This is a genomic window from Streptomyces sp. NPDC002643, from assembly GCF_053592555.1.
Genome location: NZ_JBSFVY010000053.1, coordinates 1 through 48331, shown reverse-complemented (window position 1 = coordinate 48331; position 48331 = coordinate 1). Strand labels below are relative to the sequence as shown.

Sequence of the window (48331 nt, the reverse complement as noted above, 5' to 3'; positions counted from 1 at the left end):
CAGCCCACCACCCTGCGCATACCTCATGAAGACGGCGTACCGCGAGGATCAAGCCCTGTCAGCCGCTACGACAACCCGAGTTCAAGCTCAGTAACGTCGTTGGACGGGCGGCCCAAACGGGGCCAGAGCAAGGGGGTTTGGCATGTCCGAACATTCGGCACTCACCCGGCTCACGGGCAACGGCAACGGCGAGTGCGGAGAGAAGGACTGCCCGAACGTATACCGCACGGCCACGGGATCGTTCGTCGTGCAGGGCGACGTGTCCGACGCCTTCACTCCGCCTGCCGGGGAAGGGCTCGTGGAAATCCCGGAAGCGGTTCTCAGGGAGGCAATCCGTGCACTTGGATGGTGACGCGTGGAATGACTGCTTCGATTCCATGGAGCGGGAGGCGTGGCGGCTGGAGACGCTGCCCGTTTACACCATGCCCCAGGAAGCGGAGAAGCTGAAACGCTTTCTCTCGGGGGAGAAGTCGCCGGACGATTACACGTCGGCATGGATGGACGAGGTCCGGCAATGGGCCTCGGAAGGAAAGCGTATCGGCAGGGTCCATGTCGTGACGCGTCCGCTCTCGGATTATCTGCGGTTCGAGTTCGAGTACTACTACCGGCACCACGTCAAGGCGGGTGAGGATATCCGTATTCTCGACCTCACCGACCGAGAGAACCCGGGCCTTCCGGATCAGGACTTCTGGATGTTCGATGATTCCAAGGTAGTCCTGATGAACTACCGGGAAGACGGGGCGCAGATCAGCCGGGAATTGCACGAGGGCGACACCGAGCCGTACCGGATGTGGAAGCGGATTGCCGTTACCGAGTCGGTTCCATTCCTGGAGTACGTGAGCGGGTGACGTTCAACCCTGAACAGTTGAGGCAGCCAAAGCAGGAATTGGCAGCCCTGCTGAAAGAACTACGCAAGCGAGCCGGCCTCACTGGGGACCGGCTCGCTCGGCGTTGCAACATGTCCCAATCAAAGATCAGTCGGATCGAGAACGGGAAAGTCCTGCCAAGCCTCCTCGACCTGGAGAGAATCCTTCGCGCTGTCGTGGCTCCGCCCGAGGTCATCGAAGAGGTCATCGCCCTCGCGAGGCTGGCCAACACCGAATGGCAAGATCTGCGCTCGCTCCGGCGCAGGGGCCTGGAGAAGAAGCAGACTGAACTCGCCGCCCTTGAATCCTCGTGCACAGAGTTCCGCTTCTTCCTGCTCTCGATGATTACAGGTCTGCTGTCCACCCCTGAGTACATCCGGGCCAGCCTTGCCCATTCTCCGGCCGATGTCACTAAGGCGATCGCGAGAAAACTGGAGCGGCAGGAAGTTCTCTACGAGACGAAGAAGCGGTTCACTTTCATTCTCACTGAGCAGGCCGTGCGGTGGCCACTCCTACCTCCGGCTGCGATGGCTATGCAGATTGACCGGCTGGCTTCACTGACCCACCTCACGAACGTGAAGCTCGGCGTCATCCCAATCGCGGGATACAAGCCCATGGCTCCGATGGACACCTTCACCATCTACGACAACACCCTGGCCACCGTGGAAAACACCACCGGTGTCGTGATCCTGAGAGATCCACGAGACATCGAAATGCACCTGGAACTTTTCTCCACGCTGGAGAGCTATGCACTGTTCGGTGGCGAAGCACGAGCCTTGTTGGCTGAGTGGTCTGCCGCCTGCCGTTCATGATCTTTAGTCCATGACGGGAAAGAACTACACAGCCGTCGCTTTCTAGGCCAATGATTTCCTCCATGGCAGCGACCGAGCGAAACAAAAGGCGGGTCCGCTACGGCGTGGGGTGGCGGCCGGGGTACCGGCGGAGGTTCGCCCCTGACGCTGGTGTGCGCTCATGACGGACGGGCGCATGGCTCTTCGGGTGTCATATGACGGGGCCCGGACGTACGGCCCAGTGCGCACGGTGCTGTTCCTTTGCTTCCTGCCGGAATCCCGGTGGGAGTCCCCGAGAAGAGAGAGGTAAGTCCGATGGTGGAAGAGAACACCGGTTCGGTGACCCCCGAGGGGGGTGGCCTGCTCCTCGCGAAGCGGAAGATCGTGGCCGCGCGCACCCGTGCCGAGCAGGAGTCTGACGTCAGCAGTGGCCGTTCCGACGGCAACGACTGACGGGAGCGCCCACGGTGCTTGATGCAGCCTCGTGGGCGGGGCGTATGGGCGGGGACGCGTTCCTCGCCCATACGTACCACCGCTCCTACGCACACATCCCTGGCGCCGCCGACACGGCGGACCTGTTCTCCTGGGACGACCTGAACCGGATCATCGCCACGCAACGGCTGGAGCCGCCCCGGCTGCGCCTGTCGGTCGACGGCGAGATGGTCCCGCTCCACCGCTATGCGATCCCGACCACGAACCGCCGCGCGGTCACCTGGTCCCGTATCCAGCCGTCCGACTTCCACGCCCAGCTCAGGGAGGGGGCGTCGCTGGTCCTGGACGCGGTGGAGAAGATCCACCCCGCCGTGGGGACGGCTGCGGAGGGACTGGAACGCTTCCTCGGAACTTCCGTGCAGGCCAACGTGTACGCCTCGTGGACCGAGCGGGAGGGCTTCGGCCGGCACTGGGATGACCACGATGTGGTCGTGGTCCAACTGCACGGCTCGAAGCGGTGGCGCCTGTGGGGGATGACCCGTGAGGCGCCTACCTTCCGGGATGTGGGGTCGCCGGAGGAGCCGGAGGGCGGCCCGGTGGCGGACCTCGTTCTGTCCCCGGGTGATGTGCTCTACCTGCCGCGCGGCTGGTGGCACTCGGTCACCGCTGACCAGGGGACAGAATCCCTTCACCTCACGTTCGGGATGGTCCCGCACACGGGCGCTGATCTGATGCTCTGGGTCGTCGACCAGCTCCGGGCGTCCCTCGCGCTCCGCAGGGACATCCCGCGCTTCGGCTCGCTGGCGGAACAGTCGGACTTCACCGACGCCGTACGCCGTGAAGTGGCCGACATGATGGCGGACCCCCGCCTCGTGGAGCGGTGGGTAGAGTCGATCGACACGACGGACCTGGGTCACGCGATTCCGTCCCTGCCCTACGTGGACGGCCTCCCCGCACGGGGCGAGATCACGGTCAAGCTCACCACTCCGAGGGGCCGCCTGACGGCGAACCGCGAACAGGGCACGGTCACCTTCTCGGCGGCTGGTACCGCTTGGGACTTCGCCGAGTCCGCCGCGCCCGCGCTGGGCACGCTGCTGACCAACCAGCAGACCACGCTCGGCGAACTCGCCGACTCTGCTGGACTGGAGGTCAAGGAGGTGGCCGAACTGGTCTCCGCCCTCATCGACGGCCATGCCGTCGCAGTGGTGGGGTCGGCGCTGTGACCGCCGTGCTCTCCCTGGGGACATATCGCGTGCGTGCCGTCAGTCAGGCGGCACGCACCGCCCTGGCCGCCGGTAGCCCATGGGTGGACACGGCACCCAACTACGCCCATGGTGGGGCGCATGAGGAACTGCGCCCGGTTCTCGGGGAGTACCCCACCGTGCGGGTAGCCACGAAGGCGGGGTTCTTCACGGCAGAGCAAGGCCGCACCGCCCTGACTGAGGGCGTGCTCACCCGGGAAGAGGCGGCCGGTAGGCACAGCCTTGAACGGGGCTTCGTCCACTGGCAGACGGAGCGATCCTTGGCCACGCTCGGTCGCGTGGACCTGGTGTTCGTGCACAACCCCGAGCACCACGGGCACGGCCTTGACCGTACCGCCCTGCAATGGCGTGTGCGGGAAGCGTTCACGGCGCTGGAGGAGTTCGCCCATGCGGGCCGGATCGGCGGGTACGGCGTCGCCACCTGGTCCGGCCTGACCTCCGGAGCGCTCAGCGTGCCCGAGTTGCTCACGCTCGCCCGGCAGGCGGCCGGTTCCGCCGAGCACCACTTCACGGCCTTGCAGATCCCCGTCAGCCTGATCATGGATGCCCCGATCACACAGGCCCTGAACGGCGGCGGACCACTGGTGCAGGCGAAGGACGCGGGGCTGATCACGTTCGGCTCTGCTCCCCTGCACGGCGGCGAACTCCTCGATGCCATGACACCCGAACTGGTGAACCTCATCCGCCCCGGCCTGTCGGCCGCAGCCGCTGCCCTGCTGGCCGCTGGCTCGTGCCCTGGCCTTGATTTCGTCCTCACCTCCGCGAGCACCCGCGAACACTGGGACGATGCCGCCAAGGCTCTGGCTGCGCCGCTGACGGCCATGGAACTCAGGAAGGTGACGGATGAACTCGCCTCTGAATAAGGAGGTGCAGTCCCTGATGGAGGCCGCCCACGACCGGGCGGCCAAGGCTCTGGGGCTGACGTGCTCGGGTCCGCTGGCGTGGGGCTTCCTCGGAGTCACCCTCGGACGCCAGGCAGGGGACCGGTGGCTACGGGTCAGCCGGACAGCGAAGCGCAACGCGGGCAGGAAGCAGGGGGAGGGCATCGTCGGTGCCTCCCTGCTCGTACCTGACGCTGTCCCGCGCCCGCGCCTGTACGAGGTGCACGATTGGACCGACGGCGAGTGGGCCTTCGAGGCGGAAGTCCTCGACTACGTCACGCAACCCACCGTGTCCCCAGACCGAGCCGACATCGACCACGACCCCGGGTTGTCTGACGAGTGGTGGGCGGACCTTCGTCAAGCCCTTGATCTACTCGCTGAAGCGGAGGGTGTGAAGACGACTGTCCGGGACGGGTGGATTGAACGAGCCTTCCCCCAGTTCCTTGGCATCCCGGCCCCCGCCAAGGTGGAGCGGGTGACCGGTCACGGTGACCTGCACTGGGGCAACCTCACCGCCATGCCCCTGGCCCTATTGGACTGGGAGCGGTGGGGCCTCGTGCCCTTCGGCTATGACGCGGGTCTCCTCCACGCGAACAGCCTGCTCGTTCCCGACGTTGCTGCCCGCATCCGAAGAGAGTTCGCAGCGGTCCTCGACACCCCGGCCGGCCGAATCGGGGAACTCGCGGCCCTGGCCGAGATGCTGCAAGCCGTAGCCCGTGGCTGGTACCCCGGCCTTGCGCCCCACTTGGTCGCCCGAGCGGAAGTGCTCACGGGAGTGCGCCCGCCCGTTCCGGTGCACTCCGAAGTGGGCGCCTGACTGCGACTTTGACGAACGAGGCCCCGTCGATGTCGAACGCGTACAGGCAGGGCTTCAGCACGGTCCGTCACATCCGCCAGTCGCCGCAGTACTGGATGTGCAGGCTCGCCGGTATGTTGCGGCGGGTGTGGGGGCGGGACCAGGGGCCGGCGGTGAGTTCGACGCAGAAGTGGGTGGCGTTCGGGTGGTGGTGGAAGTAGGACGGGGCCTCGTCGGTGAGGGAGCGCAGGAGGGTGCCGTGTTCGCGGAACGCGGGGGTGCTGGCGGTGATGAAGAGGGTGTGGGCCGCGATGTCGAAGGAGAAGTGGTCGCGGTACGTGGCGTGGTGTCGGCGGTCGTAGTCGATGGTGGACTCGTCCGGGAAGTCGTCGTCCGGGGTGGCCGTCTTGTGGAGCTGCCCGGCGCCCAGTCGTGCGCGGACGTCCTTCCAGGCGGCGGGCGGGAACCGCAGGCTGTGGTGGGCTAGTACGAGGTCCAGTGAGACTTGTTCGCCATCGTTGGGTACGCCGTCGGGGGCCGGGTTGGCCCGGATGGGCAGATAGATCAGCGAACGGGCGGACCGTGCGGCCAACGCCCACAGCGCGAGCAGTTGCTCCGCGCCGCGCCTGTCGGCGTACATCGACAGCCAGTGCCGGTCGTCGCGCAGCGCGAGCCGTTCCGCCACGGCCGCCGGGTCCGGCCGGACGACCCGGACCTCACCGCCGCCCAGCCGCACGTTGTGCACCCGCACCCGCTGCCGCTCCACGTGTCTCCTTCAGAACCGGTACGCCTCGCCGCCCTTCAGCCGCCGGATCAGTGCGGCGACCCCTGCGGGGGCAAGGGCGAGTACATCAGCGGGGGTCTCGCTTTCGCGAAGGGATATTCGGCCCCGGTGGCGGGCCAGTTCGACGCAGTTCCCGCCCTCCACGCCGGAGAAGGACGACTTCTGCCACTGCTCGGACACTGTGTTGCCTCTCAGATGTCGCGCACGATCTGCTGGATGAGCTTTCGGGACTCCGCCTCGCTCAGGGACGCGCCCTCCGCGACATCGAGCAACTGCCCGTATCGGTGCAACTGGGCCTCGGCGCCCACGAAGAAGCTGCCTGCGGGGCTGTCCAACTGGACCGTGTCGAGCTGCGGCACGATTCCCCCGGCGTACATCGGGGCGTTGGTCGCCTCGATGAAGTCCTCGCAGCTGAACGGGATGACCCGAACCGTGACAGACGGCCGCTCCGACATTGCCAGCAGGTGCTCGAGCTGTGCTTTGGCGACCTTGCGCCCGCCGAAGCGCATCCGTAGGGCCGCTTCGTGAACGATGGCGCAGAACGGGGGCGGCTCGGCCCGGTCAAGAATGCGCTGGCGCCCCAGCCTGAACTCCACACGGGTATCCACAACCTCATCGGGGAGGACGGGCCGGTAGCTGCCATGGATCGCCCGAATGTAGTCCTCCGACTGCAGGAGGCCCGGCACGTTCACCACCTGGACGCTGCGGAGGTAGGCGGCATGGTGCTCCAACTCCGCGATGTCCAGGAAGCCTGGGCTGAGTACACCCCGGTACTCGTCCCACCATCCCTGCCCCCGCGACTCACGGGCAATGGCGCACAACGCGTCAACCAGGTGCCCGTCGTCACACGCGTAGAAGACAGCCAGCCGACGGATGCGCTCCTCACTGACCCCGATGCGGCCCGACTCGATGTGGCTCATCTTCGCCTGATCGGTGGAGAGCAGGCGGGCGGCCTCGCGGGCCGTCCTGCCTGCGCGGTCTCTCATCTTGCGCAACTCGGCACCCAGTCGCATCTGGCGAGCGGTCGGATTCTCTCTCGGCGGCATGGTCCCTTTCCTTTCGAAACCGAGTTTCCCCGGCCGCATTGAGCCGGTCCACTCACACGGGTGAAAGCTCCCGGAAATCTTGCCCCGTGGCAACTTTTTACCCTAACTTCCAAGATGTCAGCGCACACCAGTAAGACCCCAGTGCAGCCAGGCCAGTTGGCGTGGCCGGGCCAGGGCGGTGTGCCCACTCACCCGACCCAACGAGAAAGGCCGCCCCATGGAGCCGGACCCGGACATCCGTAACGCCGTCACTCACCCCCCGCAGATCTACCGCCTCCGCACCCCCAACTCCCCCACCAGCCCCAAGATCTGCCGCGATGTCGTCGCACTCCTCCTCCAGAGCACCGGGCACGGTGAACTCGTCGACACGGCCAAGCTGTTGGTGTCCGAGGTGGTCACCAACGTCGGGCTGCACACCGACTCCTTCGACGTCCGGCTCGAAGCCGTCATCCGGCACGACCGCGTCCACGTCTCCGTGTACGACGACGAGGGTCCGATCAGGGCGCTGCCACCCGACCGTCCGAACCCCACGGTCCCCGACTCCGACGCCGAGAGCGGTCGGGGGCTGATGTTGCTCTCATGGCTCGCTCAGGAGTGGGGCGTAGGGCAGAGCCGTCAGGGACGCGGGCCATGTCCGCACGGCAAGCGGGTGTGGTTCGAGTTGCGTGATCGATAGCCTGCCGGGAATGTTGATGCTCGACAGCCTCCGGGCGGCCCAGGCCCAGGACGGTTCCCTACCCGGTGCCCTCCTCGCCGAACTCACCGCCCTGCACGCCTCCAACCACGCCTTCTACGCCCTGAGCGGTGACTTCCCGGACGCGTACGACATCCGGCCCGAAGAGGTGAACGCGGCCCTGGCGGTGGAACTGGCCAACCCGGACGTGGAGATCGTCCTCGCCCGCGCCCAGGACACCGGCACCGGCGCCCGCACCGGTGACGACAGCCGGGGGCGGCGCCTCGTCGGGCTCGTCATCACCCTCTCCCGGCATCCCGACCCCGCCGACCCCGACCCCTGGATCGGCCTGCTCCTCGTACACGCCGACGCACAACGGCGGGGGTACGGGCGGCAGTTGGCGGCGCTCGTCGAGGACCGCTTCCGGAGGGCCGGGCGGGACGCCGTACGGCTGGCCGTACTCGACAACAACCCCGGCGGCTTCGGCTTCTGGACCTCCCTCGGCTACGAGGTGATCGCCCGGCGCCGCGATCGGCAACTGGGCCGCCCCTGCGCGGTGTTGCGCAAGCGCCTGGCTCCGGCCCGCCTCACCTGAACCCGGCCAGCCTCTCGACCGCCTCCCGCAGCCGGTCCTCCGGCGCCAGCAGGCTCACCCGTACGTAGCCCTCGCCGTGCTCGCCGAACCAACGGCCCGGCGAGACCGCCACCTTGGCCCGCTCCAGCAACGTATCGGCGAAGGTCATGGACCGATCCCCGCCCGGAGTCGGGAGCCAGACGAAGATCGAACGCGGGGTGTCCAGCTCCCAACCCGCCTCCCGCAGGCCCGACACGAAGAGGTCGCGGCGGTGTTCGTAGGTCTTGGTGAGGTCGTGGACGCAGTCCTGGGGGCCGGACAGGGCCGTGATCGCGGCGCGTTGGACGAAGGGCGGGAGCGAGACGTAGTAGTGCTCCTGGAGGAGGTCGATCGCGGCGACGATCTCACGGTTCCCCACGACCGCTCCGACGCGCCAGCCCGCCATGTTGTACATCTTCGACAACGAGATGAACTCGACGCCCACCTCCTTCGCGCCCTCCGCCCGCAGGAACGACACGGGGGCCTCGCCGTCGAAACCCAGCGCGCCGTAGGCGAAGTCGGAGGCCACGATCACCTCGTGCTCCTCCGCCCAGCGGACCGTGTCCTCGTAGAAGTCGAGCGGTGCCGTCACCGACGCCGGGTTGTTCGGGTAGTTCAGGAACAACAGCCTGGCCCGCCGGCGGGTCGCCGCGTCGAGGTCGGCGTAGTCGGGGAGGAAGCCGTTCTCCCGGCGGAGCGGCATCGGATGCCGATGGGCTCCGGCGAGGTCCACGCCCGCCCAGTAGTCCGGGAAGGCGGGGTCCGGCATCAGGCAGACGTCACCGGGGTTCAGGAAGCACTGGCTGATCTCGACGAGTCCGGCCTTCGCGCCGAAGAGGAGCGCGACCTCGGCCCCGGGGTCCAGTTCGACCCGCTGGTGGACGCGGTACCAGTGGGCCACCGCGGCCTTGAGTTCGGGCAGGCCCGAGAAGGAGCCGTAGCGGTGGGTCGCCGGGTCGAGTACCGCCGTACGCAGCGACTCGACGATGTGCGGCGGGGTGGGGAGGTCGGGGTTGCCCTGGCAGAGGTTGACGACGTCCTCGCCCGACCGCACCAAGCGGTCGATCTTCGCCACGGTCGTCGCGAACTCGTTCCTGGGCAGGTCCAGCAGCCGCTCGGCGGGCTCGATCCTCACGGCCGGCGGCCTCCGGCTTCACGGTCGGCGGCCTCCACCACTTCCACTCGACGGCCGTGCTCGTCGTACGAGTCCATGGACATGCTCATGTCCGATCCGGCCGGGGGCCTCTCCGGCCTCTCCGGCCTCTCCTCGGGCCGGCCCCCGCGGTACGTCCACGCCGTCAGGACGCAGGCGACGAGGGTGATGGCCGCGCAGACGAAGCCCACGGCGGTGAAGCCACGCGCGGTGAACAGCGGGCCGAGGAGGGCGGCGCCCAGGGCCACGGCGAGGTTGGTGGCGAGGCTGTAGAACGCGAGGATCGTGCCCCGGTGGCTCTGCGAGCACTCGCTGAGCAGCGTGCTGAGCAGGGTGACGACCAGGCTCTGCATCGCGCCCCACAGGAAGAGGCAGACCACGAGCAGCGGTGTCAGACCGTCCACGAGCGGAATGACCGCGAGCGCCGGGGCCAGGCCCGCCAGCAGTCCGACGAGCACCTTCTCCTTGCCCAGGTCGTCGGCCCACTTACCGGTGACGAAGCTCGTCGCGAAGCCGAGGCCGTAGAGCAGGATCATCACCGCCGTCCACGAACTGTCGTCGCCGAAGCGGTACTGCAGCGCACTGCCGAGGTAGGTGTACATGCCGTAGAAACCCAGCATGTTGAGGAAGGTCGCCACGACGTACACGAGCACCTTCGGCGCGGTGAACGCCTCCACGACGGACCGGGCCCAACTGATCTGGGGGGCCTTGTCGGTGGCCTTGTCGCCGGCCTTCTCGCCGGGCCTTTCGGCGTCGGCCTTCTCGCCGGGCCTCTCGGCGTCGGGCCCGTCGGTGGTCTCCTCGGGCAGTGGGCGGGCGCTGTCGCCGGCCCGGAACAGTACGCCGATGACGAAGACACCGAGGACGGTGAGCAGGCCGAAGGTCCACCGCCAGCCGACCCGTTCACCGACGAACGACCCCATCGGCACCCCCAGCACCAGCGACAGCGACCAGCTCGACACCACGATTCCCATGGCCTTGGCCCGGTAGCGGTACGGGATCTGGTCGCCGACGAAGGCGTACGCGCTCGGAACGAAGGCCCCCGTCGCCAGACCGGCGAGCGCCCGCCCGGCGAAGAACACGCCGAGACCGCCGGCGAACGCGCACAACAGGGTGCCCGCCACGAACACCGCCATCCCCGTCACCAGCGCCAGCCGCCGCGACACCCGGTCGCCGAGCGGGGCGAAGAGCAGGGCGCCGAGCGCCGTGCAGACCCCGTAGACGGTGACCGACAGCGCCATCACGGCGACCGAGGTGTCGAACGCCCTCGACATGTCCAGCAGCAGCGGGGAGACCACCAACTCCTCCGAGCCGACCGCGAAGATCCCCGCCATCAGTGCGAGGACCGTCAGCAGGGGGAAACCTGCCGCGCGCTGCTCGCCGCCCACGCGTTCCGACACTCCAGCCAACCTTTCTTGCCCACGTGCTTTTCTGCGTACGTGTTTTGCGTACAGGCCTTGCGTACGTGCCTGTTGCCGACGTGCTCCGCCCGCCGGGCGCGGCGGGACCTGTCTCTAGACGGCCGTGTAGCCGCCGTCGACCGTCAGGGCCGCGCCCGTGATGAACGACGATCCGTCCGACGCGAGGAAGAGGATCGCGTTCGCGACGTCCTCGGGGGTGCCCAGCCGGCCGACCGGGTTCAGCTTCGCCTTCGCCTCCCTGAGCGCGGTGTCGTCGCCGACGGCCGCGTCCGTCATGGGGGTGTCGATGATGCTGGGGCAGACGCAGTTGGCCCTGATGCCGTACTGGGCGTACTCCACGGCGAGTGACTTCGTCAGCATCATCACGCCGCCCTTGGTGGTGTTGTACGCGGCGATGCCGGGCCAGGCCACGAGCCCGCTCACGGAGCAGACGTTCACGATCGCTCCGCTCGTCGCCGCCATCATCGTGCGCAGCGCGTGCTTGGAGCACAGGAACATGCTCTTCAGATTGGTGTCGAACAGACGGTCCCACTCGGGCACCGACATCTCGTGGATGGGGGTGGATATCTCGATGCCCACGTTGTTGACCAGCACGTCCACCCTGCCGGTCGGCTCGGCGGCGACGGCGATGACGTTCGCGCAGTCCGCCTCGGCCGTGAGGTCGGCCCGGACGAAGACCGCCCGATGCCCGTCGCTGTTGAGCTTGGCGACGACCTCGGAGCCGTTCTTCTCGTCGACATCCGCGACGACGACGCTCGCGCCCTGCTGGGCGAACTCGATCGCCGTCCGCCTCCCGATCCCCGACGCGGCACCGGTGACCACGACCACTTTGTCCTCGAACAAGAGTCAGCCTCTCCCCTCACACACAACACACAATTCGGTTCAAACGCTTCTCAGTTGGCCGCCGTCCGCCGAGATCTGCTGCCCGGTGATGTACGAGGCCTCGTCGGACGCCAGGAAGCCGATGAGAGCGGCGACCTCGTCGGCCTGGCCCGGCCGGTCCATGGGGATCGCCCGCAGCAGGCGGTCCTCCACCTCCTGGCGGGAGGCCCCGTCGTCCCGGCTCATGGACCCCACGGCCTGGTCGTAGCGCGGGGTGCGAATGGTCCCGGGATGGACGCAGTTCACCGTCACGTTCCGCGCGGCGTACTGCTGGGCCAGGTATTTCGTGGCGTTGGAGACCGCCGCGTTGACCAGCCCGGACAGAAACATGCCCGGCATGGGCTCCTTGCCCGCGTTCCCGACGACATTGACGATCCGCCCGAATTCGTTCCGCGTCATCAAGGGGACGAGGGACTTGATCAGGTCCAGATAGGGAATCAGTTTCTGATTCATCGCCGTCATCACGTCGTCGTTGACGCACACCCCGTCGAACGGGCCCGGCGCCGGACCGGGCCCGTTGTTGACCAGGACGTCGACCCTGCCGAATCGGCGTTCCACGTCGGCGACGAATTCGGCACGAAAGGCGGGCGAGGTGATGTCACCCGGCAGAACGCAGGTGTTCCGCTCGTCGCCGGATTCCCGTGCGACCTTTTCCAACGCCTCACGGCCACGGGCGCACAGGACCGTCGCATACCCCTTGGAGACGAGGTGCAGCGCGGTCGCCCGCCCGATACCGCTGCCGGCGCCCAGCACCACCGCTACGCGTACCACCGATCTCCTCTGCTTTTCTTTTTCTCTTCTGATTGGCTACTTGGGAACCCGGTGATACCGGGGCGGGATGAAGATGTTGAGGGAGCGCGCCACGCCTTCGTGCGGGTTCGCGGCGCCGTGCCCCTCCTGGCTCTCACAGAAGTAGGTGGCGCCGAAGACGAGTTCGTGTGTCGTCTCCTCGACCGTCATGTCGTAGCGCCCTTCCAGACAGATCCCTATCTGTTCGTGCGAGTGCTTGTGATACGGCATCTCCCCACCGCCGGGGATATCGGCGATCATGAGTTCGATCCAGTTCTCCAGGAAGAACGTGACGTCCATTCCGACGAACTTGCGCGATTCGATCGGCCCCATGAAGTAGGCATCCGGCGCGGTGTAGTTCTCGCCCGGCTTGTAGCGCTTGATGTCGAGGGCGATGGTCTCCTCGGAGGTCGGGTTCACCGCCGAGTGCTCGACATGGGGAGGGGCGACATAGACGTCCCGTTCGGCCCGCATCAGCTTCGTCACTCCGCCGACGGTCATGGAGAGCTGCCCCCGGACGACCATCCCGACCTGGGCTTCCTGGTGAGAGTGGGGTGCCACGACGGCGCCCGGCGGGATGTGCGACACCAGTACCTCGGTATCGCCGCGCCGATAGGACTCCATCCGGATTCCGTTGTCGTGCAGCACCGGTGCGGCGGACGGGAAGTAGGGGATCTCATGCACCTGCGTGGTCATCACGGTCCTTCCTCTTCGAGAAGACGGTCCAGGTCATGGGGATCGGCGAGAACCGGTAGACGAATTTCAGGTTGTGCTGTCTTGCGGCCTGTTCATTGGTGATGGCGATGTTGTAGCGGCCGTCGGCCACATCACCGGCCGCCTGACTCGTCGAGGTCGTGGTGACGAGTTTCACCGGCCGGTCGAAGTAGTACTCCAGCAGCGGAATGGGTGCCGGATGGGTGACCACGGTGTCGGTGTAGAGCAGTTCCTCGCGGAAGGCGAAGTCGGATCGCGCGGCCAGGCCGTATTCCGGTGTGCTGCCCCGGAACACGATCGACGGTTCCAGCAGCGGATTCATATAGAAGGCGTTGATCCTGGCATAGGCATGCGGGACCAGCGCGAGATCCAGGCGCTCCTCGATGAGCGCGTCCAGGCATTGCTCGAAGGTCTCCTCCAGAACAATGCGGAATTCGCCGTCGGCGCCGACAAAGCGCGCCATTAACTGGGCGATGTATTCACTACTGGTCCCTTTGGGCCCCAACGTACCCAGTGCCGTGGAGCGTCTGGAATGGTCGGACACGAGCGCCATGAGCGCCCGTCTTTCGTCGTCGGAGATCTGAAGCGTCGCCATGCTCCCCCTCGTACCCCTTCCCCCTCGGACATCACTGGCGAGCAGATGAAAGTCTCACGAACGTTTGTTTCCGGATTATTTCATCCGTGGGTCGGTATGTTTCTCGCCCGTTGCGCCGAAATCACGGGAATCCGGGCGACCCAATGAATAGTTTCACGCCACATATAAGCGGAATTGACATTCCGCGTTTCCCCGATGGTCATGGACCGTCATGACTGACCTCGAAAAAGACGGAGTACGACGGAAAACCCGGCGACCGAATCAGGCCAACCCCGCGGGGCGTGGCCCCGGCCCGCCCTGGCCGGGCGGCCCTGGCCACGGGGGTCAGTCGTCCTTCGGCGGCTTCCCCTCCCCGTACAGCCACTCGTCCCAGATCGACGCCAGCTCCGCGTCCGGGGCCGTCCTCTCCGCGTACTCCTCGGCGTACGAGGTGAAGTCGGCCGTACTCGCGTTGCCGTACCGGTGCTCGGCGGCCCACCCCTGGAGGAGACCCGAGAACGCCTGGTCGCCGACGGCCTCCCTGATCTTGTGCAGCACCATCGCTCCCCGCTCGTAGACGGGGCTGCCGGAGATCCGCGCGGCACTCGGCGGCTCGGCGGGCGGAAAGTCCCACACGGCGGCGTTCGAGGCGGAGTCCGCGTAGTAGGTCCCCTCGTACAGCGCGTCGAAGATCTCCTGAGCGGTGTCGCCCCCGTGGTCCTCCTGCCACAGCCACTCCGCGTACGTGGCGAACCCCTCGTTCAGCCACATGTCCCGCCAGCTCTTCGGCGTGACCGAGTTCCCGTACCACTGGTGCGCCAGCTCATGGACGAGCAGTTCGATGGACGGGGCCCCCGGGAAGACGGGCCGGTTCTGGGTCTCCAGCGCGTACGACACGTCCTCGGGGCGGTCGACGACGGCCCCGGTGGAGGAGAAGGGGTACGCCCCGAACCTCCCCTCCGCCCACCGCATGACCTCGGGCAACCGCCCCAGCACCTGACGACTGCCGCTGACCTGCGAGGGGTCGACGGCGATGTACACGGGGAGTCGGTCCGCGCCTGCCGCCGGGTCCGTGCCCGCCGAGCCCGGTACCTCCGGGTCCGCGTCCACCGAGCCCGGTCCTTCCGGGTCCGCGCCCGTCGAGCCGGCTCCCCCGCGCCGTATGCCGTACGCGTCGACCTCGTACCGGCCGACGGCGAGCGTGGCCACATAGCCGGCCATCGGCTGACGGACCCGCCAGGCGAACGTCGTACGACGGCCCGCGCCCCCCTTCTCCTTCCTCACCTCCCCCTCCTCCCTCAACTCGCCGTTGGACACGGCGTGCAGGCCCTCGGGGACGGTGATCGTGATGTCGTAGGTGGCCTTGTCGGAGGGGTGGTGGTTGCCGGGGTACCAGGCCATCGAGCCGGTCGGTTCGCCGAGGGCGAGGACGCCGTCGGCGGTGGGCAGCCAGCCCTCCCGGGAGCCGTCGGGGTCGGTGATCGTCTCCGGTTGACCGGCGTAGCGAACGGTCGTCCGGAACGTCTGCCCTTTCCTCACCCCGCCGTTCGGGCGCACGGTCAGCTCCTGTCCGGCGCGCTTCCACTCCGCCTTCGTGCCTTCGACGGTGACCGACTCGACGTCCATCCCCTTGAAGTCGAGGTGGAACGAGCTGAGGTGCTGCGTCGCCCGTGCCGTGATCACGGCAGTGCCCCGGAGGCGGTCCCTCTGCGAGTCGGAGTCGGGCGGAGGGGTGTAGTCGAGGGTGAGGTCGTAGTGGGTGACGTCGTAGCCGCCGTTGCCGAGCTTGGGGAAGTACGGGTCGCGGAGGCCGGCGGAGCCGGGGGTGCCGGCGGCGTCTGCCGATCTGCCGCCGTCGCCCGTGTCGCCGTCCCCCGTACAGGAGGTCAGCGTGAAGGCCAGGGTGAGGGCGAGCAGGGCGGCCGCGGCCGGAACAACCGGTACAGATCGGTGCACGGCGGAGATCCTATGAGGCCATGACACCATCGCCTACGTGCTCGACATCGGCTACGCCCTCTCCAACCGCTTCCCGGACCCACCGCAGACGGACTACCGCCGCGCGGACGTCTACGCGCTCCGGCACGATCTGTTCTGCGGGGATGTGTATCTCGCCGACGTCAAGGCGGACCGGGAGTTGTCCACAGCCTGGGGATGGGTGCCGGTGCTGGACTTCGCGTGGGCGCTGTGCGACATCGTCGAGCAGCTGGACAAGGACCCCGCGGGCTCCCGGGCCTCCCGCCCGCAGTACGCGGAGCTGGACTTCACCGAGTCCACCGACCGCATGCTCTTCGAGCGCCGCTTCGGCTGGGTCGACATCGAGGCCGACTGGATGCCGACCGAGGAACCCCCGCTGACCTTCTCCCACTCCGAACTCCGCAGAGAGTCCCGCGACTTCCTCCACGACCTCCTGGCCGACCTCACCGACATGCACGACCCCCTGGCAGAAAACCCCGCCATCTGGACACTCCAGGCCCGCTTTCCTCGCATCGGCTGAGCCGATCACACGGAGGGGGCTGGCCGAGGCACAGGGGCACAACCCTGACGAGGCCGGTGACCCAGCCCCCCTAACGGGGCGGAGGCACAGCCCTTTAGCAAGGGCGGGGCGGCAAGCGCGCAGCCCCGGCGAGGTCGGAGGCGCAGCCTCATCGCGGGTCAAGGGGGCACAGCCCGGCGGGGCGGCAAGCGCGCAGCGCCAGCGGGGTCGGAGGCGCAGCCTCATCGCGGGTCAAGAGGCGCAGCCCCCTGAGCAGGGTCGGGGCCGAAGCCCCGGAGCGGGATGACAGGCGCAGCCCCATCACGGTTCAAAAGCCAAAGCTTCAGCAGGCCCGCAGGAGCGCAACCCCAGCGGGGCGGCAGGCGCGCGGCCCCGACGAGGTCGGAAACGCAGCCGCTTGGCCGAGTCGTACGGGCTAAGCCCCAGCAGGGGCCAAGGCGCAGCTTCATCACGGGTCAAGGAACGCCGCCCGGCAGGGTGGCGAGCGCGCAGCCCCAGCGGAGCCAACGAGCCGAAGCTTCAGCAGGGCGGCAGGCGACGCGCAACCCCGGCGGGGCGGCAGGCGCGCGGCCCGGCGAGGTCGGAAACGCAGCCCCATCGCGGGTCAAGGGGGCACAGCCCGGCGGGGCGGCAAGCGCGCAGCCCCAGCGGGGCCGAAGCGCTGGCAGGGCCGCAGGCGCGCAGCCCCAGCGGGGTCGGAGGCGCAGCCCATCGCTCGTCAAGAGGCGCAGCCCCATCGCGGGTCAAGGAACGCCGCCCGGCAGGGTGGCGAGCGCACAGCCCCAGCGGAGCCAACGAGCCGAAGCTTCAGCAGGCCCGCAGGAGCGCAGCCCCGGCCGGGCGGCAGGCGCGCAGCGCCCAGCAAGGTCGGAAACGCCGGCGCTTGGCCGAGTCGTACGGGCGCAGCCCTAGCAGGGGCCCATAGCGGGGCCAGCGAGGTCGATGGCCCCGTAGCGGGTCAAGGGGCGCAGCCCCTTGGTGGGGTCGAAGGGGCGCAGCCCCTGGGGATGGGAAGGGTAAGGGCGGCGGGGGCGACAACACATCCGGCACCCCGCACCCGGCACCCCCTCGCCCCTCCCCTCCCCACCTCACCCCTCCACCCGAATCCCCATCTCCCCCGCCAACACCGGCGCCAAGTCCATCAGTTGCCCCGCACTGATCACCGCCCCCGACAGCCGGTCCACTCCCCGCGCGATATCCACAGCCGCGGCCCCCCGCAGATCGACATCGCTCAACGCCGCCCCACTGAGATCCGCCCCCTTCAGCACACACCCCCCGAACTCGACCCGCTCCAGCCGCGCACCCCCGAAGTCCGGTTCGACCAGCACACAGTCCTCGAAGACGACGTCCTTGAGCCGAGCCTCGCGCAGATTCAGGTAGTCGATCTTCCCGCCCCGGATCACCACCCGCTCCAGCACGGCCCCGTACAACTGCACGCCCCCGAACCGCGCATCCACCACCTCGACATCACGCAGGCTCGCCTCGGCGAGATCGGTGCCGACCCCTCGCACACCGGTGAGCACACAGTCCAGCACCCGCGCCCGCCGCAACCGCGTCTCGTCCAGCGCGCACCCCCGTCAACGCGCAGTCCATGAACCGGGCACCCCCGCCGTCCTGCCCGACGAAGTCCTCCTCCCGGAACTCAAGGGAGTCGTAGTCCCCGTCCGGCTCCAACCCCCCGCCCCCGTACACCTCCAACGCGGGCAACCGCACCTCCGGCCGCCGCGCCCCCTTCACCCCGGCGGCACCGCCCCCACGGCCACCACCACTCCCACCACCCGCTCGCCTCGCCATGCCCCCATCCTGCACCCCACCACTGACAATCCCCCCTGACCTGCGAAAACACCCCTCAGACCACTCCCGCCACCGCCCCGCATGTCACATTCCGGCCCCCTCGACCAGTCGTACTCACGAACCGACAGCCCAACACCGACGACCCGCACCGATCCGCACCGATCCGCACCGCACCGCACCAACCCAAGGGAGCCCCGACCATGCCCCACACCCCAGCCGGCAGCCGCCGTACCCCCACTCACCTCACAGTCATCGGCGGCGGCTTCGCCGGCCTGACCGCCGCCATCACCGCCGCCGAGGCGGGCGCCAAAGTCACGCTGTACGAGGCGCACCACACACTGGGCGGCCGGGCCCGAACCTCACAGGGCCCGTACCGTACGAACGAGGGCCCTCACGCGCTCTACAACGGCGGCCCGCACTGGACCTGGCTCAAACAACGCGACCTGATCCCCCCACTGGCACCGATCCCCCCACTGGAGGCGTCCCGGCTGCGGCTGCACCACAAGGGCGCCCTCCGCCGCACCCCGCCCTTCGCGATGCTCAAGCTCCTGAGCCGCCGCACGGCCCGACTCGCCCCCGTGGACGTCGACTTCCTCACCTGGGCCACCGACCTGGCGGGCGAGGAGGCGGCCCGCGCCGCCGCCAACTACGCGGCCGTGGCGATCTTCCACCACGACCCGGGCTCCCTCTCCGCCGCGTTCGTGCAGGAACGCCTGCTCAGGGCCACCAAGATCCCCCCGGAGGCGCACTACCCGCGCGGCGGCTGGGCGAGCCTCACCGACCGCATGGCGGCCCGCGCCTGGAACCTCGGCGTCCGCATGGAGACCCTCTCCCGAATCGACGACCTGACCGCCGTACGAACGGACGCCCCCGCCACAGGCACCACCACCGGCACCACCACCGGCACCATCACAGGCACCGGCACCAGCCCCGCCACTGGCATCCGCCCCAGCCCCACCACCCCGATCATCGTCGCCACCTCCCTCGACGCCGCCCGCCGCCTCCTCCGCGACGACACCCTGACCTGGCCCAGCGCCCGCACGGTCCTGCTCGATCTCGCCCTGCGCCCCCGGCGCGGCGACGCCTTCGCCGTCTCCGACCTGGACGCCCCCGGCTGGGTCGAACGCTTCACCGCACAGGACCGCACCCTCGCCCCGGCCGGCGAACAGCTCCTCCAGGGCCAGTTCCCGATCGCCCCGCACGAGTCCCGCGCCGACGGTGTCGCCCGTGCCGAGCACCTTCTCGACCTGGGCTTTCCCGGCTGGCGCGACCGGGTCACCTGGCGCCGCGAGGCCACCTCGAACGGCCGTACGGGCGCGGTCGACCTCCCCGGCACCAGCTGGCGCGACCGCCCCGCCGTCGACCGGGGCGACGGCGTCTACCTCGCCGGCGACCAGGTGGCCGCCCCGGGCGTCCTCTCGGAGGTCTCCTTCAACAGCGCCCTCACGGCCGTCTCCCTGGCCCTCGGCAGGCGGAGCACGGACAACCCCCTCAGCCAGAGCACGGGCACCCCCCTGAACAACCCCCTTGACCTCAAGCGCGCTTGAGGTCGAAAGCTGATCTCACCACGCCAGCCGTACCACCCCGTACGGCGCCCAGGTACGGCGCCCAGGTACGCCACGCAGGTACGACACACAAGTACGCCGCCCAAGGGGGACCCTCCATGCACGCGATCCGCCTCCACACCTTCGGCCCGGCCGAGAACCTCGTGTACGAGAAGGCCGAGGACCCCGTACCCGGCCCCGGCCAGGTCCGTATCGAGGTCGCCGCGGCCGGCGTACACCTACTCGACACGGCCCTGCGCCAGGGCCACCAGGGCGGCCCCGGCCCGGTACCCGAACTCCCCACCATCCCCGGCCGCGAGGTCGCCGGAGTCGTCGACGCCCTCGGCGAGGGCACCCCGGACCACTGGCTGGGCAAGCGGGTCGTCGCCCACCTCGGCTTCGTCCCCGGCGGCTACGCCGAACTCGCCGTCACCGACGCCACCCGCCTCCACGAGATCCCGGAGAACCTCGACCCCGCCGAGGCCGTCGCCATGATCGGCACGGGCCGCACCACGATGGGCATCCTCCTCTTCGCCGAACCGGGCCCCGACGACGTGGTCCTGATCCCCGCCGCGGCCGGCGGCATCGGCACCCTCCTCGTCCAGTACGCCAAGAACGCGGGCGCCACGGTGATCGGCCTGGCCGGCGGCCCGGAGAAGACCGCCCGCGTCACGGCGAACGGCGCCGACCTCGCCATCGACTACACGACCCCGGACTGGTCACAACACCTCGCCCCCTACGACCGAAAACTGACGATCATCTACGACGGCGTGGGCGGCGCGGCGGCCGAGCAGTCCGTCCCCCTCCTGGCCCCCGGCGGCCGTCACCTCGTCTTCGGCTGGTCGGCGGACGGCATCAAGGACAACAGCGAGCCCCACCTGGTCGAGGGCGTCTCGGTGTCGGTCCTGGGCGGGGAGATGTACCGCCGGGCAGGCGGCGAGAACCCCCTGCGCACCCTCGAACTCCGGGCCCTGGCCCAAGCCGCCGAGGGCCGGCTGACCCCCGCCGTCCACCGCTTCCCCCTCCGCGAGGCCGCGACCGCCCACCGAGCCCTGGAAACCCGGGCGACAACCGGCAAGGTGATCCTGGAGCCCTGACCACACCACTCCCCTTCGCCGACACCACTGCCCCTTGCCGACACCACTGCCCCCCTTCCCCACACCAGTCCCTCCCTGGCTACCCCCTACCTCCCCGCCACCCGGTCCGCCCCTTCGCCAGCCGCGACGACCCGGCGCTGTACATCACTCTCTCCCGCCGGTCGGCGGCCCGATACGCCGCGTACAGCCCCCGCACCCCCACCCACCGCAACGGCTCCGGCTCCCACCTGCGCACCCGGTGGTCCACCCACGGCAACCCGGTCAGCTCGGTCGCCCCACCCTGCCCCGAGTCCCGCTGGACCAGGGCCTGTCGTTTGGATCACGCCTGGGCCGCGGGGCGTGGCACGCACTCCCCCACTGCCTTAAGGGCGTGGGGGGACCCCCAGCGGCGTTGTCGTCGGTTGCCAACGCTCCGCGTCGACGCCCTCCTCCGCCTTGCAGCTGCACGCTCCCCCACGCTCGGCTTCGCTCGCGCGGGAGGTACCCCCATCGCCCCGCTCACCGGCAGCCGCCAAGGCGCCGTAGCCCGAAGCCGGCGTGATCCAAACGACAGGCCCTTCCCGCAGCGTACGGGCGGCGAGATTGGTGGTGGCGACCCCCGAGCCGACATAACCGCCCGCCCACCCCAGCCCGGTCGCCCGGTCCAGCGTCACCGTCGCGCACCAGTCGCGCGGCACCCCGAGCACCCCCGACCAGGCGTGCGCGACCCGCACCCCCGCCAGCGAGGGAAAGAACCGCAGCAGAATCTCCCGCAGCGGCTCGGTGACGATCATCGAGGAGTTCATCGGCAGCCAGGTCCGCCGCTGCCCCTTGAGGTTCGCCGTGAACCCCTCGGTGCAGCGCAGCACATAGGGCGCCCGTACCGTCCCGTACGGCGTGACCGCGTGCTTCGGCCGGATCTCGGTGACCGGCGTCAACTCATGGATGACGACGCCGAGTTCCTCGACGACCCGCGCCGGCCCCGTCACCAGCTTCACCGGATTCACCCGGGCCCCGTGCGGGGTCCAGGTCGACCCCACCGCCCCCGCCACCCGAATCCGCTCGGCGGTCTCCCGAGCCCCGTACAGCTCACGATCACGCTCCCCGTACGCCGCCTCATGCGCGTGAAACGCCTTGAGCCGCGCCAACTGCGCGGGCGTACACGCCACTTCGAGCACCCCACCCCGATGGATGTCGGCGTCGATGCCCTCCTCCCCCGCCACCCGCACGACTTCCGCCACGGTCTCGTGCATGGCCCCCTGAAGCCGTACGGCGGCCTCCCGGCCGTGCAGCCGCGCATACCGGTCCCGCCCGGCGATCCCGTTGTAGAGCCATCCGCCGTTGCGCCCGGACGCCCCGTATCCACAGAACTTCCGCTCCAGTACGACGATCCGCAGAAAGGGCGCGGCCTTCTTCAGGTAGTACGCCGTCCACAACCCGGTGTAGCCGCCCCCGACGATCACGACGTCGGCCGAGAGACCCCCCACCAACGGCTCCCTGGGCACAGGCACCCCGGCCTGCGCGTACCAGAAGGAGACCCCACCATTGACGACCCCGGCGACCGCGTCCGCGCTGCTCATGGCCGGAAACTAACCCGCCGCCGGGCCCGGTGTCCCCTACGGATTCCGTCGTCCCGGCGCCTTCCGCACCGGATTCGGCAGCGGACCACGGCGGAAAATCCAGAAGCCCCAGCCGCCCCCCACCCGTAACGTCACCCCCATGACCCAGGCCATCCACGTCCCGGAACAACTGGCCGAGACCCAGGCGGAGATCAACGGAGAAGCGGGCCGCGCCTTCGTCGCCAACCTCCCGGCCCTGGCCGCCGCCTTCCTCGACCGCTGGTCCCTACGCCTCGACGGCCCGTCCATGCACGGCATGTGCGCCCTGGTCCTCCCGGTCGTCCGCACCCCCGACGGCACCCCGGCGGTCCTCAAACTCCAGATCCTCGACGACGAGAGCGAGGGCGAACCGACCGCCCTGCGCGTCTGGAACGGCGACGGCGCCGTACGACTCCTGGAGTACGACGACGAAACGGGCACCATGCTGCTCGAACGCCTCGACCCGGCCCGGATGCTCACGTACGAGCCCGACTCCCGCAAGGCCACCCTGGTCATCGCCCGGCTCCTGGCCCACTTGACCGCGACCCCGGCCCCGGAGGGCATGCGCCGCCTCGCCGACATCGCGACGGACCTGCTGCGCCGCACCCCACCCGTACTCGAACGCATCCCCGACACCACCGACCGCCGCCTGATCGCGGACTGCGCGGCGGCCGTACGCGAGGTGCTCCCCGACCCCGGCGACCGCCTCCTGCACTGGGACCTCCACTTCGACAACGTCCTGGCCGCCGACCGCGCCCCCTGGCTCGCCATCGACCCCAAACCCCTCGCCGGCGACCCGGGCTTCGACCTCTGGCCCGCCCTGGACAACCGCTTCGACCCCGACGAGGTCAAGTGGCGCTTCGACGCGATGACGGACGTCCTCGCCCTGGACCGCGACCGCGCCCGCTCCTGGACCCTCGCCCGCCTCCTCCAGAACGCCATCTGGGACATCGAGGAAGGCCGCCCCCTCCAGCCCACCGACCTGGAAATCGCCCGCCGCCTACGACACTGACACGCGGCGGCCCGTGTGTCGGACGCGCGGCGATAAGGCCCAGGGACAGACCGCGCTTCGTACCCTCGGTGATCAGCCCGGGCCTAGCAAGACAACCGGCAGCCGCCCCCCCCAAACACAAGAAACCGCAGACCAGGCGGATACCTGACCCACGGTTTCTCAGCGGAGCCCCCTGTCGGATTCGAACCGACGACCTACGCATTACAAGTGCGTTGCTCTGGCCAGCTGAGCTAAGGAGGCGGGGCCCTCGGGAGGGCGCCCGTGCAGTGTACCCACGTCGGAGGGTGCGCTCGTCGAAAATTTCCGCGAAGTTCACAGGGGTCCAGGTGCTGACAGAACACGTGAACGGGAGGTACCGTCCAGAGCCAGTCCCGCGTCATGTGTGGACTACACCACTGCGGATCAGTCCGTGGTGGATCACCACCTTCCTACAACGGATCGTCCGGCACGTTCCTGCCGGTAGAAGGGGGCCTCTGAGCCATGGCCACTGTCTCGTTCGACAAGGCGACCCGGATCTACCCGGGTTCCACCAAGCCCGCCGTCGACGCACTCGACATCGAGATCGCGGACGGCGAATTCCTCGTCCTGGTCGGCCCGTCCGGCTGCGGCAAGTCCACCTCCCTGCGCATGCTCGCGGGCCTGGAGGACGTCAACGGCGGCGCCATCCGCATCGGTGACCGCGACGTCACGCACCTGCCGCCCAAGGACCGGGACATCGCCATGGTGTTCCAGAACTACGCGCTGTACCCGCACATGTCCGTCGCCGACAACATGGGCTTCGCCCTCAAGATCGCCGGCGTCAACAAGGCGGAGATCCGCAAGAAGGTCGAGGAGGCCGCCAAGATCCTCGACCTCACCGACTACCTGGACCGCAAGCCGAAGGCCCTCTCCGGTGGTCAGCGCCAGCGTGTCGCCATGGGTCGCGCCATCGTGCGTGAGCCCCAGGTCTTCCTCATGGACGAGCCGCTGTCGAACCTCGACGCCAAGCTCCGTGTCTCGACCCGTACGCAGATCGCGTCCCTCCAGCGCCGCCTCGGCATCACCACGGTCTACGTCACCCACGACCAGACCGAGGCCCTGACGATGGGCGACCGCGTGGCTGTCCTCAAGGACGGTCTGCTCCAGCAGGTCGACACCCCCCGCAACATGTACGACAAGCCCGCCAACCTCTTCGTGGCCGGCTTCATCGGCTCCCCCGCGATGAACCTCGTCGAGGTGCCGATCGCCGACGGCGGTGTGAAGTTCGGCAACTCGGTCGTGTCCGTCCAGCGTGACGCGATCTCCGCCGCCACCGACAAGACGGTCACCGTGGGTGTCCGCCCCGAGCACTTCGACGTGGCCGGCGCCGACTCCGACCAGGGCGTCGCCGTCACCGTCAACGTCGTCGAGGAGCTGGGCTCCGACGCCTTCGTCTACGGCACCGCCCAGATCGGCGGCGAGGCCAAGGACCTGGTGGTCCGCGTCGGCGGCCGCGAGGTCCCGGAGAAGGGCTCCACGCTGCACGTCGTCCCGCGCGCCGGCGAGACCCACGTGTTCTCGACCTCCACGGGCGAGCGCCTCTCCGACTGATCCGCAACCCGTCCGGTACGAGCCCCTCGTACCGGATAAATCACCCAGGTTGACGAAGAGGGCCCCGCAGACCACTGCGGGGCCCTCTTCCATGCCGCCAACTACCCCGGCAAACCCACCCATTTCGACCACCGAGCGTCAACGCAGTACCCAAAAACCGGCACTTCAACATCCCCCATATCGGTGACCTAATGTCGCCATATCACTACCCCGCGCTACGCTCACTCGCGTGAAGCACACCCACACCTACACCCAACGGACGCGGCGCGGCCGTGGCCCCGCCCGTCGGATCGGCCGCTCCCTCGCCCTGGTCCTCCCCGTCGTCCTGGTCCTCTCCGGCACCCTCGCGGTCACCCGGGTCCAATGGACCACGACCGACCCCGACCAATCGGTCCTCGCCGCCTCGGACGTGGCCGAGCTGGAGTCCTCCAAGCGCGCCAAGGCCCGCGCCCCGCACGAGGTGCTGCAGGACAAACTCCTGCTGGAGCTGCAGGACGAGGACCCCGGCGTCGCCCTCACCCACCTCCAGGAGGCGGTGAACGAACGGCCGTCGCTGGCGAAGCACTGCACCGCCATCGCCCGCGCCCTCGGCCGCGCCGCCGTCCGCGCCTACGGCCCCACCCGGGCCCAGTCCTTCGCCCGCCCCGTCTGCGACACGTCGTACGCGACCGGAGTGGCCGCCCAGTTCGCCTGACCTCCCCGGCGATCCCCCGGGTACCCCACCCCGGTACACCCCGGTAACCCCCCGCTGTGCCGATCCCCAGGGCCGTGCTCCCGCGAACGGGGCGCCACGTACAGTTCCGGTCATGACCGATCCGAACGCCGCGTCGCGCCCCGTTCAAGCCGTGGTCCTCGCCGGTGGCCAGGGCTCCCGGCTGCGTCCGTACACCGATGACCGGCCGAAGCCCATGGTGGAGATCCCCGGTACGGGCACCCCGATCATCGGCCATCAGCTCGCCTGGCTCGCCGAGGAGGGCGTGACCAACGTCGTCGTCTCCTGCGGCCATCTCGCCGACGTCCTTCAGAAGTGGCTGGACTCGGCCGACCTCCCCGTCCACGTCACCACGGTCGTCGAGACGGAGCCCCTGGGCCGCGGCGGAGGCCTCAAGTACGCCGCCGCGCGCCTCCCCCACCCCGACCGCCCCTGGTACGCCACCAACGGCGACATCTGGACGCGTTTCTCGCTCCGCGACATGGCGGACTTCCACACCGAGCGCGACGCCATGGCGACGCTCGCCCTGGCCCGTCCTCGCATCCCCTGGGGCGCGGTCAAGACGGACGGCTTCGGCCGCGTCACGGACTTCATCGAGGCCCCGCCGTCGCCGTACGAGATCAACGCCGGCGTCTACGTCTTCTCCCCCGAGTTCGCCGGCCTCCTCCCCGCCCGGGGCGACCACGAACGCACCACTTTCCCCCGCCTCGCCAGAGAACGCCGCCTGGCGGGCTTCCCCATCCCCCAGGGCGCGTACTGGCGAGCCATCGACACCGCGAAGGACCTCACGGAGGCCGCGAAGGAATTGGCGGCCCTGGGCCGCTGAGCGCTCCGCGCGGGCTGCCGGCGGTGAATGCGGCTCCGCCGCGCGGGCTGGCTGGCTGTGGGTGCGGCTCCGCCGCACGAGTCGGCCGCCGGGGCCGTGATACGCCGTAGATCACCTGCGGCACCGCTGTGGCTGCTCACACCCACGCGGCGGAGCCGCACATCGATACAGCCCCGCGCCCCTTGAAGGCGCGGGGCGCGCCCCGACAGCCTGCAGACAACCATCCAGGCTGCGGGGCATGGAGGGGAGCTGAGCGGCACCTACTGGACCTGGGCGGTGGTGCTGCACGCTCCGGCACTGAGCAGCAAGGGTCCCACCATGCATTCGAAGGGGCCGCGCGTCACCGTCGAGGCTTGCCGCGACTGACTGAAAGTCGTACACCGCGAAGTCGATGACCGGGCGGCACCCGATCCGCCGGTAGAGACCGTTGCTCGTGGGGTTGGCCAGGTCCGCGAACAGTAGGACCTCCGCCGCGCCCGAGGCCGGCGCGGCCCGGCTCACCCCGACCGCCGCGGCGCCCGCGAAACCGTGGCCGCGCAGGTGGGCCGGGGTGTAGACGGGGGCCACCGGGATCTGGCCGGCGACGCGGCGAACTCGCGGTATCAGAGCATGAGTTGCTCGCGGTCCTGCTCGCCCGCGATCGCCCCCGACGCTCCGGGAGGGGTGCCGGTGGCGTGAGCGTGCCGAGGCGGTACAGGCGCTGCCGCTCGTGGAGCGTCGGGGGTGCGTCTGTGTGCCGCTGCCAGGCCGCGGCGAAGGCGGTGGCGGTGTCGTGGTCCGCGCCGACGCCGGGGAGGGCGTGGCCGAGGCCGGCCAGGTGGGCGGCGAGGGTGTCGGCCTCCTCGGGGGTGAGAGGGGTGAGGTTCAGGCGGCGCGGTGGTCGCGGAAGAAGGTCGCGCGCGGACCTCGCCCGCCCGCTCCAGCCAGCCGAAGACGGGGGCTTCCGCGCCGTACGCGTTCGCCCCGCGCGTACGCGGTGCCTCGGTCACCGTCAGGAGGGTGTGCAGGGCGGGGCGCGAGTGCGGGAAGTCTCCGGCTCGGGCGAGAAAGCCGTCGAGGTCTTCAGTGAGGTGCCAGTCATCCGGGCGATGCCCCGTGATCCCGCGTGCTGTCGGCATGCGCCCGCGGTTTCGCTGGTGTGAGGCGACCGGGCCCGTTTGACGGTGTTCAGACGTTCGGCCTTGGCGCCGTCCCGTCGTCGTCCAGTACGGATTGCGCCGCGGCGATGAAGACCCGCTCGGCCTTGGTCAGCGCCGTGAGGGTCTCCGTCGCCCGACGGAGGAACTCTTCACGGGCAGAGGTGTCCGCGTTGATCAAGGAAGGCTCCACATATCCCCAGATCTGCACGAAGACCTGGGTGAAGCTTCTGGCCGTGTCGGCCACGCTGGCCGGTCCTTCCAGCATGACCGTCATACTGGCAGGACGCAGGCTCTGGACAGCTTGCGGGAAGGCGTCTATCGCCGCCCGCAGCAGGGCTTCGTCGAAGCGTTCAGCCTGCAAAGCGCCCCTGAGTGCGACGAAAGCGCGGCGGGCTTCGTTGGCCGCGACGAGGTAAGTCACATAAGCATCCCGCCGGCGCTCCAACCGCCGCTGATGATGTTCACTGCCCAGGGCCCGGATCTGCGTGCGCTCCTGGGACTCCTGCTGGTGCCGGGCCTGGCGGAGGCTGACCAAGGCGGTGAGCCCACCGCCCGCCAGAGTTCCGAACACGCCGAATGCCGCAGTGATCCATGCGTCAGACATGAGTCCATCTTGGCCGCAAGATCTCAACAGACGGAGCCTGTCCGTGATCCGGCTGACTGCTGATGAGTGGCTCCACGAACGGCATCCGAAGCTGACCGCAGCGGGATAAAGGGATAACGGGTCCGGGGAACTGCGCGACCAGCCTCCACTCACCCGCACCCGCCAATACCCAGTCGCCCCCCACCCATTGGGCGCCCCTCCCACCCACAGCAAATGGGCCCCGCGCAGCGATCACGCACGGGACCCATCCACATCTCACCGCAATCGAGAGGGCTACCCGAGCAATCCCCCCACCAGCCCAGGCTGCTGTCCACCCGAGGAGCTCCCCTCGGAGCCCCCGGTACTCGCGCCCCCGGCCCCCGCGCTCGCCCCGCCGGAGGCGCCCGCGCCCCCACTGGACGTGGGCCCAGCCGTCGTACTCGGCGCCTGCTCGACCGGCGAGGTCTGCTGCGGCGGCACCTCCCCCACGGTCCCCTGAGTCTCGCTCGGCTGCCCCCCGGTGACGGCCCCGGTGTCCCGCGTGGCGCTCGGCGTCGTGGCGGCCTCCTCCGAGGACGGGCTCGCCGACGTGGCCCCGGCACTGGGCGACCCGGCGGACGCGGACGGCGTGCCCTTCCCCCGCGTCGGCTCCCCCGGCAGCGGCGACCCCGGCAGCTCATTGCGCGGCGCCTCCCCGGGCCCGGGAACGACAATGCGGTCGGCGTCCCGCACCGCTCCACCGAGCACGGACCCGACCAGCAACGTCACACCGACCACGATGGCGGTGACCAGAGCCCCCCGCCGCAGCACATAGCGCCGCAACTCCCAGATGTCCGCCCGGGGCCCGAGCCTCCGCCAGGCGCTCCCCGCGAGCCGCCCGTCGACCGAGTAGACCGGCGCCCCCGCGATGACCAGCGGCGACCAGGCGGCGAGATAGATGATGTCCGGCGTCTCATACACCGGAACCGTCTTCCAGCTCACCGTCACCAGCAGCGCCGCCGACAGCAACACCCCGAAGCCCGCCGCGATCCGCTGCCACAGCCCGAGCACGGTCAGCACTCCGACCACCACCTGCGCGAAGGCGATGACGAGCCCCGACCCCACGGGATGCTCCAGCGCGAACTGCCGCAGCGGCTCGGCGACTTCCCACGGATGCAGCGTGTTCAGCCACTTCACCATCGACCCGCGTTTACCGCCGTCGAAGTAGTGCGGATCGCAGAGCTTGCCCATCCCGGCGTAGATGGAGATGAACCCGAGGAACACGCGCAGCGGCAGCAGCACCACGCCCAGATTCATCCGCCGCCCGGGGTAATAGGCGTGCCGGACGGCGTCGTTGGCGCCCCGCCGGTCGCCGGAGCGCTCGCCGTCGATGTCGTCCTCGACGTCGTCCTCGTCGGCGTACGCCCCCGCGTACTCCCCGTCCGCGCCCGCGTACGCGTCGCCGTACGCGCCCCCGCCGTACCCGGGTTCGTCGTACGCGCTGCCGACCCCCCGCATGGCGGGCAGCAGCCGCGTACCCTCACCGGCGGCGTGGTCGTCATGCGTACGCTGGCTGCCGACGATGGGGGTCTCGACGGTCTCCACGGTCAAGTCGGCGTCGTAACGCCCCCGTTCACCACCGTAGGCACCACCCCCGCCGACGGACGCGCCGAGGGCGCCCCCCGTACCGGCCGACCCGCCGAAGGCACCCGTCTCGGTGACGTCGACGCGGGGGATGACCTGGGTGGCGCCCGCGTCCCGTACGGCCTGGAGGAGGCGGTGTGCCCCGGTGTCGTCCGGCGCGGACTTCCCGCTCCAGACCACCGGCGCGCGCCGGCGCCCGGCGGCGGGCGGACGGGGGCGCCCCGCCGTACCCACGACGGGGATGCGCGCGGTGTTCTCGGTGGCGCTCAAGTGCCGTGCGACACGCGGGGTCTGCGCCCGCGTGGTGGCGCCCAACTGCACGCGGAAACTCGCGTGGTTGACGATGATCTGCGCCGGATCGCTCGGCACCTTCACCATGCTCAGCGCGGGAGCGTCGTCGAATCCCGACGAGCGGTCCCCCGTGGGTGTGCGGGGTGTTCTGGTGTCCACACTCATCTAACCGAGTGACGTGTCGTTAGGACACTGCTTTGACCGCCCCGATCTGTCCGGACCCCGTCAAGATGATCAACAACTCCCCGAACACCCCGGTATGTGGTGTTCAGCCGCGTCGCCGCGCCGCCTCGTACAGCACGACACCCGCCGCGACACCGGCGTTCAGCGACTCGGCCCCACCCGGCATCGGAATCCGCACCCGGAAGTCACAGGTCTCCCCGACGAGCCGCGAGAGCCCCTTGCCCTCACTCCCGACGACGATGACGACCGGCCCCTCCAGAGCCTCCAGCTCCCCCACCTCGGCCTCACCGTCGGCGGCGAGCCCGACCACCACGACGCCCGCCTTCTTGTACGCCTCCAGCGCGCGCGTCAGATTGGTGGCGCGCGCGACCGGCGTACGCGCGGCGGTACCGGCGGACGTCTTCCACGCCCCGGCGGTCATCCCGGCCGCACGCCGCTCGGGCACGACCACACCATGGCCGCCGAAGGCCGACACCGACCGGACGACGGCACCGAGGTTGCGCGGGTCGGTCACCCCGTCGAGCGCGACGATCAGCGGGTCCTCGCCCTCGTCGAACGCGGCGGCCACCAGGTCCTCGGGGTGCGCGTACTCGTACGGCGGGACCTGGAGCACGAGCCCCTGGTGGTTGAGGCCGCCCGTCATCCGGTCCAGCTCGGGCCGGGGCGCCTCCATGAGGTGGATGCCACCCCGGTCGGCGGCGAGCTGCAGCGCCTCACGCACCCGCTCGTCGTTCTCGATGAACTGCTGGACGTAGAGCGTCGTCGCGGGCACGCCCTCGCGCAGCGCCTCGACGACGGGGTTGCGCCCGACGACCATCTCGGACGTCCCCTTGCCGCCCCGGCCCCTGGGGGTCGCCGGACGGCCCTGGGCGCGACGGGCCTTGGCCTGCGCGGCACGCTGCTTGGCGTGCCCCTTGCGCATCTCGGCGGGCGGCGTCGGCCCCTTGCCCTCCAGCCCCCGGCGCCGCTGGCCGCCACTGCCGACCTGCGCGCCCTTCTTGCCGGACATGCGGCGGTTGTTAGCGGCCATGACCTACCCGTCTGTGTGATGCGTGCGTGTGTTCGTTCGCGGTGTGCTCAGTGAGCGAGGCGCTCATCGAGCCCGTGCTCAATGAATTGTGCCGCCCGGAACCCCGAGCGGCACAATCGATCAGTTGTCCGTACGGATCTCAACTCGGATCTCAGCGCGATCCGAGCGTCCAGCGCGGTCCGTCCGGGCTGTCCTCGATGACGAGCCCCGACTGGTTGAGCTGGTCCCGGATGGCGTCGGCCGTCGCCCAGTCCTTACGTGCCCGAGCCGACTCCCGCTGATCGAGCACCAGCCGAACGAGGCTGTCGACGACCCCGTGGAGGTCCTCGCCGCGGTCGCTCTCACCAGCCCAGTGCGGGTCGAGCGGGTCGAGGCCGAGCACCCCGAGCATGGCCCGGACCTCGGCGAGCCGGGCGACGGCGGCTTCCTTGTCGTCGGCGGCCAGCGCGCTGTTGCCCTGCCGGACGGCGGTGTGCACGACGGCTAGGGCCTGCGGTACGCCCATGTCGTCGTCCATGGCCTCGGCGAAGGCGAGCGGCACCTCGGCGGCGGGATCGACGACCCCGCCGGCCTTCCCTGTCATGTCGGTGACCCGCTGCACGAACCCCTCGATCCGCGCGAACGCCGACTCGGCCTCGCGCAGGGCGTCCTCGCTGTACTCGATCATCGACCGGTAGTGCGGGGTACCGAGGTAGTACCGCAGCACGATGGGCCGCCACTGCTTGACCATCTCGGAGACCAGGACGCTGTTCCCCAGCGACTTGGACATCTTCTCGCCGCTCATGGTGACCCAGGCGTTGTGCACCCAGTACCGGGCGAACTCGTCGCCGAAGGCCTTGGCCTGGGCGATCTCGTTCTCGTGGTGCGGGAAGATCAGGTCGAGACCGCCGCCGTGGATGTCGAAGGCGCTGCCGAGGTACTTGTGCGCCATGGCCGAGCACTCCAGGTGCCACCCCGGCCGGCCGCGCCCCCAGGGCGTCTCCCAGGTGGGCTCCCCCGGCTTCGCCGACTTCCACATGGCGAAGTCACGGGGATCGCGCTTGCCGGTCTCGCCCTCTCCCGAGGGCTGCAGCAGATTGTCGAGTTCCTGGTTCGACAGCCGCAGATACCCGGGGAACGAGCGCACGTCGAAGTACACGTTCCCGTCGGCCTCGTAGGCGTGCCCGCGCTCGATGAGCCCGCGCATCATCTCGACCATCTCGGTCACATGTCCGGTGGCCCGGGGCTCGTACGTCGGCGGCAGGCATCCCAGTACGCCGTACCCGTCGTTGAACGCGCGCTCGTTCTCGTATCCGATGGCCCACCAGGGGCGGCCCTGGTCGGCGGCCTTGGCGATGATCTTGTCGTCGATGTCCGTGACGTTCCTGACGAACGTCACGTCGTAGCCGCGGTACTCGAACCACCGCCGCATGATGTCGAAGTTCAACCCCGACCGGATGTGCCCGATGTGCGGCGCGGCCTGCACGGTGGCGCCACAGAGGTAGATCGAGACACAGCCCGGCGTCAGCGGGTCGAAGTCACGGATCTGCCGGGCACCGGTGTCGTACAGCCGAATAGTCACGCCTCAAGAGTAGTGGCCTCCCACACCGCTTTGACCGCTGGGCGCCCAATAGCTCGGGTGGAAGGGTAGCCCTTGAAGCGCGGGGCGCGGCCCCAAGCTTTCAGGGGCGCGGGGAACTGCGCGCGAGCAACCACGACGAACCCGCACCCGCCCACCGCCACAACCCCCCACCCCCTGAGGCGGGGGTCGAAGGGGCGCAGCCCCTGGGGAAGGGACGGGTAGGGGCGGCGGGGGCGAGAAAACCCCCAGGTCACCCCACCCGTACGACCAACGCCGTAGCCACCGCCATCAACCCCTCCCCCCGCCCCGGAAACCCCAGCCCATCCGTCGTCGCCCCCGACACGGACACCGGCGCCCCGGCGGCAGCCGACAAAACCCCCTGCGCCTCATCCCGCCGCTTGCCGATCTTCGGCCGGGGCCCGACCACCTGCACAGCCACATTGCCGATGGTGAAACCGGCCGCACGGACGATCCGCGCCGCCTCCCTCAGGAGCGTCACCCCGGACGCCCCGGACCACTCGGGCCGCCCGGTACCGAAGTGCTGCCCCAGATCCCCCAACCCGGCGGCGGAGAACAGCGCGTTGCAGGCGGCATGCGCGACGACGTCCGCGTCGGAGTGCCCGGCCAGCCCCGGCCCCTCGCCCTCCCACTTCAGACCGGCACACCACAACTCCCGGCCCTCCTCGAACGCATGGATGTCCGTCCCGATCCCGACCTGCGGCAACACCACGGACCCCGACGCCACCGGCGTACCGGCGCCCTCGGCCCCCACAGCCCCCTCCTCAGAACCCATCGTTCAGCCTCCTCCGCGCCAGCACGGCCTCCGCGAGGACGAGGTCCAGCGGCCGCGTCACCTTGAACGCCTCCTCGTGCCCGGGCACGACCACGACGCCCAGCCCGAGCCGTTCGACCATGCTCGCGTCATCGGTGACCTCCCCGGTGACGGTCTCGTGCGCCCGCAGCAACGTCTCCCGGTCGAACCCCTGCGGCGTCTGCACCGCCCGCAGCCGCGCCCGCTCCGGCGTGGCGACGACCGGCTCCGGCGCACCCGGCGCACCCGCCGGCTCGACCTCCTTGACGGTGTCGGCGAGCGGCAGCGCGGGCACCACGGCCGGCGCCCCGTCCCGTACGGCCTCGATGACGGCGTCGACCGTGTCGACGGGCACGAGGGGGCGGGCGGCGTCATGAACGAGGACGATGTCGTAGCCGGGCGGCAGGGCGTCGAGGCCGCGTTTGACGGACTCCTGGCGGGAGTCGCCGCCGGGTACGACGACAAAGTCGGTCCTCCCCCAGCTACCGCTGGGGGCACCCCCAGGCAGCGCGTGCGCGTCGAGCAGGGACTTGACCTCGGCGGTCCCGTCGGGCGGCGCCACGACGATCACCAGGGAGACGGCACGGGAGGCGGCCATCGCCCGCACGGCGTGAATCAGCATCGGAGTGCCGTTCAGCGCGCGCAGCGCCTTGGGGGCGCCCGGCCCCAGGCGTACGCCCCGGCCGGCGGCCGGGATCACGGCGGCGGTGGCGGCGGTACCGGCCGGGCGGGCGGGACCAGAGCCCTGGGGGAGGCCGCTGGTACCGGCCACGGGCGGCGAAGGGCGCGAATCGTCAGACATCGGTTCCTGTCAGGTTTGTGTGCTCGGCGAAGGTGGGTATGGCCACACCGTGCCGGGCGCGACGCCTTGACCGGACCCTTCCGTGACATCTGGTCGAGCCAGCTGCCCGGGCCCGGCACGCCAAGTATCGGGGACCGCACCCCGACGTACGGCATCCGGTTCGCCGTTCAAACGTCCGGGGCATTCCCTTTGAGGACATCTCGGATACGGACGCGCCCCGGGCATGAACATGCCGCAGCGCCCGGCGACAGTACGACTGTCATCGGGCACCGCGGCACTTTTCTTGAACCACTGTGCTGAACGGCTGCTGAGCGGGCCGGTCGGGGCCTGTCTCAGTGGCGGTCGTCCGGATTCAGGACGCGAGGACCTCGTCGAGCAGAGCCTCGGCCTTGTCCTCGTTGGTGTTCTCCGCGAGGGCGAGCTCGCTCACCAGGATCTGGCGGGCCTTGGCGAGCATGCGCTTCTCACCGGCGGAGAGTCCACGCTCGCGCTCACGACGCCACAGGTCACGCACGACTTCCGCGACCTTGATGACATCGCCGGAGGCGAGCTTCTCCAGATTTGCCTTGTAGCGACGAGACCAGTTCGTGGGCTCTTCGGCGTACGGCGCGCGCAGCACCTCGAAGACCCGGTCCAGGCCGTCCTGACCGACCACATCACGCACACCCACGAACTCCGCATTGTCCGCCGGTACACGCACCGTCAGGTCGCCCTGGGCGACCTTGAGCACCAAGTAGGTCTTGTCCACGCCTTTGATCTGGCGAGTTTCGATGGCCTCGATCAGCGCGGCCCCGTGATGGGGATAGACCACGGTGTCGCCAACCTTGAACGTCATGTGACAGGTACCCCTTCCGTGGCTATCCAGGGTAACACGGAAACCGGCGGTTCTGAATGGCGTTTTCGCAGGTCAGGGCATATCTCGGGGCTTGACAACAGCAACAGGAACGTGCTGCGAGGGGCGAACGCGAGCGGGTATCCGCAGGTCGGAGCGGCTCTCCGGGCGGACCGAAACGCGTACGTTACACGCATCCGGAGGCCCCCTCAGCCGTCCGAACGCCCCACTTTGTCCGACTCCAAGTGTGCGACTTACGCTACTCCGTTCGGTGGCCGGAGTCGGGTACCGGACGGAATCCGGAATTGATCAAGGAGTTCGATCTCCCGGAGATGTTCCGCCGTTACCGGATCGTGTTCCGGTGGCGTTCTGCCAGGTGATCCCGATGGTGTTCTGCCGGTGATCCATTTTCCGCACCACCGCGCATTCCTTACCGGAAATCCAGGAGGCGGTACGGAACGGATCGACGTTGATCGACGCGGATATGCGAATTGCGCGCGCCCCTCGGCGAGCCACCCCCGGGTACCCACCCACGCCCCGCCCTCCGCCTCGGCGACGACCCGTCCCCGGCCCACCCCGGCTCGCCGACGCCCCGTCCCCGCTCCGACGGTGACTCGCCGTGCGGTTGGGGAGGGTCGGGTGCGGTGGCCGGGGAACGGCTCGGTAACCTAAGCCCGCTGACAGACGCTTAGGGCGGCTTTACGTGAGTGGGGCCGCCGACCCCGTACCGCCCACGTTCAAGGAGTAGCCGCCGCCGTGAGCAGCAGCCTTCGACGCGGCGCCCTCGCCGCCGCCTCCATCGCGTTCTCGATCGCCTCGCTCGCCGCGTGCGGCGCCGGCTCCAACGCCCAGACGCTTGAGGTCAAGCCGGACAACGCGGCCACGGCCGTCGGCGACATCCAGATCCAGAACGCGATCGTGGTCACCCAGCCCGCCGACGCCGCCGAGGGCCCGGCCGTGGTCTCCGCGACGCTGTTCAACGCCGGCGCCGAGGACCAGACGCTGGACTCCATCGCGGTCGAGGGCGCCGGCACGGTCGAGCTCACCCCGGTCAAGGGCGAGGGCCAGGGCGGCAAGGTGGTCGTCCCGGCCGGCGGCTCGGTGATCCTCGGTGGCGAGGGCAACGCCTCCGCCGTACTGGCCGAGCCCGGCGAGGCGGTCAAGGACGGCAACGCCCAGCAGGTCACCTTCACCTTCAGCGAGACCGGCGAGGTGGGCCTGCGCGCCTTCGTCGTCCCGGCCGAGCACTACTTCGAGGAGTGGGGCCCGAGCGACATCCCCGCCGTCCCCACCCCGAGCCCCACCCCGACCGACGAGGCCTCCCCGAACGCCACCGGCACGCCGACCGGCGAGGAGGGCACGACCGAGGAGCAGGGCACCGCCGAGGAGGAGGGCACCGCCGCCGGTTCGACCGCCTCCCCGAACGCGAGCGCCTCGACCTCGACCGGCACGAGCACGGGCACCGGCACGGGCACCGGCACCGGCACCGAGGGCCAGGAGAGCACCGAGCAGCACTGAGCGAGGCCCCGGCCCGCCGGCACGACGAAGGGCGGCACCCCCACGGGAGGGGGTGCCGCCCTTCGTCGTACAAGGAGCAAGGCTCGTCGTACGAGGAGCGAGGCGCCGTAGGAGCGAGGGGTGCTGGACCCGCACGCCCGCCGCCCCACGGCCCCGCGGTTTACGGCTCGAACTTGTACCCGAGTCCACGCACCGTCACCAGGTAGCGCGGAGCGCCCGGGTCCGGCTCGATCTTGGCGCGGAGGCGCTTGACGTGGACGTCGAGGGTTTTGGTGTCGCCCACGTAGTCGGCACCCCAGACGCGGTCGATGAGCTGCATACGGGTCAGGACGCGGCCCGCGTTGCGCAGCAGCATTTCGAGCAGGTCGAACTCCTTGAGGGGGAGGTCGACCTTGGAGCCGGAGACGGTGACGACATGGCGGTCGACGTCCATGCGGACCGGGCCCGCCTCCAGCGCGGCCGGGGCCACCTCCTCGGGCTCGCCGCGGCGGCGCAGTACGGCGCGGATGCGCGCCACCAGCTCGCGGGAGGAGAAGGGCTTGGTGACATAGTCATCGGCTCCTATTTCCAGGCCCACGACCTTGTCGATCTCGCTGTCCTTGGCGGTGACCATGATCACCGGGACATTGGAACGGCCGCGCAACTGGCGGCAGACCTCGGTGCCCGGCAGACCGGGCAGCATCAGGTCGAGAAGGACGAGGTCGGCGCCGTTGCGCTCGAACTCGTCGAGTCCGTCGGGCCCGGTGGCCGCGATGGCGACCTCGAAGCCCTCCTTGCGGAGCATGTAGGACAGGGCGTCGGAGAAGGACTCCTCGTCCTCGACGACGAGCACTCGGGTCACGGAAGGACCTCCGGGGCGGGAAGCGATTCGTACGGGTGGGACGCGGGGGCGGTGTTCGCGGATCGGTCCGACGACATGGACGTACCCGTTGACCTGTCCGGTGAAGTGGAAGCGGACGAGCGGTTCGGTGCGGTGTCCGATGACGCGGCTGAGTCGGATGACTCCGTGGGCTGTCCGTCCTCTTCGTCGAGGTCCGGGTGGAGTGCCGCGCGGTCACGGGACGCGCCCGCCTCCGGCAGCCTGAGGGTGAACGTGGAGCCCTGGCCCTCGGAGCTCCACACCGTGACCTCCCCGCGGTGCGAGGCGGCCACGTGCTTGACGATCGCGAGACCGAGCCCGGTGCCGCCGGTGTGGCGGGAGCGGGCCGGGTCCACGCGGTAGAAGCGCTCGAAGATGCGCTCCTTGTCCTTGTCGGAGATGCCTATGCCCTGATCGGTCACGGCGATCTCGATGTGGTCACCGCCGGGCGCGGTGACCCTGCGGGCGGCGATGCCGACGCGGGTGCGGGACGGGGAGTAGTTGACGGCGTTCTCGACGAGGTTGCCGAGGGCGGCGGCGAGCTGTCCCCGGTTGCCCCAGACGCTGAGGTCGGCGGTGCCTCCGGCGGCCATGGTGATCTGCTTGGTGCCGGCCTGGTGACGGCAGCGGTCGACGGCCTCGGCGACCAGCTCGTCCACCCGCACGGACTCGGCGTCCTCCAGCGGGTCGTCGTTCTGCACGCGCGAGAGGTCGATGAGCTCCTGGACGAGGTTGGTGAGCCGGGTGGCCTCGATCTGCATACGCCCGGCGAACCGTTCCACCGCCTCCGGGTCGTCCGAGGCGCCCATGACCGCCTCGGAGAGGAGGGACAGGGCACCGACGGGCGTCTTCAGCTCATGGCTCACATTGGCGACGAAGTCGCGTCGTACCGCTTCTATGCGGCGGGCCTCGGTGAGGTCCTCCACAAGAAGCAGGACGAGGCGGGAGCCGAGCGGCGCGACGCGCGCGGAGACGGCGAGCGCCTCCCCGCGCCCCGTGCCGCGCCGGGGCAGATCCAGCTCGACCTGGCGTATCTCGCCGTCGCGCCGGGTGTCGCGCGCCATCTGGAGCATCGGCTCGACGGCGATCTTCCCGCCGCGCACCAGCCCGAGGGCGTAGGCGGCGGAGCTGGCCTTGACGACGGCGTCGGTCTCGTCCAGCACGACGGCCGAGGAGCGGAGCACGGAGAGCACGGTGTCCACGCCCGGCGGAAGCACCGGGTCCGTGTGCAGGGAGGTCCTGGTCGGACGTCTCTGCTCGCGCTCGCTGAAGCGGAACGCCAGCATGGCGATGACGCCGGTGAGCACTCCGGCGATCGCTGCCGCTGCGGCGACCGCCGCGTTCACGTCCATGCCAACAGGTTAGGCACGAGGTCGGACATCCCCACAGCGATCGAGGGGCGACCTCGAACACTCGTCGCCCAGATTTCACCTTGGAGCCAGTATTGGTTCATTTGGGGTGGCCGAAACGGACGCGTGGGGGCCGGATCGTGGGTTCCGAGGGGCTCGACCGGGCCTCGTCACCTCGTCCGACACCACGCCGACACCACGTCCGAAACCTCGTTCGACCGGCCTGTCGCGGGGCCCGCGCGGCGGCTTTTCGGCGCGGCCTCCCATATTTTCCGATACTTGATACCGACTGACGAAACCCGAACCCCGAAGACGTAGGCAAGAGAGGGACACCCTGATGCGGGACGCGTACCACGAGGAACTTGACTCGATCGGTGACGGCCTGGTCGAGATGGCGCGACTGGTCGGATCGGCGATCGGACGCGCCACGACCGCGATCCTCGACTCCGACCTGAAGCTGGCCGAGAGCGTGATCGAGGGCGACCAGAAGGTCGACGACCTGCAGCACGATCTGGAGGCCCGCGCGATAGCCCTCCTGGCCCGGCAGCAGCCGGTGGCCACGGATCTGCGGATCGTCGTCACCTCGCTGCGTATGTCCGCGGACCTGGAGCGTTCCGGTGACCTCGCCCAGCATGTGGCCAAGCTGGCCCGGCTGCGCTTCCCCGAGCGGGCGGTCCCGCACGACCTGCACGCCACCGTCCTGGAGATGGGCCAGCTGGCGCAGCGTCTGATGGCCAAGGCCGCCGAGGTCGTCATCACCAAGGACGTCGACCTGGCGCTCCAGCTGGAGCAGGACGACGACGCGATGGACCTGCTCCACCGCACGCTGTTCCAGCACCTGATGGACGACCGCTGGAAGCACGGCATCGAGACCGCCGTGGACGTCACGCTCCTCGGGCGCTACTACGAGCGGTTCGCCGACCATGCCGTGTCGGTGGCCAAGCGGGTGGTGTACCTGGTGACGGGTGAGCACGCGGATGAGATTCAGCCGGAGATTCAGCCGGTTACGGGGGCCGAAGGAGCGTAGGGCCTCCGGCGGTGCGGGGGGCGGGTTCGTTCGTGGTGGGCTTGGGGTCGTTGCGGGGTGCGGGTTTGTGTGGGCTGGTCGCGCCCACGCGGCGTCCCCGCACATCGACACAGCCCCGCGCCCCCCTTTTGGCGCTCCGCGCCGATTTCGCGGCTCTGCGCGCCGATCAAGGCCGCCTTCATGCCGATCAGCGCGCGCATCCGTGCGCCGTTGATGCGCCTGGCTGAGGGGGCGTGCAATGGGCATCCCAAGGGCACAGGCATCAGCCTTATGAGGAGGGACCATGGCCGAATCCCCCGCAAGCCCCGCCACGCCCGACCCGACCGGGGTCCGGGACACCCAGCAGCCCGCCGACATCAAGATCCTGCCCCTCGTCGGGGCCTGCGGCTGCGGCTCCGGCTGTCAGTGCGGATGCCAGTCCGGCAGTCCGTGCCAGTGCGGCTGAGTTCACAGGTACGAGGGAGGGGCCCGGTCGCCGGGCCCCTTCTGTCATAAGCGGAACCGCCGACGGGGCCCTCGACGCTCACCTACGCCGTGGTCCCGTCGATCCGCTTGCTGAAGCGAGGACTGCGTCCCGGTCGCCGTCGTACGCGTACTCGCGCCCCGCGACCACGAACAGATCGTCGTCGTCGCACGCCTCGTACGGCTCCCGGGCCTCGGCCCTCTCGGGCCAAGGCACTTCCAGCCCCGCCATGCGCTTGATCAGCGACGCCAACGCACGGCCCGCCCGCCGCACCCCGCTTGCCGAGGGGTCGCTCGTACGGCGGTACGGGCGCAGCATGGAGAAAGGGGCAGCAGGGGGCGGGAAGAGCGAAGAAGGAGGTGTGAGGCCATGGCGAAGTTCATGGACGTCCACCACGACATGAAGGGCATCACGGCCGACCAGCTGCAGGCCGCGCACAACGCCGACCTCGCGATAGAGAAGGACGAGAAGGTCCACTTCGAGCGCGCCTGGGCGGACCCGGATTCCGGTGTCGTCTACTGCCTCTCCGAGGCTCCCTCGGCCGACGCGGTCCAGCGCATCCACGAACGGGCCGGTCACAAGGCGGACGAGATCCATCCGGTACCGCTGACGATCTGAGCCCTGCCGTCATACGAACATACGGACCACATACGGCCCCACCCGACGCCCACCCAGACCCCGGCCTCCTGGGCCGCATTCGAGCGACCAGGAGGCCGGTCCATGCCCGCGCCGGGCCCATAGGCCCCCCTCAGCCTCCAACCCCTCAGCCCATCGAACGGTTGAGCGACCTCCGGTAATAATTCCGTAAAGGGGAAATGGAATTGACCCCTCCGGTGTTGGCCGGTGGGAGAGGGTCGCACGCCCTCCCCATGGCATGCCCGGAGCTAGGAGGAACGCCACGTGAGCCAGTACGTCAGCAGGCTCGGGCGACGCTCTTCGACCGCCGCGTCCCGGCTGAGGCTGCACAGGAAGCCACGCCGGGTGGCGATGCTGTCGGTGCACACGTCACCTCTCCACCAGCCGGGCACGGGCGACGCCGGTGGCATGAACGTGTACATCGTGGAGCTGGCCCAGCGCCTCGCCGCGATCAACATCGAGGTGGAGATCTTCACCCGGTCCACCACGGCCGCCCTCGCCCCGACCGTCGAACTGGCCCCCGGCGTCCTCGTCCGGCACGTCGACGCGGGACCGTACGAGGGGCTGGCCAAGGAGGACCTGCCGGCCCAGCTGTGCGCGTTCACGCACGGGGTCATGCAGGCCTGGGCGGGCCACCGGCCCGGGTACTACGACCTCGTCCACTCCCACTACTGGCTCTCCGGCCATGTCGGCTGGCTCGCCGCCGAGCGCTGGGGCGTCCCCCTCGTCCACGCCATGCACACCATGGCCAAGGTCAAGAACGCCTCCCTCGCCACCGGCGACACCCCCGAGCCCGCCGCCCGCGTCATCGGCGAGACCCAGGTCGTACGCGCCGCCGACCGCCTCATAGCCAACACCGCCGAGGAGGCCGACGAACTCGTCCGGCACTACGAGGCGGAGCGCGCCCAGGTCGCCGTCGTCCACCCGGGCGTGAACCTCGACCGCTTCCGCCCGGCCGACGGACGTGCCGCCGCCCGCGCCCGCCTCGGCCTCCCCCAGGACGCCCTCGTCCCCCTCTTCGCCGGTCGCATCCAGCCTCTCAAGGCCCCCGACGTACTCCTGCGTGCCGTGGCCGAACTGCTCGACGAGCGGCCCGAGTTGCGGTCGAAGATCGTAGTACCGGTGGTCGGCGGGCCCAGCGGGAGCGGGCTGGCGAAACCGGAGGGGCTGCAGAAGCTGGCGGCGCGGCTGGGGATCGCGGACGTCGTACGGTTCCGGCCGCCGGTGGGGCAGGAGCAGCTCGCGGACTGGTTCCGGGCGGCGTCCGTGCTGGTCATGCCGTCGTACAGCGAGTCGTTCGGGCTGGTCGCCATCGAGGCGCAGGCGACCGGTACGCCGGTGCTGGCGGCCTCGGTCGGCGGACTGCCGGTGGCGGTGCGCGACGGGGACACCGGTTTCCTGGTCCAGGGGCACGATCCGGTCGCGTACGCGCGCGTGCTGCGCGATTTCGCCGATGACCCTTCGCTTTCCGCGCGCATGGGCGCGTCCGCCGCCCGGCACGCCGAGTGCTTCGGCTGGGACACCGCCGCCCAGGCCACCGCCGACGTCTACACGGCCGCCACCCAGGACCACCGCCGCCACGGGCTGCGCGCCCACCACGGCTGACCACCCGACCACCCGTATCGCCGCCCGTACCGCCCCGGCCCGCCCATCCGTACCGCCCGGCCCGCCACCCGTACCGGCGGGTACGCTCGCCCCATGGCTGACGCAGCGTCGATCATCGAGCAGGTTCTCAGCGAGGCCGAGCTGGAGTGGGAGAGCCCCGGGCCCGGCAACTACGTCGTGAAGCTCCCCGGCACCCGCAAGCTCTCGACGACGGTTTCGCTGATCGTCGGCAGGCACTCCCTCTCGCTCAACGCGTTCGTCATCCGCCACCCCGACGAGAACGAGGCCGGCGTCCACCGCTGGCTCCTCGAACGCAACCTCAAGCTGTACGGCGTGAGTTACGCCGTCGACCGCCTCGGCGACATCTACGTCACGGCCCGGCTCCCCGTCTCCGCCGTGACCCCCGAGGCCGTCGACGCCCTCCTCGGCCAGGTCCTGGAGGCGGCGGACGGCTCCTTCAACACCCTCCTCGAACTGGGCTTCGCCTCCGCGATCCGCAAGGAGTACGCGTGGCGGGTGTCGAGGGGGGAGTCGACCCGCAACCTGGACGCCTTCAGCCATCTGACTCAGCGGCCGGCGACTCAGCGGCCGGCGGACTGATCCTCAGGTCTCCGAGGGCGTACGGCCTCCTCGCGCGCGCCCTCGCCGGGTACGGCCTTCTCGGCGCCCTCGTCGGGCACGGCCTTCTCGGCGCCCTCGTCGGGCACGGCCTTCTCGGCGCCCTCGTCGGGCACGGCCGCGGCGGCCCCCTCCTCCGGAAGCCGCCGCGTCAGCAACGCGTACCCCGCCCCCGCCACCGTCCCGACCACCGCGCACATCCCCCACAGCCACTCCGCGCCCCAGCGGTCGATGACGAGGCCGGACAGCACGGGGGCCATGAGGCCGGCCACGGCCCAGGACATGGTGTACATGCCCTGGTAGCGGCCCCGGCCGTGGGTCGGGGAGAGACGGACGACCACCCCCGTCTGGGTGGGGGCGTTGACGATCTCGGCGAGGGTCCACACACAGACCGTGAGGACGAAGACGCCGAGGGACCCGGCGAAGGCGGTGAGGCCGAAGCCGTATCCGGCGAGGAGGGCGGAGAGGACGAGCAGCCGTCCGGGGTCCCGGTGCTCGATGAACCGGGTGACGGGGATCTGGAGGGCGACGATGAGGACACCGTTGACGGCGATGGCCAGCCCGTAGTCGGCGGGGGTGAATCCGGCCTCGCCCATCGCGAGCGGCAGCCCCACCGCGCCCTGCTGGAAGATCATCGCGACGAGGAACGACAGCCCGACGACGGCCATGAAGCGCCCGTCCCGCAGCACGGCCCCCAGCCCGGCCTCGCCCGCCGCACCCTTCCCGTCCGCCGCCTCCGCCGTACGCTCCGGCCGGGACTCCGGCACCTTCAGGAAGACGACGACCGCGCAGAGCAGCGTCATCCCGGCCTCGACGAGGAACCCGGCGACATAGCTGACCTCCGCGATGAACCCGGCGGCCATGGAGGAGATCGCGAAACCGAGGTTGATGGCCCAGTAGTTGAGGGAGAACGCGCGCACGCGGTCCTCGGGCCGGACGATGTCGGCCATCATCGCCTGCACCGCCGGCCGGGAGGCGTTGCTGGCGGCGCCGACGAGGAAGGCCACGGCGGCGATCGCCACCGCGTCCCGTACGAAGCCGAGCAGCGCGACCGAGGCGGCGGTCGAGGCCTGGGCGATCAGCAGCGTGGGCCGCCGCCCGAGCCGGTCGGCCATCACCCCGCCGCCGAGCGACGAGATCACCCCGCCGAGCCCGTGCAACGAGACCACGAGCCCGGCGTACGAGGCCGAGTACCCGCGGTCCAGGGTCAGATAGAGCGCCATGAAGGTGGCGACGAACCCGCCCAGCCGATTGACCAGCGTGCTCGTCCACAGCCACCAGAACTCCCGGGGCAGCCCCGAGACGGACTCCCGAACAGCGCGTCTGGCGGCGGCGAGTGGCATAAGGGGTCCCCCATGGACGTACAGGTGCGGCGGCAGCGGCGTAAGGGATCTGACGGCGTACACCCATGACCGGCGTAAGCGGCTCAGACGCCAAGCACAACTTACGGACAACCTACGAACGACCCCTCGGTCCGGGCCACCCGTTTAACAGACCCCGTCAACTGTCCGCCTGTCGGCCAGACCGGTGATCATTCATGGGCGTCGATTACGCTCGGGGCCATGGCCGACGCACCGTACAAGCTGATCCTCCTCCGCCACGGCGAGAGCGAGTGGAACGAGAAGAACCTGTTCACCGGCTGGGTGGACGTCAACCTCACTCCGAAGGGCGAGAAGGAGGCGACGCGCGGCGGTGAGCTGCTGAAGGACGCCGGTCTGCTCCCGGACGTGCTGCACACCTCCCTCCAGAAGCGCGCCATCCGCACGGCGCAACTCGCGCTGGAGGCCGCCGACCGCCACTGGATTCCGGTCCACCGCAGCTGGCGCCTGAACGAGCGCCACTACGGCGCCCTCCAGGGCAAGGACAAGGCGCAGACGCTCGCCGAGTTCGGCGAGGAGCAGTTCATGCTGTGGCGCCGCTCGTACGACACCCCGCCGCCGGAGCTCGCGGACGGCACCGAGTACTCCCAGTCCGGCGACGCCCGCTACGCGACGATCCCGCCGGAGCTGCGCCCCCGCACGGAGTGCCTGAAGGACGTCGTCACGCGCATGCTCCCGTACTGGTACGACGGCATCGTCCCCGACCTCCTGGCCGGCCGCACGGTCCTGATCGCGGCCCACGGGAACAGCCTCCGCGCCCTGGTCAAGCACCTCGACGGCATCTCCGACGCCGACATCGCGGGCCTCAACATCCCCACGGGCATCCCCCTGTCCTACGAACTCGACGCCGACTTCAAGCCCCTCACCCCCGGCGGCACCTACCTCGACCCCGAGGCGGCCGCGGCCGCGATTGAGGCGGTCAAGAACCAGGGGAAGAAGAAGTAAGCAGAGCTGAAGGAGCCCCCTACCTGCGGTTTCTCCGCTGGTAGGGGGCTCGTTGCTGTGCTGGGGCCGTCTCTGGGCCGTCAGGTGTGGGACGGCTCGGGCCGGGCCGTATCGAAGACGGCGGCCACGGCCTTGCGGGTGCGTTCCTGACTGGACGGCATGAGGTGTGCGTACACGCGGAGCGTCAGGCCCGGGTCGGAGTGGCCCAGGTACTCGGCGAGGGCCTTGATGTTCTCTCCGGCGTCCAGGAGCAGCGAGGCGTAGAAGTGCCGGAGTGCGTGCATGCCGTTCTCGCGGGACTCGGTGTAGGGCTGGCCGCGCTCCGGGGTCGGGATGATCCCGGCAGCGGCAAGCGCAGGCTTCCACGCTTCCTCGTTGAGCGAGGTGCGCCAGACGTGGCCGCCGCGCGGCGCGGTGAAGATCAGCCGCTTGGTCACCGAAGGCCCATCGGCCACCTTCCACGGCAAGGTGATCTCGACCGGCGGGAACCGCTTCATGTGCGCGCGGAGCGCATCGGCGACCGGCCCAGGAAGCGGTACGTCTCGGAGCTTGCCGCCCTTGGGCGGAGCGAACACGGCCTTGCTGCGGCTCAGTTTGAGTTGCTGGACCACGTGAAGCGTGTCCGACTCGAAGTCGATCGCATCGACCGCGACGCCGAGGATCTCGCCCTGTCGGAGGCCACAGCCGCCGCCCAGGTCAACCATGGCTTGGTACCGCTCGGGCATGGCGGCCTGGACGGCGAAGACCCGTTCCGGCGTCCAGGGGACGATCCGCTTGGTATCCACGGTCGGCGGCCGGACAGAGCGAGCCGCACACGGATTCCGAGGAAGGTGGCCGTCGTCCACGGCCGCACTGAGCGCGGCTCGCACGTTGGAGTAGATCGTCCGAGCGTACGAGCCCCGGACGCCGTTCTCCTGCAACTGCCGCACCCAGTCGCGTATGTGAGCAGGCTGGAAGGAGCCGAGCGGACGCGAGCCCAGGTAGGGGAAGGCATGCAGTCGAAGCTGCGACTCCATCGACGCCTGGGTGTTGGGGTCCGGCGCGTGAGTCACCCACTTCTCGGCGTACTGCTGGAAGGTGATCCGAGCGGCGCGAGGGTCGATGTACTGCCCGCGCGCCATGTCCGCCTCGATGTGCGACAGCCACTGTTCGGCGAGCCGCTTCTGTCGGTCCGGGAAGCTCTTCGACACAGAAGCCGAAGAGAGCGATCAGTACGACGACCCAGGTTCGGACGCCGAGGAACTTGACCGCGCCCCAGGCGAAGAAGCCGAGGACGACGACAAGAGGCAGGCTGACGGTCACGGTGTGCGGGGTCCTTCCATTGGTTCGGCTATTCAGCGGACGGGGCAGCGGTGGGTGCGGGCGGCCAACTCGGCGGCGGCGCGGCTGTCGTAGTCGGCGGAGAAGTTGCAGCGCGGGGCCGTGCAGGCGGCGGTGTGCTTCTCGCGGCCCCGGCCGTCGTACGACGTGGCGACCTGTACAGGGCCGATGCGGGTGACGTTGCGGAAGCGGCGGTTGGGCATGCTCAGTTCTCCTGTCGCAGGCTGGGTCCGGGGAAATCGTGCAGGATGCGGGCGGCTTCGGCAGGGTCCGTGACGCGGTCGGCGGCTTCTTCGGCAAGCAGCCGGGCCAGCGCGGTACGGCCGCTGACAGCCATTTCGCGGGCCGCTTCGAGGTAGTCGGCGGCGGTGTTGAAGGTGAACAGGGGCATCGGTCAGCTCCCGGTCGGTGTGAGGTGGGTGGCGATGGCTTCGGCCATGGGCGCGGGGACGCCGAGGCGGGCACGGAGGGTTGGTGTGTCGATCGGTGTTCCGGTGCGGGTGTGGTGTTCGGCGGCGACCTTGCGGGCGTGTTCGACGAGGGCGGCCGGGACGGGGACGGCGGGCCGCTCGGGCGGCGGTGGCTCGATGGCTGGTTGTGCGGGCGGCGGTTCTTCGGGGGTGGGTTCGGGGGCGTCCTCCTGGTCCACGGGGTCGTCCGTGTCCTTGGGGTCTGTGTCGGCCGTCGTGGGGCTGGAATGTGCGAGGAGAGTTCCGCCGAGGAAGGCGACCGCAGGCCAGCCTGCGACGAGGATGCGAAGCCAGGCGGGTACGTGGTCCATGTCGAGAAGGCCGGCGGTGGCGACGTTCGCGCCGAGGGAGGCGGCGAGGGCGATGACGAACCAGCACCACCCGGCCGCTTTCGCCTCTCCGGAGCGCAGCCGACGCCAGGCGGCGACGAGCAGCAGGTCGACCGAGACCGGGTAGGCCCACGCTTTCCACCCGTCCTGTCCGGCCGCCGAGGCGATGTCGTGCAGGTGGGCGAAGGACAGCGTGGCGGCGATGAGCGCCTGCACGAGCACCGCGTCGACACGGGCCAGTTGGGCGCGCATAGAGGCGGCTCCTTTCGGCTTCAGGCATGGCAGGGGTAGGGACGTGGCGTGAGACGGTCACGCCGACCGGGGTGGGAAGTGGGCGAAGGTCAGTCGGTCACGGGGTGCGGCTGCACCGCCGGGGCCGACGACTCGACGGGCCGTACGGGGACGTCTGGACGGAAGGGCTTGAGCGTGGGAAGGGCAGGCACCAGGTGGGCCGACTCCCGGCAGATCTCGGCAGCCTCGCCGAGGGAGAGGTACGGGGTGCGGATGCGTGACCAGCCGCCGGAGGTGTCACCGGCCACGGCCAGGCCGGGCAGTTCCGGGGCGATGGCGCAGGCGGCGGAGACCGCCTCGGGGGCGATGTCGCCGAGTGCCATCTTCGCGGAGGCTTCGTCGTTGACGCGGTGGCAGACCCGGCC

48 protein-coding genes, 1 tRNA gene and 5 pseudogenes are annotated in these 48331 nt (G+C 69.9%); 23 read left to right on the top strand and 31 right to left on the bottom strand.

The annotated features are described in order from the left end of the window. The first annotated feature begins 142 nt into the window (after window positions 1–142). The 7 genes from ACWD4G_RS42905 (at window position 143) to ACWD4G_RS42875 (ending at window position 5049) form a co-directional block, all read left to right on the top strand. Complete coding sequence (locus tag ACWD4G_RS42905) at window positions 143–352, top strand: hypothetical protein (RefSeq protein ID WP_159706421.1); 210 nt, start codon at window positions 143–145, stop codon at window positions 350–352. Further along, complete coding sequence (locus tag ACWD4G_RS42900) at window positions 336–848, top strand: DUF6879 family protein (RefSeq protein WP_451303670.1); 513 nt, start codon at window positions 336–338, stop codon at window positions 846–848. Before ACWD4G_RS42905 ends, ACWD4G_RS42900 begins: the two co-directional genes overlap by 17 nt. After that, on the top strand, window positions 845–1678 hold the full coding sequence (locus ACWD4G_RS42895; RefSeq protein ID WP_451303668.1) for a helix-turn-helix domain-containing protein: 834 nt from the start codon (window positions 845–847) through the stop codon (window positions 1676–1678). The genes ACWD4G_RS42900 and ACWD4G_RS42895 overlap by 4 nt, the downstream gene beginning before the upstream one ends. A 294-nt stretch (window positions 1679–1972) precedes the next feature. Then, a complete protein-coding gene (locus ACWD4G_RS42890; protein WP_451303666.1) occupies window positions 1973–2110 on the top strand; it encodes a hypothetical protein in 138 nt (45 codons plus the stop codon). Window positions 2111–2124: 14 nt separating this feature from the next. After that, complete coding sequence (locus ACWD4G_RS42885) at window positions 2125–3312, top strand: cupin domain-containing protein (protein ID WP_451303664.1); 1188 nt, start codon at window positions 2125–2127, stop codon at window positions 3310–3312. 29 nt (window positions 3313–3341) lie between these two features. Continuing rightward, window positions 3342–4214 carry an aldo/keto reductase gene (locus tag ACWD4G_RS42880; RefSeq protein WP_451303662.1) on the top strand — a complete coding sequence of 291 codons (873 nt, stop codon included), beginning with the start codon at window positions 3342–3344 and terminating at the stop codon, window positions 4212–4214. Next, window positions 4195–5049, top strand: coding sequence for a hypothetical protein (locus ACWD4G_RS42875; RefSeq protein ID WP_451303660.1), 855 nt, complete (start codon window positions 4195–4197; stop codon window positions 5047–5049). The genes ACWD4G_RS42880 and ACWD4G_RS42875 overlap by 20 nt, the downstream gene beginning before the upstream one ends. A 67-nt stretch (window positions 5050–5116) precedes the next feature. Here ACWD4G_RS42875 and ACWD4G_RS42870 read toward each other — a convergent pair whose 3' ends face one another. The 3 genes from ACWD4G_RS42870 to ACWD4G_RS42860 are packed head-to-tail and all read right to left on the bottom strand — an operon-like array spanning window position 5117 to window position 6858. Then, entirely contained in the window at window positions 5117–5794 is a 678-nt protein-coding gene (locus ACWD4G_RS42870) for a hypothetical protein (RefSeq protein ID WP_451303658.1), read from the bottom strand. Window positions 5795–5803: 9 nt separating this feature from the next. Beyond that, on the bottom strand, window positions 5804–5992 hold the full coding sequence (locus ACWD4G_RS42865) for a DUF397 domain-containing protein (protein ID WP_451303656.1): 189 nt from the start codon (window positions 5990–5992) through the stop codon (window positions 5804–5806). 11 nt (window positions 5993–6003) lie between these two features. Then, complete coding sequence (locus ACWD4G_RS42860; RefSeq protein WP_451303654.1) at window positions 6004–6858, bottom strand: helix-turn-helix domain-containing protein; 855 nt, start codon at window positions 6856–6858, stop codon at window positions 6004–6006. 217 nt (window positions 6859–7075) lie between these two features. Between ACWD4G_RS42860 and ACWD4G_RS42855 the strand changes: the two genes are divergently transcribed. Continuing rightward, window positions 7076–7534 carry an ATP-binding protein gene (locus ACWD4G_RS42855; protein ID WP_451303652.1) on the top strand — a complete coding sequence of 153 codons (459 nt, stop codon included), beginning with the start codon at window positions 7076–7078 and terminating at the stop codon, window positions 7532–7534. Window positions 7535–7544: 10 nt separating this feature from the next. Then, window positions 7545–8126, top strand: a complete 582-nt coding sequence (locus ACWD4G_RS42850; protein ID WP_451303650.1) for a GNAT family N-acetyltransferase — start codon at window positions 7545–7547, stop codon at window positions 8124–8126. Here the strand turns inward: ACWD4G_RS42850 and ACWD4G_RS42845 are convergent. From ACWD4G_RS42845 to ACWD4G_RS42815, 7 genes are all read right to left on the bottom strand, one after another. Beyond that, the gene (locus tag ACWD4G_RS42845; RefSeq protein WP_451303648.1) at window positions 8119–9279 is read right to left on the bottom strand and encodes an aminotransferase class I/II-fold pyridoxal phosphate-dependent enzyme; all 1161 of its coding nucleotides are present in this window, start codon (window positions 9277–9279) and stop codon (window positions 8119–8121) included. The genes ACWD4G_RS42850 and ACWD4G_RS42845 overlap by 8 nt on opposite strands. Further along, the gene (locus tag ACWD4G_RS42840) at window positions 9276–10697 is read right to left on the bottom strand and encodes an MFS transporter (RefSeq protein ID WP_451303645.1); all 1422 of its coding nucleotides are present in this window, start codon (window positions 10695–10697) and stop codon (window positions 9276–9278) included. The genes ACWD4G_RS42845 and ACWD4G_RS42840 overlap by 4 nt, the downstream gene beginning before the upstream one ends. A 114-nt stretch (window positions 10698–10811) precedes the next feature. Further along, complete coding sequence (locus ACWD4G_RS42835; protein WP_451303643.1) at window positions 10812–11561, bottom strand: SDR family NAD(P)-dependent oxidoreductase; 750 nt, start codon at window positions 11559–11561, stop codon at window positions 10812–10814. 39 nt (window positions 11562–11600) lie between these two features. Further along, complete coding sequence (locus tag ACWD4G_RS42830; protein ID WP_451303641.1) at window positions 11601–12371, bottom strand: SDR family oxidoreductase; 771 nt, start codon at window positions 12369–12371, stop codon at window positions 11601–11603. 36 nt (window positions 12372–12407) lie between these two features. Beyond that, a complete protein-coding gene (locus tag ACWD4G_RS42825; RefSeq protein WP_451303639.1) occupies window positions 12408–13085 on the bottom strand; it encodes a cupin domain-containing protein in 678 nt (225 codons plus the stop codon). Then, on the bottom strand, window positions 13066–13698 hold the full coding sequence (locus ACWD4G_RS42820) for a hypothetical protein (RefSeq protein ID WP_451303637.1): 633 nt from the start codon (window positions 13696–13698) through the stop codon (window positions 13066–13068). The genes ACWD4G_RS42825 and ACWD4G_RS42820 overlap by 20 nt, the downstream gene beginning before the upstream one ends. A 324-nt stretch (window positions 13699–14022) precedes the next feature. After that, window positions 14023–15663 carry a M1 family metallopeptidase gene (locus ACWD4G_RS42815; RefSeq protein ID WP_451303635.1) on the bottom strand — a complete coding sequence of 547 codons (1641 nt, stop codon included), beginning with the start codon at window positions 15661–15663 and terminating at the stop codon, window positions 14023–14025. Window positions 15664–15670: 7 nt separating this feature from the next. Between ACWD4G_RS42815 and ACWD4G_RS42810 the strand changes: the two genes are divergently transcribed. Beyond that, window positions 15671–16171 carry a hypothetical protein gene (locus tag ACWD4G_RS42810; protein ID WP_451303633.1) on the top strand — a complete coding sequence of 167 codons (501 nt, stop codon included), beginning with the start codon at window positions 15671–15673 and terminating at the stop codon, window positions 16169–16171. 1088 nt (window positions 16172–17259) lie between these two features. On the opposite strand, the pseudogene ACWD4G_RS42805 reads toward ACWD4G_RS42810, so the two are convergent. Continuing rightward, window positions 17260–17965 (bottom strand): annotated as a pseudogene (locus ACWD4G_RS42805) (pentapeptide repeat-containing protein). 200 nt (window positions 17966–18165) lie between these two features. On the opposite strand from ACWD4G_RS42805, the gene ACWD4G_RS42800 reads away from it, so the two are divergent. Further along, window positions 18166–19512, top strand: a complete 1347-nt coding sequence (locus tag ACWD4G_RS42800; RefSeq protein ID WP_451303631.1) for an FAD-dependent oxidoreductase — start codon at window positions 18166–18168, stop codon at window positions 19510–19512. A gap of 116 nt (window positions 19513–19628) precedes the next feature. Then, complete coding sequence (locus ACWD4G_RS42795; protein ID WP_451303629.1) at window positions 19629–20606, top strand: zinc-binding dehydrogenase; 978 nt, start codon at window positions 19629–19631, stop codon at window positions 20604–20606. A gap of 86 nt (window positions 20607–20692) precedes the next feature. Here the strand turns inward: ACWD4G_RS42795 and ACWD4G_RS42790 are convergent. Both ACWD4G_RS42790 and ACWD4G_RS42785 read right to left on the bottom strand, forming a co-directional pair. Further along, a pseudogene (locus tag ACWD4G_RS42790) lies at window positions 20693–20910 on the bottom strand (FAD-dependent oxidoreductase); the annotation flags it as partial. A 58-nt stretch (window positions 20911–20968) separates the two neighbouring features. Then, the gene (locus ACWD4G_RS42785; protein WP_451303627.1) at window positions 20969–22165 is read right to left on the bottom strand and encodes an NAD(P)/FAD-dependent oxidoreductase; all 1197 of its coding nucleotides are present in this window, start codon (window positions 22163–22165) and stop codon (window positions 20969–20971) included. 139 nt (window positions 22166–22304) lie between these two features. Here ACWD4G_RS42785 and ACWD4G_RS42780 point away from each other — a divergent pair, with 139 nt between their 5' ends. Next, the gene (locus tag ACWD4G_RS42780) at window positions 22305–23195 is read left to right on the top strand and encodes an aminoglycoside phosphotransferase family protein (RefSeq protein ID WP_451303625.1); all 891 of its coding nucleotides are present in this window, start codon (window positions 22305–22307) and stop codon (window positions 23193–23195) included. Window positions 23196–23361: 166 nt separating this feature from the next. On the opposite strand, the gene ACWD4G_RS42775 is transcribed toward ACWD4G_RS42780, so the two are convergent. Further along, window positions 23362–23435: transfer RNA gene (locus tag ACWD4G_RS42775), tRNA-Thr, on the bottom strand. A 240-nt stretch (window positions 23436–23675) separates the two neighbouring features. Here ACWD4G_RS42775 and ACWD4G_RS42770 point away from each other — a divergent pair. The 3 genes from ACWD4G_RS42770 (at window position 23676) to ACWD4G_RS42760 (ending at window position 26302) form a co-directional block, all read left to right on the top strand. Next, complete coding sequence (locus ACWD4G_RS42770; RefSeq protein WP_451303623.1) at window positions 23676–24764, top strand: ABC transporter ATP-binding protein; 1089 nt, start codon at window positions 23676–23678, stop codon at window positions 24762–24764. A gap of 229 nt (window positions 24765–24993) precedes the next feature. Continuing rightward, a complete protein-coding gene (locus tag ACWD4G_RS42765) occupies window positions 24994–25458 on the top strand; it encodes a hypothetical protein (protein ID WP_451303621.1) in 465 nt (154 codons plus the stop codon). Window positions 25459–25570: 112 nt separating this feature from the next. Then, entirely contained in the window at window positions 25571–26302 is a 732-nt protein-coding gene (locus tag ACWD4G_RS42760; protein ID WP_451303619.1) for a nucleotidyltransferase family protein, read from the top strand. 366 nt (window positions 26303–26668) lie between these two features. Here ACWD4G_RS42760 and ACWD4G_RS42755 read toward each other — a convergent pair. From ACWD4G_RS42755 to ACWD4G_RS42720, 8 genes and pseudogenes are all read right to left on the bottom strand, one after another. Beyond that, window positions 26669–27420: pseudogene (locus tag ACWD4G_RS42755) on the bottom strand (GNAT family N-acetyltransferase); the annotation flags it as partial. A gap of 49 nt (window positions 27421–27469) precedes the next feature. Next, window positions 27470–28045: a hypothetical protein gene (locus ACWD4G_RS42750; protein WP_451303618.1), complete on the bottom strand. Its 576-nt coding sequence runs from the start codon at window positions 28043–28045 to the stop codon at window positions 27470–27472. A 273-nt stretch (window positions 28046–28318) separates the two neighbouring features. Beyond that, window positions 28319–30103, bottom strand: a complete 1785-nt coding sequence (locus ACWD4G_RS42745) for a DoxX family membrane protein (protein ID WP_451303616.1) — start codon at window positions 30101–30103, stop codon at window positions 28319–28321. Between the two features lie 103 nt (window positions 30104–30206). Then, on the bottom strand, window positions 30207–31151 hold the full coding sequence (gene rlmB, locus ACWD4G_RS42740) for a 23S rRNA (guanosine(2251)-2'-O)-methyltransferase RlmB (RefSeq protein WP_451303614.1): 945 nt from the start codon (window positions 31149–31151) through the stop codon (window positions 30207–30209). Window positions 31152–31302: 151 nt separating this feature from the next. Continuing rightward, a complete protein-coding gene (gene cysS / locus ACWD4G_RS42735) occupies window positions 31303–32712 on the bottom strand; it encodes a cysteine--tRNA ligase (protein ID WP_451303612.1) in 1410 nt (469 codons plus the stop codon). Window positions 32713–32962: 250 nt separating this feature from the next. Then, complete coding sequence (gene ispF / locus ACWD4G_RS42730) at window positions 32963–33505, bottom strand: 2-C-methyl-D-erythritol 2,4-cyclodiphosphate synthase (RefSeq protein ID WP_451303610.1); 543 nt, start codon at window positions 33503–33505, stop codon at window positions 32963–32965. After that, a complete protein-coding gene (ispD, locus tag ACWD4G_RS42725) occupies window positions 33495–34325 on the bottom strand; it encodes a 2-C-methyl-D-erythritol 4-phosphate cytidylyltransferase (protein ID WP_451303608.1) in 831 nt (276 codons plus the stop codon). Before ispD ends, ispF begins: the two co-directional genes overlap by 11 nt. 352 nt (window positions 34326–34677) lie before the next feature. Next, on the bottom strand, window positions 34678–35160 hold the full coding sequence (locus ACWD4G_RS42720) for a CarD family transcriptional regulator (protein ID WP_003953493.1): 483 nt from the start codon (window positions 35158–35160) through the stop codon (window positions 34678–34680). 753 nt (window positions 35161–35913) lie between these two features. Here ACWD4G_RS42720 and ACWD4G_RS42715 point away from each other — a divergent pair. Continuing rightward, window positions 35914–36675, top strand: a complete 762-nt coding sequence (locus tag ACWD4G_RS42715) for a copper chaperone PCu(A)C (protein ID WP_451303606.1) — start codon at window positions 35914–35916, stop codon at window positions 36673–36675. A gap of 160 nt (window positions 36676–36835) precedes the next feature. On the opposite strand, the gene ACWD4G_RS42710 is transcribed toward ACWD4G_RS42715, so the two are convergent. Both ACWD4G_RS42710 and ACWD4G_RS42705 read right to left on the bottom strand, forming a co-directional pair. Beyond that, the gene (locus ACWD4G_RS42710; protein ID WP_023549297.1) at window positions 36836–37516 is read right to left on the bottom strand and encodes a response regulator transcription factor; all 681 of its coding nucleotides are present in this window, start codon (window positions 37514–37516) and stop codon (window positions 36836–36838) included. Continuing rightward, window positions 37513–38886, bottom strand: coding sequence for a sensor histidine kinase (locus ACWD4G_RS42705; protein WP_451303604.1), 1374 nt, complete (start codon window positions 38884–38886; stop codon window positions 37513–37515). Before ACWD4G_RS42705 ends, ACWD4G_RS42710 begins: the two co-directional genes overlap by 4 nt. A gap of 334 nt (window positions 38887–39220) precedes the next feature. On the opposite strand from ACWD4G_RS42705, the gene phoU reads away from it, so the two are divergent. Both phoU and ACWD4G_RS42695 read left to right on the top strand, forming a co-directional pair. Continuing rightward, entirely contained in the window at window positions 39221–39910 is a 690-nt protein-coding gene (gene phoU, locus ACWD4G_RS42700) for a phosphate signaling complex protein PhoU (RefSeq protein ID WP_451303602.1), read from the top strand. Window positions 39911–40193: 283 nt separating this feature from the next. Further along, a complete protein-coding gene (locus ACWD4G_RS42695) occupies window positions 40194–40355 on the top strand; it encodes a hypothetical protein (protein ID WP_451303600.1) in 162 nt (53 codons plus the stop codon). A 78-nt stretch (window positions 40356–40433) separates the two neighbouring features. On the opposite strand, the gene ACWD4G_RS42690 is transcribed toward ACWD4G_RS42695, so the two are convergent. Beyond that, entirely contained in the window at window positions 40434–40691 is a 258-nt protein-coding gene (locus ACWD4G_RS42690) for a hypothetical protein (RefSeq protein WP_451303598.1), read from the bottom strand. Between the two features lie 51 nt (window positions 40692–40742). Between ACWD4G_RS42690 and ACWD4G_RS42685 the strand changes: the two genes are divergently transcribed. The 3 genes from ACWD4G_RS42685 to ACWD4G_RS42675 all read left to right on the top strand — a co-directional run bounded on the left by ACWD4G_RS42685 (window position 40743) and on the right by ACWD4G_RS42675 (window position 43214). After that, window positions 40743–40991, top strand: a complete 249-nt coding sequence (locus tag ACWD4G_RS42685; protein ID WP_451303596.1) for an SCO4226 family nickel-binding protein — start codon at window positions 40743–40745, stop codon at window positions 40989–40991. A 282-nt stretch (window positions 40992–41273) separates the two neighbouring features. Then, on the top strand, window positions 41274–42614 hold the full coding sequence (mshA, locus tag ACWD4G_RS42680; RefSeq protein WP_451303594.1) for a D-inositol-3-phosphate glycosyltransferase: 1341 nt from the start codon (window positions 41274–41276) through the stop codon (window positions 42612–42614). 93 nt (window positions 42615–42707) lie between these two features. Further along, window positions 42708–43214 (top strand): YbjN domain-containing protein, encoded by a 507-nt coding sequence (locus ACWD4G_RS42675; protein ID WP_451303592.1) that lies wholly within the window; start codon window positions 42708–42710, stop codon window positions 43212–43214. Here ACWD4G_RS42675 and ACWD4G_RS42670 read toward each other — a convergent pair. Then, a complete protein-coding gene (locus ACWD4G_RS42670) occupies window positions 43196–44575 on the bottom strand; it encodes an MDR family MFS transporter (protein ID WP_451303590.1) in 1380 nt (459 codons plus the stop codon). The two genes, ACWD4G_RS42675 and ACWD4G_RS42670, sit on opposite strands and share 19 nt — an antisense overlap. Window positions 44576–44794: 219 nt before the next feature. Between ACWD4G_RS42670 and ACWD4G_RS42665 the strand changes: the two genes are divergently transcribed. Further along, window positions 44795–45556 carry a phosphoglyceromutase gene (locus tag ACWD4G_RS42665; protein WP_451303588.1) on the top strand — a complete coding sequence of 254 codons (762 nt, stop codon included), beginning with the start codon at window positions 44795–44797 and terminating at the stop codon, window positions 45554–45556. A gap of 80 nt (window positions 45557–45636) precedes the next feature. Here ACWD4G_RS42665 and ACWD4G_RS42660 read toward each other — a convergent pair. The 5 genes and pseudogenes from ACWD4G_RS42660 to ACWD4G_RS42640 all read right to left on the bottom strand — a co-directional run. Next, a pseudogene (locus tag ACWD4G_RS42660) lies at window positions 45637–46743 on the bottom strand (tyrosine-type recombinase/integrase); the annotation flags it as partial. 147 nt (window positions 46744–46890) lie between these two features. Next, window positions 46891–47079, bottom strand: coding sequence for a mobile element transfer protein (locus tag ACWD4G_RS42655; protein WP_037705490.1), 189 nt, complete (start codon window positions 47077–47079; stop codon window positions 46891–46893). A 2-nt stretch (window positions 47080–47081) separates the two neighbouring features. Beyond that, on the bottom strand, window positions 47082–47267 hold the full coding sequence (locus ACWD4G_RS42650) for a hypothetical protein (RefSeq protein ID WP_451303585.1): 186 nt from the start codon (window positions 47265–47267) through the stop codon (window positions 47082–47084). Window positions 47268–47270: 3 nt separating this feature from the next. Then, a complete protein-coding gene (locus ACWD4G_RS42645; protein ID WP_451303583.1) occupies window positions 47271–47927 on the bottom strand; it encodes a DUF2637 domain-containing protein in 657 nt (218 codons plus the stop codon). Window positions 47928–48016: 89 nt separating this feature from the next. After that, window positions 48017–48331 (bottom strand): annotated as a pseudogene (locus ACWD4G_RS42640) (FtsK/SpoIIIE domain-containing protein); the annotation flags it as partial.

Excerpts from the sequence above, each read along its gene's own strand:
- ACWD4G_RS42905 (WP_159706421.1), top strand. The coding sequence starts at position 143 with ATGTCCGAACATTCGGCACTCACCCGGCTCACGGGCAACGGCAACGGC.
- ACWD4G_RS42890 (WP_451303666.1), top strand. The coding sequence starts at position 1,973 with ATGGTGGAAGAGAACACCGGTTCGGTGACCCCCGAGGGGGGTGGCCTG.
- ACWD4G_RS42875 (WP_451303660.1), top strand. The coding sequence starts at position 4,195 with ATGAACTCGCCTCTGAATAAGGAGGTGCAGTCCCTGATGGAGGCCGCC.
- ACWD4G_RS42860 (WP_451303654.1), bottom strand. The coding sequence starts at position 6,858 with ATGCCGCCGAGAGAGAATCCGACCGCTCGCCAGATGCGACTGGGTGCC.
- ACWD4G_RS42855 (WP_451303652.1), top strand. The coding sequence starts at position 7,076 with ATGGAGCCGGACCCGGACATCCGTAACGCCGTCACTCACCCCCCGCAG.
- ACWD4G_RS42850 (WP_451303650.1), top strand. The coding sequence starts at position 7,545 with ATGTTGATGCTCGACAGCCTCCGGGCGGCCCAGGCCCAGGACGGTTCC.
- ACWD4G_RS42825 (WP_451303639.1), bottom strand. The coding sequence starts at position 13,085 with ATGACCACGCAGGTGCATGAGATCCCCTACTTCCCGTCCGCCGCACCG.
- ACWD4G_RS42820 (WP_451303637.1), bottom strand. The coding sequence starts at position 13,698 with ATGGCGACGCTTCAGATCTCCGACGACGAAAGACGGGCGCTCATGGCG.
- ACWD4G_RS42815 (WP_451303635.1), bottom strand. The coding sequence starts at position 15,663 with ATGGTGTCATGGCCTCATAGGATCTCCGCCGTGCACCGATCTGTACCG.
- ACWD4G_RS42800 (WP_451303631.1), top strand. The coding sequence starts at position 18,166 with ATGCCCCACACCCCAGCCGGCAGCCGCCGTACCCCCACTCACCTCACA.
- ACWD4G_RS42795 (WP_451303629.1), top strand. The coding sequence starts at position 19,629 with ATGCACGCGATCCGCCTCCACACCTTCGGCCCGGCCGAGAACCTCGTG.
- ACWD4G_RS42785 (WP_451303627.1), bottom strand. The coding sequence starts at position 22,165 with ATGAGCAGCGCGGACGCGGTCGCCGGGGTCGTCAATGGTGGGGTCTCC.
- ACWD4G_RS42780 (WP_451303625.1), top strand. The coding sequence starts at position 22,305 with ATGACCCAGGCCATCCACGTCCCGGAACAACTGGCCGAGACCCAGGCG.
- ACWD4G_RS42770 (WP_451303623.1), top strand. The coding sequence starts at position 23,676 with ATGGCCACTGTCTCGTTCGACAAGGCGACCCGGATCTACCCGGGTTCC.
- ACWD4G_RS42760 (WP_451303619.1), top strand. The coding sequence starts at position 25,571 with ATGACCGATCCGAACGCCGCGTCGCGCCCCGTTCAAGCCGTGGTCCTC.
- ACWD4G_RS42750 (WP_451303618.1), bottom strand. The coding sequence starts at position 28,045 with ATGTCTGACGCATGGATCACTGCGGCATTCGGCGTGTTCGGAACTCTG.
- ACWD4G_RS42745 (WP_451303616.1), bottom strand. The coding sequence starts at position 30,103 with ATGAGTGTGGACACCAGAACACCCCGCACACCCACGGGGGACCGCTCG.
- rlmB (WP_451303614.1), bottom strand. The coding sequence starts at position 31,151 with ATGGCCGCTAACAACCGCCGCATGTCCGGCAAGAAGGGCGCGCAGGTC.
- ispF (WP_451303610.1), bottom strand. The coding sequence starts at position 33,505 with ATGGGTTCTGAGGAGGGGGCTGTGGGGGCCGAGGGCGCCGGTACGCCG.
- ispD (WP_451303608.1), bottom strand. The coding sequence starts at position 34,325 with ATGTCTGACGATTCGCGCCCTTCGCCGCCCGTGGCCGGTACCAGCGGC.
- ACWD4G_RS42720 (WP_003953493.1), bottom strand. The coding sequence starts at position 35,160 with ATGACGTTCAAGGTTGGCGACACCGTGGTCTATCCCCATCACGGGGCC.
- ACWD4G_RS42705 (WP_451303604.1), bottom strand. The coding sequence starts at position 38,886 with ATGGACGTGAACGCGGCGGTCGCCGCAGCGGCAGCGATCGCCGGAGTG.
- phoU (WP_451303602.1), top strand. The coding sequence starts at position 39,221 with ATGCGGGACGCGTACCACGAGGAACTTGACTCGATCGGTGACGGCCTG.
- ACWD4G_RS42695 (WP_451303600.1), top strand. The coding sequence starts at position 40,194 with ATGGCCGAATCCCCCGCAAGCCCCGCCACGCCCGACCCGACCGGGGTC.
- ACWD4G_RS42690 (WP_451303598.1), bottom strand. The coding sequence starts at position 40,691 with ATGCTGCGCCCGTACCGCCGTACGAGCGACCCCTCGGCAAGCGGGGTG.
- ACWD4G_RS42685 (WP_451303596.1), top strand. The coding sequence starts at position 40,743 with ATGGCGAAGTTCATGGACGTCCACCACGACATGAAGGGCATCACGGCC.
- ACWD4G_RS42675 (WP_451303592.1), top strand. The coding sequence starts at position 42,708 with ATGGCTGACGCAGCGTCGATCATCGAGCAGGTTCTCAGCGAGGCCGAG.
- ACWD4G_RS42670 (WP_451303590.1), bottom strand. The coding sequence starts at position 44,575 with ATGCCACTCGCCGCCGCCAGACGCGCTGTTCGGGAGTCCGTCTCGGGG.
- ACWD4G_RS42665 (WP_451303588.1), top strand. The coding sequence starts at position 44,795 with ATGGCCGACGCACCGTACAAGCTGATCCTCCTCCGCCACGGCGAGAGC.
- ACWD4G_RS42655 (WP_037705490.1), bottom strand. The coding sequence starts at position 47,079 with ATGCCCAACCGCCGCTTCCGCAACGTCACCCGCATCGGCCCTGTACAG.
- ACWD4G_RS42650 (WP_451303585.1), bottom strand. The coding sequence starts at position 47,267 with ATGCCCCTGTTCACCTTCAACACCGCCGCCGACTACCTCGAAGCGGCC.
- ACWD4G_RS42645 (WP_451303583.1), bottom strand. The coding sequence starts at position 47,927 with ATGCGCGCCCAACTGGCCCGTGTCGACGCGGTGCTCGTGCAGGCGCTC.